Annotated in this window: 47 protein-coding genes and 1 tRNA gene (1 of these 48 running past the window's edge); 12 read left to right on the top strand and 36 right to left on the bottom strand. The window is 43.9% G+C overall.

Annotated elements, in window-relative coordinates:
* Positions 1-1,681, bottom strand: partial view of a single-stranded-DNA-specific exonuclease RecJ gene (gene recJ / locus HUU58_11085; GenBank protein NUN46215.1) — the 5' portion only. 50 nt of this gene lie to the left of the window's left edge; the window shows 1,681 of its 1,731 coding nt (coding positions 1-1,681); its start codon is at positions 1,679-1,681; the stop codon falls past the left edge of the window.
* A gap of 205 nt (positions 1,682-1,886) precedes the next feature.
* On the opposite strand from recJ, the gene HUU58_11080 reads away from it, so the two are divergent.
* The 9 genes from HUU58_11080 (at position 1,887) to pssA (ending at position 10,097) form a co-directional block, all read left to right on the top strand.
* On the top strand, positions 1,887-2,462 hold the full coding sequence (locus HUU58_11080; GenBank protein ID NUN46214.1) for a tetratricopeptide repeat protein: 576 nt from the start codon (positions 1,887-1,889) through the stop codon (positions 2,460-2,462).
* Positions 2,459-3,322 carry a UbiA family prenyltransferase gene (locus tag HUU58_11075; protein NUN46213.1) on the top strand — a complete coding sequence of 288 codons (864 nt, stop codon included), beginning with the start codon at positions 2,459-2,461 and terminating at the stop codon, positions 3,320-3,322. Before HUU58_11080 ends, HUU58_11075 begins: the two co-directional genes overlap by 4 nt.
* Positions 3,323-3,355: 33 nt before the next feature.
* Complete coding sequence (gene crcB, locus HUU58_11070) at positions 3,356-3,730, top strand: fluoride efflux transporter CrcB (protein NUN46212.1); 375 nt, start codon at positions 3,356-3,358, stop codon at positions 3,728-3,730.
* Between the two features lie 197 nt (positions 3,731-3,927).
* Positions 3,928-4,953, top strand: coding sequence for an S-methyl-5-thioribose-1-phosphate isomerase (gene mtnA, locus HUU58_11065; protein ID NUN46211.1), 1,026 nt, complete (start codon positions 3,928-3,930; stop codon positions 4,951-4,953).
* 48 nt (positions 4,954-5,001) lie between these two features.
* Positions 5,002-6,501 carry a tetratricopeptide repeat protein gene (locus HUU58_11060; protein NUN46210.1) on the top strand — a complete coding sequence of 500 codons (1,500 nt, stop codon included), beginning with the start codon at positions 5,002-5,004 and terminating at the stop codon, positions 6,499-6,501.
* Between the two features lie 74 nt (positions 6,502-6,575).
* Positions 6,576-7,874 carry an adenylosuccinate lyase gene (locus HUU58_11055; protein ID NUN46209.1) on the top strand — a complete coding sequence of 433 codons (1,299 nt, stop codon included), beginning with the start codon at positions 6,576-6,578 and terminating at the stop codon, positions 7,872-7,874.
* 40 nt (positions 7,875-7,914) lie between these two features.
* Entirely contained in the window at positions 7,915-8,676 is a 762-nt protein-coding gene (locus tag HUU58_11050; protein ID NUN46208.1) for a phosphoribosylaminoimidazolesuccinocarboxamide synthase, read from the top strand.
* Between the two features lie 20 nt (positions 8,677-8,696).
* Complete coding sequence (locus tag HUU58_11045; protein NUN46207.1) at positions 8,697-9,335, top strand: phosphatidylserine decarboxylase family protein; 639 nt, start codon at positions 8,697-8,699, stop codon at positions 9,333-9,335.
* Positions 9,336-9,350: 15 nt separating this feature from the next.
* Entirely contained in the window at positions 9,351-10,097 is a 747-nt protein-coding gene (gene pssA, locus HUU58_11040; GenBank protein ID NUN46206.1) for a CDP-diacylglycerol--serine O-phosphatidyltransferase, read from the top strand.
* Positions 10,098-10,100: 3 nt separating this feature from the next.
* Here pssA and HUU58_11035 read toward each other — a convergent pair whose 3' ends face one another.
* From HUU58_11035 to HUU58_11020, 4 genes are read right to left on the bottom strand one after another with little or no spacing between them, the layout of a single operon-like run.
* Positions 10,101-11,312 (bottom strand): tyrosine--tRNA ligase, encoded by a 1,212-nt coding sequence (locus HUU58_11035; protein ID NUN46205.1) that lies wholly within the window; start codon positions 11,310-11,312, stop codon positions 10,101-10,103.
* Complete coding sequence (locus HUU58_11030; GenBank protein NUN46204.1) at positions 11,312-12,454, bottom strand: response regulator; 1,143 nt, start codon at positions 12,452-12,454, stop codon at positions 11,312-11,314. The genes HUU58_11035 and HUU58_11030 overlap by 1 nt, the downstream gene beginning before the upstream one ends.
* A complete protein-coding gene (locus HUU58_11025; GenBank protein NUN46203.1) occupies positions 12,451-14,043 on the bottom strand; it encodes a response regulator in 1,593 nt (530 codons plus the stop codon). The genes HUU58_11030 and HUU58_11025 overlap by 4 nt, the downstream gene beginning before the upstream one ends.
* Positions 14,021-14,578, bottom strand: coding sequence for a dCTP deaminase (locus HUU58_11020; GenBank protein NUN46202.1), 558 nt, complete (start codon positions 14,576-14,578; stop codon positions 14,021-14,023). Before HUU58_11020 ends, HUU58_11025 begins: the two co-directional genes overlap by 23 nt.
* Before the next feature lie 111 nt (positions 14,579-14,689).
* On the opposite strand from HUU58_11020, the gene mutY reads away from it, so the two are divergent.
* Entirely contained in the window at positions 14,690-15,787 is a 1,098-nt protein-coding gene (gene mutY / locus HUU58_11015; GenBank protein ID NUN46201.1) for an A/G-specific adenine glycosylase, read from the top strand.
* Here the strand turns inward: mutY and HUU58_11010 are convergent.
* Positions 15,784-17,691, bottom strand: coding sequence for a VanW family protein (locus HUU58_11010; protein NUN46200.1), 1,908 nt, complete (start codon positions 17,689-17,691; stop codon positions 15,784-15,786). The two genes, mutY and HUU58_11010, sit on opposite strands and share 4 nt — an antisense overlap.
* 163 nt (positions 17,692-17,854) lie before the next feature.
* Here HUU58_11010 and HUU58_11005 point away from each other — a divergent pair, with 163 nt between their 5' ends.
* Both HUU58_11005 and HUU58_11000 read left to right on the top strand, forming a co-directional pair.
* Positions 17,855-19,414, top strand: a complete 1,560-nt coding sequence (locus HUU58_11005) for a HAMP domain-containing protein (protein NUN46199.1) — start codon at positions 17,855-17,857, stop codon at positions 19,412-19,414.
* 12 nt (positions 19,415-19,426) lie between these two features.
* Positions 19,427-19,837, top strand: coding sequence for an EVE domain-containing protein (locus HUU58_11000; GenBank protein ID NUN46198.1), 411 nt, complete (start codon positions 19,427-19,429; stop codon positions 19,835-19,837).
* On the opposite strand, the gene HUU58_10995 is transcribed toward HUU58_11000, so the two are convergent.
* The 30 genes from HUU58_10995 to tuf form a co-directional block, all read right to left on the bottom strand.
* Positions 19,838-20,731, bottom strand: a complete 894-nt coding sequence (locus tag HUU58_10995) for a phosphoribosylaminoimidazolesuccinocarboxamide synthase (protein ID NUN46197.1) — start codon at positions 20,729-20,731, stop codon at positions 19,838-19,840.
* Positions 20,728-21,246 (bottom strand): GNAT family N-acetyltransferase, encoded by a 519-nt coding sequence (locus HUU58_10990; protein NUN46196.1) that lies wholly within the window; start codon positions 21,244-21,246, stop codon positions 20,728-20,730. The genes HUU58_10995 and HUU58_10990 overlap by 4 nt, the downstream gene beginning before the upstream one ends.
* On the bottom strand, positions 21,231-24,275 hold the full coding sequence (gene secA / locus HUU58_10985) for a preprotein translocase subunit SecA (protein NUN46195.1): 3,045 nt from the start codon (positions 24,273-24,275) through the stop codon (positions 21,231-21,233). Before secA ends, HUU58_10990 begins: the two co-directional genes overlap by 16 nt.
* 30 nt (positions 24,276-24,305) lie before the next feature.
* Positions 24,306-25,007, bottom strand: coding sequence for a metallophosphoesterase family protein (locus HUU58_10980; GenBank protein ID NUN46194.1), 702 nt, complete (start codon positions 25,005-25,007; stop codon positions 24,306-24,308).
* Between the two features lies 1 nt (position 25,008).
* Positions 25,009-26,094, bottom strand: a complete 1,086-nt coding sequence (locus tag HUU58_10975; GenBank protein ID NUN46193.1) for an ATP-dependent 6-phosphofructokinase — start codon at positions 26,092-26,094, stop codon at positions 25,009-25,011.
* Between the two features lie 108 nt (positions 26,095-26,202).
* Positions 26,203-28,149 carry an ATP-dependent metallopeptidase FtsH/Yme1/Tma family protein gene (locus HUU58_10970; protein ID NUN46192.1) on the bottom strand — a complete coding sequence of 649 codons (1,947 nt, stop codon included), beginning with the start codon at positions 28,147-28,149 and terminating at the stop codon, positions 26,203-26,205.
* Positions 28,150-28,175: 26 nt separating this feature from the next.
* Positions 28,176-30,629: an endopeptidase La gene (gene lon, locus HUU58_10965; protein ID NUN46191.1), complete on the bottom strand. Its 2,454-nt coding sequence runs from the start codon at positions 30,627-30,629 to the stop codon at positions 28,176-28,178.
* Positions 30,630-30,705: 76 nt separating this feature from the next.
* A complete protein-coding gene (locus HUU58_10960; protein ID NUN46190.1) occupies positions 30,706-32,229 on the bottom strand; it encodes a DegQ family serine endoprotease in 1,524 nt (507 codons plus the stop codon).
* Positions 32,230-32,338: 109 nt separating this feature from the next.
* The gene (locus HUU58_10955) at positions 32,339-33,205 is read right to left on the bottom strand and encodes a J domain-containing protein (GenBank protein NUN46189.1); all 867 of its coding nucleotides are present in this window, start codon (positions 33,203-33,205) and stop codon (positions 32,339-32,341) included.
* 9 nt (positions 33,206-33,214) lie between these two features.
* A complete protein-coding gene (htpX, locus tag HUU58_10950; GenBank protein ID NUN46188.1) occupies positions 33,215-34,102 on the bottom strand; it encodes a zinc metalloprotease HtpX in 888 nt (295 codons plus the stop codon).
* A 116-nt stretch (positions 34,103-34,218) separates the two neighbouring features.
* Positions 34,219-34,437 (bottom strand): zinc ribbon domain-containing protein, encoded by a 219-nt coding sequence (locus HUU58_10945; protein ID NUN46187.1) that lies wholly within the window; start codon positions 34,435-34,437, stop codon positions 34,219-34,221.
* 173 nt (positions 34,438-34,610) lie between these two features.
* Positions 34,611-36,527: a molecular chaperone DnaK gene (dnaK, locus tag HUU58_10940; protein NUN46186.1), complete on the bottom strand. Its 1,917-nt coding sequence runs from the start codon at positions 36,525-36,527 to the stop codon at positions 34,611-34,613.
* Positions 36,528-36,822: 295 nt separating this feature from the next.
* Positions 36,823-37,323 (bottom strand): acyl-CoA thioesterase, encoded by a 501-nt coding sequence (locus tag HUU58_10935; GenBank protein NUN46185.1) that lies wholly within the window; start codon positions 37,321-37,323, stop codon positions 36,823-36,825.
* A 78-nt stretch (positions 37,324-37,401) separates the two neighbouring features.
* Complete coding sequence (locus HUU58_10930) at positions 37,402-37,989, bottom strand: YbjN domain-containing protein (GenBank protein NUN46184.1); 588 nt, start codon at positions 37,987-37,989, stop codon at positions 37,402-37,404.
* 97 nt (positions 37,990-38,086) lie between these two features.
* Entirely contained in the window at positions 38,087-39,028 is a 942-nt protein-coding gene (gene queG / locus HUU58_10925; protein ID NUN46183.1) for a tRNA epoxyqueuosine(34) reductase QueG, read from the bottom strand.
* Positions 39,029-39,126: 98 nt separating this feature from the next.
* Positions 39,127-40,029, bottom strand: coding sequence for a DUF4349 domain-containing protein (locus HUU58_10920; protein NUN46182.1), 903 nt, complete (start codon positions 40,027-40,029; stop codon positions 39,127-39,129).
* Positions 40,030-40,172: 143 nt separating this feature from the next.
* The gene (locus tag HUU58_10915) at positions 40,173-41,549 is read right to left on the bottom strand and encodes a sodium:solute symporter family protein (GenBank protein NUN46181.1); all 1,377 of its coding nucleotides are present in this window, start codon (positions 41,547-41,549) and stop codon (positions 40,173-40,175) included.
* Positions 41,550-41,551: 2 nt separating this feature from the next.
* Positions 41,552-42,184 (bottom strand): hypothetical protein, encoded by a 633-nt coding sequence (locus HUU58_10910; GenBank protein ID NUN46180.1) that lies wholly within the window; start codon positions 42,182-42,184, stop codon positions 41,552-41,554.
* Positions 42,185-42,192: 8 nt separating this feature from the next.
* Positions 42,193-43,098, bottom strand: coding sequence for a hypothetical protein (locus HUU58_10905; protein ID NUN46179.1), 906 nt, complete (start codon positions 43,096-43,098; stop codon positions 42,193-42,195).
* 129 nt (positions 43,099-43,227) lie between these two features.
* On the bottom strand, positions 43,228-45,840 hold the full coding sequence (locus tag HUU58_10900; GenBank protein ID NUN46178.1) for a glucosidase: 2,613 nt from the start codon (positions 45,838-45,840) through the stop codon (positions 43,228-43,230).
* A 139-nt stretch (positions 45,841-45,979) separates the two neighbouring features.
* Positions 45,980-50,227 (bottom strand): DNA-directed RNA polymerase subunit beta', encoded by a 4,248-nt coding sequence (gene rpoC / locus HUU58_10895; GenBank protein ID NUN46177.1) that lies wholly within the window; start codon positions 50,225-50,227, stop codon positions 45,980-45,982.
* 70 nt (positions 50,228-50,297) lie between these two features.
* The gene (gene rpoB / locus HUU58_10890) at positions 50,298-54,056 is read right to left on the bottom strand and encodes a DNA-directed RNA polymerase subunit beta (GenBank protein ID NUN46176.1); all 3,759 of its coding nucleotides are present in this window, start codon (positions 54,054-54,056) and stop codon (positions 50,298-50,300) included.
* 244 nt (positions 54,057-54,300) lie between these two features.
* Complete coding sequence (gene rplL / locus HUU58_10885) at positions 54,301-54,684, bottom strand: 50S ribosomal protein L7/L12 (protein NUN46175.1); 384 nt, start codon at positions 54,682-54,684, stop codon at positions 54,301-54,303.
* A gap of 99 nt (positions 54,685-54,783) precedes the next feature.
* Positions 54,784-55,311: a 50S ribosomal protein L10 gene (locus tag HUU58_10880; GenBank protein NUN46174.1), complete on the bottom strand. Its 528-nt coding sequence runs from the start codon at positions 55,309-55,311 to the stop codon at positions 54,784-54,786.
* Positions 55,312-55,345: 34 nt separating this feature from the next.
* Positions 55,346-56,050, bottom strand: a complete 705-nt coding sequence (locus HUU58_10875) for a 50S ribosomal protein L1 (protein ID NUN46173.1) — start codon at positions 56,048-56,050, stop codon at positions 55,346-55,348.
* A gap of 91 nt (positions 56,051-56,141) precedes the next feature.
* Positions 56,142-56,564 carry a 50S ribosomal protein L11 gene (gene rplK / locus HUU58_10870; protein NUN46172.1) on the bottom strand — a complete coding sequence of 141 codons (423 nt, stop codon included), beginning with the start codon at positions 56,562-56,564 and terminating at the stop codon, positions 56,142-56,144.
* A gap of 25 nt (positions 56,565-56,589) precedes the next feature.
* A complete protein-coding gene (gene nusG / locus HUU58_10865) occupies positions 56,590-57,153 on the bottom strand; it encodes a transcription termination/antitermination factor NusG (GenBank protein NUN46171.1) in 564 nt (187 codons plus the stop codon).
* Positions 57,154-57,213: 60 nt separating this feature from the next.
* Positions 57,214-57,396, bottom strand: a complete 183-nt coding sequence (gene secE / locus HUU58_10860) for a preprotein translocase subunit SecE (protein NUN46170.1) — start codon at positions 57,394-57,396, stop codon at positions 57,214-57,216.
* 29 nt (positions 57,397-57,425) lie between these two features.
* Positions 57,426-57,498: transfer RNA gene (locus HUU58_10855), tRNA-Trp, on the bottom strand.
* Positions 57,499-57,541: 43 nt separating this feature from the next.
* On the bottom strand, positions 57,542-57,671 hold a 130-nt coding region (gene tuf / locus HUU58_10850; protein NUN46169.1), incomplete at its 5' end, for an elongation factor Tu.

The following is a 57,671-nucleotide window of genomic DNA, read 5'->3' as shown; positions in this document are numbered from 1 at the left end:
GCTGTATAGTCGTCCGACCTTGCCAGGTATTCTCATCAATCTGGTACACCAGATCCAGCGGATTATCACCTACGCCGATTTTGTTGTAATAGTGCCCTAGATTGAAGCCCACAGCGTCAAACACGGCACCATTTTGGCGAACTTTCATTCGGATATGACGCTCATTCATCAATTGAGGATAACCCACGATCTGCAAAGAACGTGAGATAAATATCGGTCTCATATTAGCCGGGCCATGCGGTTTAAAAAGATTAAGCAATGTCATCAGACGATTGTTGATTTCATCTAATGAAATTTCGGCATCAATATGGATTTTCGGGATCAGATCGTTGGGCGGAAGATGAATAGCAGCATATTCATTCAGTCTGCGGCGAAACTCTTCTATGTTATTGAGGTCTATGGTCAATCCGGCCGCATATTTGTGGCCTCCGTAACCGACCATGAGATCTTCGCACGACTTGAGCGCTTGAAACACATCAAAATTTTCTACGCTGCGCGCCGAACCTTTACCTTTATCGTCGGCTTCGGCGATAACCACGGCTGGACGATAATAACGTTCAACAAGTTTGCTGGCCACGATACCGATCACACCTTGATGCCATCCTTTTTTATAAACCACGATGACTTTGTCATTGACAAAATCAAACTCTTGATCGACGATTTCACAAGCTTCAAGAAACATTACCTCGTTGAGATCACGGCGATTGCGATTCTCAGATTCCAAAACACTGGCAAATTCGACGGCTTCGGATTCACTTTTAGTAACCAATAATTTTACAGCTCTATTAGCGTCACCCAATCGGCCTACGGCATTGATACGGGGCGCTAATGAAAAAACAATCTGTGCGGTTGAAATAGGTTTGCCGAACACATTGGCATTCTTGACCAGCTGGCGAATTCCGACTTTATTGGCATCGCTGACTAATTTGAGCCCGTTTTTTACTAAGGTGCGATTCTCTCCCGTAAGCGGTACGATGTCAGCAGCGCTGCCGATCGCCACCAGATCAAGATGTTGCATAAGCACATCTTCGTCTATTTTCAATGTCTGCGTGATCGCCTGTGCTAATTTGAATGCTACGCCCACGCCGCACAGTTCTTTGTACGGATAAGGGCACGATTCTTTTTTGGGGTTGAGAATAGCTAGCGCCGCAGGTAATTGATCGCCGGGATGATGATGGTCACAAATTATCACGTCAATCCCGTATTTATTGGCAAGATTGACCTGATCAATAGCGGTTATACCACAATCTACCGCAATAAGTAAGTCAATCCCCTGCTCTTGAGCATACTTGATGCCCGTCGGAGAAAGCCCATACCCTTCTTTGACGCGATCCGGAATGTAGTAGGAAATAAATCCGCGGTGAATTTCTTTGAAGAAGAGATACAACATGGAAGTACTGGTCGTACCGTCCACATCGTAATCGCCATAAATCATGATAGATTCACGGTTATTGATCGCGCGGGTTACACGATCAACCGCAATATCCATATTGTGCATAAGAAAAGGATCATTGAGCGGTGCGCTCTCTGCCCGGAAAAAATTTTTAGCCTCTTCAAACGTACGAATACCACGATTGAAAAGGATGCCGGCTATAAGCTCCGGTACGTTAATTTCTTCCGCTAATTTCTTTACACGCTCCTTGTCATGATGATTGCTCAGTACCCATTGTTGTTCCAACATAAGGGATTGTAATGGTTTGATTTATATTTAGTTTTTTAAACATCATAATTGAAAAAAATCCACTTTTGATTTCATTAGGGCCGAAAGATAATAAATAAACCCTTGATAAAATATAGTTTATCGCATTGTAAAATGCAAAATGTATTTTCAAGCCTTGCACGGCATTGATTTTTTTGGTATCGTACGCACAATCGAGGAAAAAACTATGTTCAAACATCGCGTTGCCCGCAATCGTTTTTTGTATATCATACTTTTAGGTCTGATCATAACGGGTTTTGGTTATTTGATGATCAACTATCAACTCAAAATGTATCAAATGGTTTTAATGGCGGCCGTGATCCTTATCCCCAATCGTTTGGCACGCTACTATTGGTTTGATTTTTTTGCAGGAAAACGCGAATTGCGTCGTAAACGTCCTGAACAAGCAACAATACGATTTCGGCAATTCCTGGAAACTCTGCGTGGCGCTCCTTGGATAAAGTGGTTGATGTTTTTTTCGTACGGTCTGTATTCTTTCAAAGTAGAAGCCGTTGCTCTAGTTTATCTCGGACATGCATGGCTTTATTTAAAAAAATATGATGATGCCGAAAAAGCGTTCCGCGATGCGCTCTTGGTGGATGACAAATACGTCATGGCTAAGCGAGGCCTCGCCGCTGTTTACATTTTACGCGGACAAAAAAATGAAGCGCAAAAATGGCTCGACTTGGCTTGCCGTTTTGGTCACCCTAAAATCTCCTTTGACAAATTCGAAGAACTTACGCGCAAGGAATACAACGCATGATGCGCGTTTGGAAGTTAGTTGTTGATTACGGTCGCATGATCAAGTTTTCTCATACGATTTTTGCGCTACCGTTTGCTTTAACATCGTTTGTCGTCAGCGGCCGCGAGTTTCCACTGACCTTGTCCAAATTTTTTTGGATCGTCATCGCCATGGCCGGTGCACGCAGTGCGGCGATGGGCTTCAATCGTATCGTGGACGCACGGTATGATGCAAAAAATCCACGTACGGTGAATCGAGAAATTCCTCGCGGTGTTATCACGCAAAAGCAAGCATGGATATTTGTGGTTATAGCATCAGCCGCGCTGGTTTTGGCATCCTATTTTCTCAACCCTCTATGTTTTATGTTATCACCCGTCGCTCTTTTTTTTGTTTTATTTTATTCCATTACCAAACGTTTTACGGCTTCAGCACATATTTTTTTAGGAATCGCGCTGGGAATCGCTCCCCTGGGAGCATGGATCGCTATGTCCGGCCAATGGGATTGGACGGCATTCATGCTTGGTTGCGCCGTATTAACTTGGGTTTCCGGATTTGATATAATCTATGCTTGCCAGGATTACGAATTTGATCGCTCTGAAGGTTTGTTTTCGATACCGGGCAAATTTGGAATTACCAATGCTCTGTGGATTTCGCGTTTCTTGCATGCGACAGCCGTTTTTTTTCTAACATACGTCGGTTTTCACTGGGAAATGGGCTGGATATATTTCGCAGGTGTGTGCATAATTACGGCTTTGCTGATATACGAACAATCGTTAGTACGTGCTCATGATTTATCCAAAGTAAATATCGCTTTCATGAATATGAATGGCTTCATCAGTATCACCTACTTTGTTTTTACGGCATTAGATATTTATCTATAGAAATTAACTCCGTTAATTTTACAATTTTATAATATGACTCAATTTATCCTGATCGGATTAGGCGGCGCACTGGGTGCAATGGCAAGGTATGGGCTTCAATACGTCATACAACAACGTTCCGGTTTGTTGTTTCCTTTGGGTACTTTGATTGTCAATCTCATCGGTTGTTTTTTTATAGGATTCATTATGGAGATCGCTGAAATACGTTCTGCATTTAATCCGCAAATCCGATTATTTATCACTGTAGGATTGCTCGGCGGTTTCACTACTTTTTCAGCGTTTGGATACGAAAGCATACTTATGATGCGTACGATGGAGTTTTATTTTTCTATATTTTATATTGCCGGAAGCATTGTGGGCGGGCTTGCACTTGTTCTCTTAGGCCAAACTCTGGCTAGACTTTTGTAATTTATTTACAACAAACCTTATACCCCCTTCTATTGTCATTGTTAATATTCTATCCGTTTACTCGCTCAATTATATGTTGATCCATGTCAGATTGGCATTAATCATAACGATTGGCAAATTGTAAAACTGCTTGATTTTTTATGGTACAACCAATATATTCGCGACAGAATTACGTTTTTGTTTTTGTTAAACTTAATATGATTGAAACGATACGGTGGGCGCATCCCGCTGTACGCATCATTGATCAAACCCAATTACCGGTTTATGAGACTTATCTCACAATCGCCGATGTGGATGATCTCATTGATGCAATTAAAAAATTGAAAATTCGCGGGGCTCCTGCGTTAGGAATTGCCGGTGCATACGGTTTGTGCTTAGGACTTTATCGTTGTACCACTTCAGATAAAGCCATACTTCGCGACGAAGCCATCAAAACAGGTGCGCAATTGATCCAAAGTCGCCCAACCGCCGTTAATCTTGCGTGGGGCGTCAATCGCGTGCTAAAGGTTTTCGAATCTGTTTATTCCACGGCTTCGAACTCGGATATATTGCGATCTTCTGTTCTTAAGGAAGCGCACCTTATCCTCCAAGAAGAGCTAGATGCATGTATTGCGATGGGAAAATTAGGCTCCGAACTCATAGACGACGGCATGCAGGTTTTGACTCACTGTAATACCGGCGGACTTGCAACAGGAGGATTCGGTACAGCCCTTGGTGTACTGGTAACAGCCCACCAAAACGGAAAAAGAATCCACGTTTGGGTTGATGAAACGCGACCACTTTTACAAGGCGCCCGATTAACGGCTTGGGAATTAAAAAAAGAGAATATACGCCATACATTGATTTGCGATAATATGGCGGGACAGCTTATGTCCAAAGGCCGCGTTCAGGCTGTAATCGTTGGTTCTGATCGAATTGCACGTAATGGTGATGCGGCAAATAAAATCGGAACTTATACTTTAGCGGTATTGTGCGAAAAACATAAAATACCATTTTATGTCGTCGCTCCGCATTCGACGATTGACAAACAAATACCTGACGGAAGCGCAATAACCATTGAAGAGCGCTCAGCTGACGAAATAACAATGGGTATGGGAAAACAAACAGCACCACATGGTGTGCATGTATACAACCCTGCATTTGATGTAACACCGGCCGAATTGATTTCGGCTATAATAACTGAGAAACAAATATTCCGAGGCCCGGATTATTGTTTCAATTGACACAAATAATAATATTGTTTCATTCACACTAATGATTGGAGATTTCTAATGAAACTGGTATTCAAATCCGCAGCGATGATTCTTCTTAGTCTAATTTTAGGTCAACAAATTTTCGCGCAGGAAAAAAAGAAAATCAGCCATTCTGCATCTATTACAGGCATTAAACAACGTCTGAAAAATGCTTCTAATGAGCCCGGTGATGCAGATAAATATTACCAACAGGCTTTAGAAATTTTATTGGTCAACAATGCTCAAGTTGATAAAAATGATAAAGAAAAAGAAGAAACACACTACTATGCTGCCGCCGTATATCATCGTATGAATGATATGATTAAAGCATGGGAGTATTGCAATAAAACATTAACCTTCGGTAAGAAATATTTCGAAAAAGGAGAAAAAGTTTCAGGCGGTGTTGATCTTTTCTCCATCAAAGATATGATGAATGATGTCAAACTGAAAACATATAACCAAGGCAATCAAGCTTATCGTGCTGCCGCGGCTGCTACATCGCCGGATTCTCAAAAGGTTTTGTATCATAAAACCATTTCAAAATTCAAATCATTACTTGAAATCGATCCTACCGTTACCATTACAGCCAATAACGTACCGAGTTCGTATGCTTTAGGCGTTTATGGAACGATTGCTACCGTATATATTCAGCTTCTTAATATGGAAAAAGAAGAAACTAATAAAAAAACAATTCGGGAAGACATCGTATCATATCTTACCAAAATGCATGCTCTTGACCGTGCTAATTTCTCATTTGTCACAAGCATTATAAGTCTGTACACACAAGAAAATAATGAAGAAAAAATGATGGCTTGGATGGATACCGCTTTAGCCATGAACGCTCCAGATAGTCAAGCTGTTGCATATCAGACATCCCTCATCGGCGATAAGGCACTTATGCTTGATCGTCAAGGTAAAGCGGATGAAGCCATTGCCGTGTATACCAAAGCATTAGAAAAAAACCCGGAAAACCCGGATTTACATTTCAATCTCGGACGTCTATACTATAACCGTAAAGATTTCGATAAAGCCAACACTCAATTTCGTAAAGTCAAAAGTCTGCGTAAAGATGATCCGGTTGTAAATTTCCAAGTAGCTGAACAGTCGTATCAATCTTATCAAAGTAAGCGTACTGAAACGATTGACAAAAATGGCGGCGCCCGTGCCGACATGAACAAAATCACTACGACGCTCAAATCCGACATCGAGATTGTTCGCACGGATATAGCTGATGCTATCGCATCATTGGAAGCCAGTTTACCGACTACACTTGAAATGGCTGAAACAAATTACCGTATCGGAAAAATGTACAATTATCAGGCGGAAATCGAGGGTCATTTGTACTACACGCTCGTCAACGCTGAAAAAGTTAAAAAACAAAAGCCTTATTTTGAAAAAGCAATTCCGTATTTGGTAAAAGCCTCCGAGCTGCGCCCTTCCCATGCAAATACATGGATCATGCTTGGTACGGCCTATGTTAATTTGCAGAAAAAACGTGAAGCCGAAGCCGCATTTAAAAAAGCAAACGAAATTAAATAATTTAGATAAAATTCAGATAGGCAAACGACGGCAGTAATTTGGTACCCCATAGTACTGCCGGATGAACATAACGCATGATAACACGATATACACGCCCGGAGCTAGGAAAAATCTGGTCGGACGAAAATAAATTTCAAAAATGGCTTGACGTGGAGATAGCCGTTTGCGAAGCGCAAGCGGATTTGGGTTATATACCTGGCGATGCATTAGCCGCTATCAAATCCCGTGCACGTTTTGATACGGCACGCGTTTTGGAGATCGAAGCCGAAGTCAAGCATGACGTGATTGCATTCCTTACAAACGTCGCCGAATATGTCGGTGAACCTTCGCGTTTTATACATCTTGGTATGACATCCAACGATGTTTTGGATACTTCCCTTTCGTTGACGATTCGAGAAGCCGGAAACATCTTGCTCCAGGATATCCAACAACTGCGTGAAGTACTCCATCACCGCGCATTAGAATTCAAGATGACGCCATGTATGGGACGTACGCACGGCGTGCACGCCGAACCGGTTACTTTTGGTTTAAAACTGGCACTGTGGTATGATGAAATGACGCGCAATGCCGAGCGTTTGAAACGTGCTGTCGCAGCGATCAGTGTTGCCAAAATATCCGGAGCCGTAGGAACCTTTGAGCACTTGGATCCGCGCGTTGAAGAGAAAACAGCTTCGCTTCTTGGCTTAAAACCAATCAATGCAACGCAAGTCGTGCCGCGTGACCTCCATGCCGATTTTCTTGCAACACTGGCCGTCATCGGTGCATCTTTGGAAAAATTTGCCACTGAAATTCGCAGTTTACAGCGAACAGAAGTTCTTGAAGCCGAAGAATATTTTTCTAAAGGTCAAAAAGGATCTTCGGCGATGCCGCATAAACGTAATCCTATTACCTGCGAACGTGTCGCAGGATTGGCTCGCGTTCTCCGTGGTAATGCTCAAGCGGCACTGGAAAACGTGGCGCTGTGGCATGAAAGAGATATTACCCACTCTTCCGTCGAGCGTGTGATCATTCCTGACAGCACTATTTTGCTGGATTATATGTTAACACAATTTATACGCGTCGTTGATAAACTCATCGTGTACCCGGAAAACATGATGCGCAATATTGAACGTTCCAAAGGTTTGATCTTTAGCCAACCGGTATTGCTGGCACTTGCCAAAAAAGGACTAAAACGCGAAGAGGCGTATAAAATCGTTCAAACGACGGCCATGGCGGTATGGGAAGCACCGGATGGTAACTTCAAAAAAGCCATTACGGCTAATGCGGAAGTAACATCGCGCCTATCGATGGAAGAAATAGATGAATGTTTTGATCTGAAGCATAGTATGAAGCATATCGGGTATCTTTTTGAACGCGCAGGAATAAAATCATAGAATTAATTTAAGTATAGTGCGGTATCCGCAGGAGGTTATTTTGGAAGTTAATATCAAGAAACTCGAGAAAGAAAAAATATTTCTTGAAGGAACGATTAAAAAATTCTACTCAACAAATAATCCTGATTATTTGTTGATGGAATGTAAAAATGATCTCGTGCCTATGGATACAAAAAAAGTGATGAAAGCACGTGGGAAAGGTCAGATTAATACAGAGCTTACATCGTATGTATTTCAATTTCTTGAGAGCTATCATATCCCTACGCACTACGTCGGCAAATACGACGACAAATCCCTCGTGGTACGCAATCTTGAAATGATTCCTATTTATGTCGTGGTACGGAATATCGCAGCCGGCAGTTTCGCAAAAAACTTTAAGATGAGCGATGGCGACCCTTTACCTGCTCCGATCATTGAATTTTATTTTAAAAATGATAAAATGGGCAACCCGATGGTCAACGAATACCATCTGTATGCGTTCGGCTCGGCCAATCAGGATGAAGTACGTACGATCCAGAGGCTTTCCGGTAAGGTCAACGCGATTGTTCGTAATTTCTTTGAACGTCGCGGTTTTCAGTTAGTAGACATCAAACTTGAATTTGGCCGGCAAAAAGGTAAGATCTATTTGGCTGACGAATTGACCTTAGATACCTGCCGTTTGTGGGATATTAACCGCGGCCGCAAATTTGACAAGGAAATAGCCGCCGCTAAAGAAAATGATTTGCATAAAATTTATGGCGAGGTACGACAAACGATAACGCATCCTAAAACACGGGATGAGCGACCAACCATTCACGATTAACCGGAGATTTTGCTTTGAAAATATCGCGCGAAGGCCTTGTAACGATTTTCATCGTAAACATACTCGTTTCGATAGCAATCATCATGTATGCTACGCTGGGCTCCGGATGGATCGCACTGGTGATCGCGTTGCTTTTAGTCGAACTGCTCGTACTATGGTTCTTTCGTGATCCCGAACGAACAATCGCTGGTGATGACAATACGATCATTGCCCCGGCAGACGGCAAAGTTGTTTTGATACGCGATGTTCGCGAAGATAAATACCTCAAGTCGGAGGCTACACAAATCAGTATTTTTCTGTCTGTATTCAATGTACACGTCAATCGCTATCCTTTAGGTGGGACAATCGCTTTTTATGAGTATATGAAAGGTAAGTTCATGGTAGCTTTTGATGACAAAGCATCCGAGCTAAATGAGCAAACCATCGTCGGCCTAGAGCATCCACGTGTAAAAATTCTATTCAAACAAATAACCGGCCTTCTTGCACGTCGAATAGTGTTTTACGGAAAACAAGGCGACCGTGTTGATCGCGGTACACGCTGTGGGATTATGAAATTCGGTTCCCGCATGGACATTATCGTTCCGAAAAACGTAGACATCAAAGTTAAAGTCGGTGACACGACAACGGCCGGAGAAACCATAATCGGCATCATAAAGTAATCAGGGATTTATCTTTTGAAAGCCTCGCCCAAAAGGCATCTGCCATCGCTTGTAACCGCGCTCAATCTTTTTGCCGGTTTCCTCTCTGTCATCAGCTCCATTCGGGGTGATTATATGGAAGCCGCCTCTCTGATTGTCGTTGCGGCCATCATGGATGTACTGGACGGTAAAGTTGCACGCCTCACCAAGTCGAGTTCGGAATTTGGGGTTGAATTAGATTCTCTCGCCGATGTATCGTCGTTTGGATTTGCGCCTGCAGTATTGATCTACAAAGCTTACTTTGAGCCTTGGGGTATATGGGGGATTTTAATCAGCTTCATGCCACTTGTTTTCGGAGGAATCCGTTTAGCACGTTTTAATGTCGGCGTCGCCGATCATTCGGAAAAAGACAGTTTCTTTACCGGTTTACCGATTCCCTCGTCGGCTATTACTATCGCCTCTTTTGTAGCATTTGAAATAGACGTATTTCAGGCCTGCAACCATATTATCGTCATGGCTGCAATCACTTTGCTTGTATCGTTTCTTATGGTCAGTAAAATTCGCTACGAGGGCATGCCTAATTTTTCATTCCAGAAAACCGAAGATCGCATCAAACTTGGGCTTTTGATAGTTTGTTTTATTGCTTTTTTGATTTATCCTCAGCGTGTTGCGTTTCCTGTCATGATGCTTTTCATAGCCTATGGAATTCTGATGGGTTTTGTGGCAATATTTTCTAATAAAGAACCAGACGAGGATACGCAAGATATTCCGGCTATAGACTAACGATTAAGTCGGAATAATTTTCAAAAACTTTCTCTTACCTACCTTAATCACAAGCTCCGATTCGATTTGGATAACTGCACGTTCATCCGTTATTTTTTCACCATTAATATTCACGGCACCTTGTTGAATTTGTCTTTGTGCTTCTTTGCCCGATTCAACTAATTTACATTCAAGTAGTAGTTTTGAAATGATCCACGTGCCCTTGTTCAATGAAATAACCGGAATGTCTTCCGGGATTTCTTTCTTTTTGAAAATCAGATCAAACTCTTCTTCCGCCGCTTGCGCACGCCCGGCATCGTGATAAATAGATATCAATTCTTTAGCCAAGCGTCGTTTTAAGTGCGATGGGTTTACTGTACCGCTGTCCAAATCTGTTTTTATTTTATGAAGCTCGCCTGCATCAACATTCGTCGTTAATTCAAAATATTTATAAATTAAAGCATCAGGAATAGACATTGCCCGGCCAAACATTTCTTTAGGCGAGTCATCAATGCCGATATAATTATTTAACGATTTGCTCATTTTTTGAACGCCGTCTGTCCCCTCCAATAACGGCATAGTAATAATGACCTGCTGTTGCTGCTGGTATTCGCGCTGCAAATCCCGGCCTACCAACAAATTGAATCTCTGATCTGTACCGCCCAACTCCACATCGGCTTCCAAGGCCACCGAATCCATACCTTGCGCTAATGGATATAAAAACTCATGAATACTGATCGGTTCTCCGCTACGATAACGGTTTTCAAAGTCATCTCGCTCCAACATGCGTGCTACCGTATACCGACTGGCCAATTTTACCACATCGGCAAAATTCATGGCTCCCAACCAGTCAGAATTATATACGATTTTTGTTTTTTGGGCGTCCAAAATCTTAGACGCTTGCTCCAGGTACGATTTACCGTTAAGCCGTGTCTCTTCCAATGATAACGATGGTCTGGTTTTATTTTTACCTGTTGGGTCGCCGATCATACCGGTAAAATCACCGATCACCAATATCGCCTGATGTCCAAGATCTTGAAATTGGCGTAATTTCCTCAGTACCACAGAATGGCCTATATGTAAGTCCGGACGTGAAGGATCACAGCCTAATTTGACTTTAAGCGGTTTTGAGGTTCTGAGTGAATTCTCAAGTTTTTTTACAAGTTCGTCTTCTGGGATTAAGTCAACGATGCCACGTTTGATAACTGCAAGCTGGTCTGCAATCGGAAGAAACATCAATTCTCCATAAAATTCGGATGAAATGGAATTCTAATCTTTACGGTAGTTCCTATATTTTCTCTGCTAGTAATACCGATGGTGCCACCGTGTTTTTCAATTAACATTTTTACGATACACATACCAAGGCCTATACCTTTCGGTTTGGTAGTAAAAAGTGGTTCGAAAATGCGCTCAAGGTTTTCGTTGGATATACCGCATCCGGTATCTTTGATTTCGACGATTGCTGCATCTCCGTCATGATGAGTACGGACATAGATTTTTCCGCTATATTCCATGGCTTGGATGGCATTAAGCATGAGATTGATAAGTATTTGCTGAATCTGACCTTCATCCACTTGATTGTCCGGCAGATCCGATGCCAATTCGCGCACAACCTCCACTTCATCCGGGAAACGCATGCGCATTAGCGTTTCATCAATAATAATATTAAAATTACCCGATTTAAAAATAGTTTTACGGTCACGGGAATAATCTAAAAGGTCATTAATAATTTTGGTAGATATCATGACCTCATTATCAATGATTTGAAGAAGCTCTTTTTTCTCTTTTTCTTCCGGTAAAATTTCATTTCGCATCAACGCGGCGGATGCTTTGATACGCGACAGCGGGTTGCGTAACTCATGGCCGATACTCGCCGTCAATTGACCCACTACGGCTAATTTTTCCTGGCGCAGCAGTTTTTCCTGAGTCTCCTTTAATTGTTTCAGGTTTTGTTCCAGTGCCGCATTTTTAGCGATCAGCTCGTCAGTTAGTTTTTTATTTTCTTGTACCAATGCATACCGTTCAAAAGCTTGACGCACGATCGTTCTAAGGTCATCTGTATCCCATGGTTTTACGACATAACGATATACCACCGCACTATTGATTGCTTCGATAGCAACATTGATATCCGTATAGGCCGTAAGAATGATATTCACTGTATTGGGAGCCCATACTTTTGCTTCTTTAAGAAACGTCATGCCGTTCATTTTTGGCATACGTTCATCGGTAATGATCACCTGAACCGGTTGCCTTTTGAGTAACTCCAGCGCATCATGAGCACCTGTAAAAGAAAAAATCTGATATTGGGATTCGAATGTTTTAACAAGTACCTCCAGAACCCTCGATTCGTCATCAACCAGCATTAAAGTAGGTTTCATGAATGCCTCATCGTACGTGATGCATGGAGACCGTTTTCTACTTTCTCCAGCAATTCATTCAAATTGAAAGGTTTCGGCAAAATAAAATCTACATATGTGGTCCGCGCATCCGGACGCTCTGTATCGATATTCCACCCGGTCATCATCATTACAGGTAGATGTGGATTTAAGGCTTTAATCTGTGCAGCCAATTCCGAACCACTGATATTGGGAAGACCTAAATCTGTAATGATCATGTCGTAGCGCAATTTATTAATCTGTTCCATCGCCGATGATGCATCCGGACAACATACGACTTGATAATTACGTGACTCCAAAATATCCACCATAAGTTCACGTAAAGATTCGTCATCATCAACAATAAGAAGTCTTGTTTCCTTTTTCGAGTCGGCCAAAGATTGTGATGTGTTCTGCGATGAATCCGAACTCGCAACACGTCGCAGTGATAGAATACACTGTATCTTGTTTTCATGCGCTGACCAATCACATTCCCAGCCATTTAACCTAGCTGTGAAAGCATAAAAATCACCGATTTTTTCGTGAAACCCTCTTTCGGTATCGGCCTTTATTAGAATTTTTATAAATTCACCTTGAGGCGTGTATTCAACGGCTATTGTTGAATTTTCTTTGCCATAGCTGATCATCAATGAAAATACGGAAGATATAAATTGTTGCAATCGCTTAAACTCAGACGAAACGATTTCACGACCTTGCCTTTTGAAGTCTATAATAAATCTTTTTTTGACACACGCCTCATCGTTTCTTGCAATGTCTACAGATTCGTCTAAGACCGATGAAATATCCGACTCCTCATTTTCCTGCGGTTGATAAAAATTTGCATGAAATTCATTTTTTTCAAAAAAGGAAACTTCTTTTGAGAAAGATAAAACAGCATCTATATTGTTTTTGTCTTGTTGAATTATTGACGGTAGCAGCATTTGTGCTAAGCTTCGAGCAATCGTAATCAATGTACGCGCCAATTCATCTTGTGGTGTTTCCGGCCTAAATGCGGCTAGAGCCTGTTCAATCTGAGCACGTAAATTATCTCTTTCAAATCGAACGGCTTCGAGAGTTTCCGTTGCGACCATAGAGGCGCGGTGCAGGCCCCATAACGATGACAATAATTCCAAAAATGGTATGTTTATATTTTTTTCATGCTCAGTCAATTTATCGGCAACAATAAGGCCTACTACTTGTTTGTCCGATAAAACGGGCAATACGACCGATGTCATCGGCACCGCTGATGGTTTACCGTATATTTGGGAACTATCGCCGATTAGAGGTTCTGCTTGCTTAAAGGCGATTTGCATCGCTGCATTCGGATGAACCGGTTGTGAATTTAATGCCGGATTATGAGAGCCGTTTTTTTCCCAACGCAGAATAGAACTCCATTGACCTTCATTGTTTGCTTCAAAACATTCCAATCGCGCAACATCGCATTGACGGAGCCACTCCTGTAACCATACCGATGCAAAAGTTTCGGGTTTCACACGCATACGCAATGCGTTCAACACTTCGGAGAGGGAATACATTTGTTGTTCAGCCATCATGTTATAATCGGCTCTTTCATTTCCAGCGATTTTTTTCACGATCAAAATTTTTAAACATCATGGATGCGACAGGACGTATCGTGCGTTCATTATACTTAGCCGACGGCTTAGAATTATAAGGTGTTTCAATCTGCCCCGAAACCTCAAAATAAATCAATTGACCTATGGGCATACCCTCGTATACGCGTACGGGGTGTTTTACTGAAATTTCGAGTGTCCATGTATTACAGAAACCAATATCCCCTTTACCGGCTGTCGCGTGAATGTCAATTCCCAATCTTCCGATACTCGATTTGCCTTCCAAAAATGGAACATGGGCCATGGACTCCGTGTATTCTTGGGTTACACCGAGATAAAGTTTCGTGGGCATCAATACATACCCTTCTTCGGGTATCTCAAAATGTTCGATCGGATTATCTTTTTTGCAATCTAGAGTTTCCTCGGAATACACCGCGAGGTATTTGCCTAAATGCACATCATAACTATTGGAACCAAGGCAATCGCGACGAAAAGGTTCAATACGTATGGTACCTTTAGCGATTTCGGCTAAAATCTGAGTGTCCGTTAAGATCATTGGGATAAATAAAATTAGGATTGTAATAAAACTAAATGAATCCAATATTAGAAATAAATATAGACAACACTACAGCGTTTATCAATAAATAATTTACCTCCAACACTATCCATGACGCCTCGACGGACTACAACCCAAATACCGGAAAAAATTACGAAAAAACTTCTTCCGTGGTTCTACAAACATAAACGAGAGATGCCATGGCGTACAACACAGGATGCGTATCGCATATGGGTTTCGGAAGTCATGCTGCAACAAACTCAAGTGGAGCAAGTGCGCCCCTATTATCAAAGATTTATGGTCGCATTCCCTGACATTTTATCGCTTGCCAATGCTAAAACCGACGAAGTCTATAAACTTTGGGAAGGCTTAGGCTATTACCGTCGAGCCGCTTTACTTCACAAAGCAGCTCAGATCGTAGTTGCTCAATATCAAGGTCGAATACCGGATCAATACGAATTTGCACGTAGCTTACCCGGTTTCGGAGATTATACTACCGGTGCTGTACTTAGTATCGCCTACCAAAAGAAATTACCGGCTATTGACGGAAACGTAATCCGTGTTATGAGTCGGCTTTACCGAATCGAATCTGAAGTTCATCTGTCCGCAACCAAACGACAAATTGAAAGCTTAGTGCAATCTATGATACCGGATGAAAACCCGGGCGATTTTAATCAAGCACTCATGGAGCTAGGCGCTTTGATATGCACGCCCCAATCGCCTCAATGCACCCGCTGTCCTGTACACCGATTTTGCAAATCTTATAATGAATTACCCAATCCTAATATTTTACCTAACAAAAAAAAGAAAACCATCAAACCTCACTTGCATATCGCTGCAGGAATAGTTTTTAAAAATAAAAGAATTCTTGCAGCCAAACGCCCGACCGATGTGATTTTGGGTAATCTATGGGAATTTCCTGGGGGAAAAAAAGAATCCGGTGAATCGCTTTTAAAAACTTGTGAGCGCGAATTGCAAAACAAAATCGGTATTAGGGCTAAAATCGGTAAATGCATATTAGTGCATAAGCATGCCTATTCACATTATACAGTTACATTACATTTTTATAAATGTGACTACATTGGGGGACAAGCGGTCAAACGCAAGCACTCTGCCTTACGTTGGGTTTACCCCAAAAAAGCACTGGAATTGGCATGGGCTACTAGCCACCGGAAAGCATTAGAGAAGTTGGTAAAGGATATGATTTAATTGGGTGTATTGGACGTCGTCGCACTGGTGTGGGCTGAATCACCAAAAACAACACCATTTCGTAACCCGGAACTGTCTGCAGGGGTATTGAGTGTCGAATCCGGTTTATGTTTTTTAACAAGGTCCTTATTTTTGTATGTCGAACCGAATTTGTCCGCCCGTTTTGTTCCATCCGGCAACTCGACCGTACGCGTCCACATAACGCGGTAGTGTTCATTTTTTTCGCCGACTGTCCCCTGATCTATCGGGCCCTCATACTCAACTTTCCGCCCGTCTTTTTTTCCAAAAAGTTTGAAATACATTTTGGTTCGTTTGAGATCAACAAGATTTTGAATGATAATCGTATTTTTGGTATCGTTTTCAAATACCAAATCCGGTGCAGGTATAAAGATCGTCGCATCTAACCCAAGCGGTTCATAATATTTAACAGCATAAGAATGGTTAGTGCGTTTTTTGACATTCAATCCGGCAAAAAAAACAGTTCTAAAAAGCGTACTTGAAACCTGACATACTCCGCCGCCCCAATTAGGCTCACTGCTGTCTCCGTTTACGATTACAAGTTCTTTGAGGTACCCGGAAAGGCTGTCCACTTCACCGAGATATTTTAAAAATGAAAAATCTTCACCCGGCTTGACCACAATATTTTGAAAATTTTTTGCTGCGTGGTTAATATTAAATTTACGATTTTCCGGTGAACCAAAATAATCCGTAACTCCGGTTGCTAATACGTCCGTAATACCAAAGGGATTATCAGGGTTAGATATGCCGCCGGTAAGATGAGCTACTACTAAATCTGCGCGAATATTGCCGACTGTATCCAATATCCCCTTCATGACGGATTCGTTGATATTGATGATCGAACGCGGTATGTCAAGATAATATCCGTCGCGGGCGACACCTTCAACAACTATTTTACCATTATCATCACGAATTGTAACATCTTCTTTAGCACGATACATATACGGCGCAACGCGACGATTGAGCTCTTCACGTAACATCTCTGTATTAAGCACCGGATATAAAGCAAATTCATTTCCTTCCCACACTTTGCGGAATTCGATAAATTCTCTCCGATCAGATATTGCAAAAGCCCACGAATCGTAGTTATAGCCATCGTATGTATAATACATACGAACGTTTTTCCCGTACGCCGCGTAGGCACGTCGAATTGCCTTAGTTGTAGCGGCTATCGTGACATCCGGCTCTTTACTTCGTATATCTACAGGTATATCTATGGACGCGAAGGATCGGATATTTTCAGAAAATGATTTTTTTGCTTTTTCTTCATCAAATCCAAGTCCGCCTCGCCCTGCCACAGCTTTGAATTGACGATCAGCCCAAGCTACAGTAGCGTCTATCGGTTGATTATTCTTAAGCTTGGGAATTTTGTTGATGATAGTTCGGACAAAACGATTTTCGTCGTACCAGCCTTCTAACGGAACTCTAACTGAGAAAAACATAGACGCGGTGCGCGTTTGAACGTTTTTCCACGGATCCGGATTATGGCCACGCTCGAAAGCTGTTACTATGGCTTTTTCTATATCAAAAGTCGGCTGGAACTCGGAATTTTTGGTTAGGAACTCTCCTTCTTCCGTCAATAATCGAACATCCCGATTTTTAAACTCATCTACATATACAGTCATTGCCGCGCGCGCCTGAGAAACGGTCATACCTCCGACGGAAACGTCATGGACCATAGTGTTCCATGGAATCCTGTTATTGAGATACAAATTATTTACGGAAACGATAAATAAAATCAATCCGCTAGCTAAAACAAAATAATATAGCGACCGCATTATTTTATGAGGAATGAATGTACGTATCTGTAAACTCGGTGCTGACGAAAGATTGACCTGAGTTTGATTGTGATCAATAATGTATTCTACTTCAGTTGTATCGGCCATCGTCAGAGTTACCCCTATCTTTTTTCGCAATAAATAGGTTAAATACGCGCTTGTATAACGTAAAAAAACTTTTTAAACTGGTGCAATATAATTTATTCCGCCATACATCTGCAAGAACTATCGTGTATGTGTACAATAACGTTATCTTTGGTTTAATGCTCATATGCGGGTTCCCTTAGAAAAAAAGATTTTAATCGCCGCAGCCGCTTCGATACTGTTCATTACCGGTATCGCAATTTTCGGATTTCATTATTTTTCATCACGCTTTTCCGAACAACTGATGGACAATAAAATCGGACAAGCGCTGGTTAGTGGTCGTCAAATAGCCGAAAATCTGATCGAAGACGAACGTCGCATTTTTTCAGAAAATGCTCGTGCTTTTTCACAGCGACCCGAATTCACTGATTTCATTATCCGTTTACAAGGCCAAAAATTGACCTCCGATCAGTTTCAGGCCTTTATCGGCTTGCCTTTATTTACTCAACTCCGTATAGATGGCGTTTTTTTGTATGACGAAAACGGCCGTTGTTTATTCCGGCATTTAAGCATACTAGACAAACGCCTTTCGTCCGTGTTTCCCGATAGCCTCAAAACAGATGAACAATTTGCAAGATCTACCTCCGCTTACGACAGTATCAATCGGTCCCTCGTGTACAAAACAACGCTGGCGTTGCCTTCACAACAGCAGGGTTACCTTATCACGGCGCGGATGGTAGAAAAGGAATTCGCCAAAAAATACGAGCGTATTGTCGCTGCGAACAATCAATATACTTTGCTGCTCCGTGGCGCAGATAACATGCGCTTTTCTCATCTATGGATATTCTTTGCCGCGGTACTTGTACCTGCATCTATATTTATTTTACTTTTATGGTTTTTTATCGGCCAGATGTTCAAACCGTTTCAGGCGCTTAGTCGGCAGGCTTCCAATATTGCTAAGGGGCAAATGGATTATAGTTTACAACTGGACACAAGGGATGAATTTGGTGCTTTAGCCGCCGCCCTTAATCAAATGGTTCAAAACCTTCGTGAAGAGCAGCAGCGCATTTTACAACTTGAAAAAACAGCGACATGGCGTGAAATGGCGCAACGTATGGCGCACGAGATAAAAAACCCGCTTACTCCGATACAACTTACGATTCAGCAAATTAAAGATTCATACGCCGGAAATGATGAAAAATATCGGAAACTTCTCGCGGAATGCACAACTATCATCGAAGAAGAAATTGAAACATTACGCAATTTGACCAAAGAATTTTCGGATTTTGCACGTATGCCGATCGTTGTTCTTAAGCCTTCGTCTCTGAATAAACTTATTGAAGATATCATCCTGATGTATGCCGCTATCCCCTTCGAAAAAAAATTAGATGATCGCCTTCCATTTATTCCCCTTGATACCGAGGCATTCAAACGCGTATTAATTAACCTTATTGATAATGCGCTGGCCGCAGTTTCAAACAAACAGGATCGCCTGATTCGTATAGCAACGATAGATGTGAACACACACGTACAACTTATTATTGCCGATAACGGATACGGAATTCCCAAATCTAATCTCGAACGAATTTTTGAGCCTCATTTTTCAACGAAAACAACTAGTATGGGACTTGGTCTGGCGATCGTAAAAAAAATAATCGAAGAGCATCAAGGCACTATCTCTGTCGATAGCATCGAAAACCTCGGAACAACTTTTACCATCACTTTGCCAAAAGAAAATCCATCTTAAAGGAGAGCATATATGGCGTATTGGATCGTCAAATCAGAACCGTCCGTTTATTCATTTGAACAATTCCAAAAAGACAAAACTACGGTTTGGGACGGCGTCAAAAATCCAGCCGCACTTATTAATTTGCGATCCATGAAAAAAGGTGACACCGTATTATTTTATCACAGCAACGATGGTAAATGCCTTGTGGGAACAGCGGTAGTAAATAAAGAAGCCTATCCTGATCCTAAATCGAAAAATCCTAAGCTTGTCGTGGTGGAACTGTCGGTGGGTAAAACTTTAGCTAAGCCGGTAACTCTTGCAGAAATCAAATCTAACCCGAAACTCGCTCAGTTAGAGTTGGTGCGTATCAGCCGACTGTCTGTCAGCAAAGTACCGGATACTCTTTGGAAAGAATTGATGAAAATGGCCGGTGAAAAATGATTATAAATTTATACCGGTGATCAGCCGAAGCGCTTCACGATATTTCTCGCCTGTTTTCTTAATAATATCTTCCGGCAAAATGGGTGCGGCTGTATTATTATCCCACTTAATAGCTAACAGATAATCCCTAAGAAATTGTTTGTCATAACTCGGCTGTTTATCACCCGGTTTATATTGATCAGCAGGCCAAAATCGCGATGAATCCGGCGATAAAAGTTCATCGATCAATATCAATTCACCATCTTTGATGCCGAACTCCATCTTCGTATCGGCAATGATAATACCTTTAGAAGCTGCCAGAGTTTGAGCAAATTGATAAATCTTAATGCTCGTAGCGCGGACTTGTTCAGCAACATCTTTGCCTATCGTTTTACACATTTCATCAAAGGTAATATTCTGATCGTGACCTTGTTCCGCTTTTGTCGTCGGCGTAAAAATTGGTTCCGGGAGTTTATCCGATTCTTTTAAACCTTGGGGCAAAACGACGCCGCAGACGGTTCCGGTTCTTTGATATTCGTTCCAACCTGAGCCTGAAATATAGCCACGGACAATGCACTCTACCGGCAGCGATTTCGCTTTTTCGACAAGCATACTTCGCCCTTGAAGTGCATCGCGGTAGGTCTTGCAAGGCTCTGGATATTTTTCAACATCCGTAGTGATCACATGATTTCGAATAATATGACGTGTCTGATCAAACCAAAATGAGGCCATCGTATTGAGAACTACGCCTTTTTGCGGTATTGGATCTTTCATGATCACGTCAAACGCGGATATGCGATCTGTCACTACGATGAGCAGTTTGTCACCGAGATCATACACGTCACGAACTTTTCCGCGACGCATCAATTTTAAGTTTTTAAAATCAGTCTGCTGTACCGGTGCACTAGACTTCATAATGATCTAAGCCTTTCCCAAAAAAACATTGTTTCATTTTCACCGGACTTTAAATATCCTGCTTTTTCCAATACTCGATGGGATTGGAAGTTTGATTTATCAGTCTCCGCTATCACCCGACGGACTTGACTTTGCTCAAAAGCCCAGTTTGTTATGCCTTGTAAAGCCTCTGTAGCAAGGCCAAGACCACGATACATTTCTGCCGTATCGTAGCCTACTTCGACGGTTCCCTGCATATCAGGGGATCCTTTAAACCCGATCCCGCCTACGATATTTTTGGCTTTTGTTTCGACAGTAATCCATACCAGCCACATGTACGCGCTCGGATTCTGTTCGATCAAACCGATAAAAAATGGCAACGCTTCAATCAAATCGGGAGCTGGCCAATGCTCCGGGATATTAACGCCTAGATGCTGAGCGAATTTAGTACGATTTTCACTTAACAACTTCAGTGACTCTATATCCAAAGCTTGAAGTGTTAAACGAGGCGTTGTAACTACTATTTGCCGTGGCATTGTTTATATTTTTTTCCACTGCCGCAAGGACACGGGTCGTTACGTCCAACTTTTTGTTCGGCACGTATCGGCGTTGTAGTCGATTGCACGGGTCGTTCAGCCTGCTCATCCCCGCTCCCGCTAAAGCCCATTCCTTCCGATGATGCATGCACAGCCTTCATAGCACGTGCGCGGCGAATCATTTGTTGTTCCATCTCTGCAGCCGGTTCCGCGCGAAAAACAAATTCCACAATTTCGGATGTGATGCGGTCAAGCAATTGCATGAACATCTCAAAACCTTCGGTTTTGTATTCGATCAGCGGATCTTTCTGACCATAACCGCGTAAGTGGATACCTTCTTTAAACTCTTCCATTTCACGTAGATGCTCTTTCCAACGTTCATCAATGGTCTTGAGAACGGCGATACGCTCGATACGGCGCATGTTTTCAGATGACCAAACTTCTTCGCGCTGTTGATAACGCTCCATGAGCATTCCGCGAATGTGAACGGAAAACTGCTCGGCATTTAATTTATAAAACTCATCTTGTGCAACGGCAATACCACAGGAACGCAACAGTGTCTCCGTCAATCCAACCAAATCCCAATCCTCGGGATGCGGTTGATTTTTGACAAAGCGATCATTGAGCATTTCTACAAATTCGTCCAGAACATCAAGGAACTCTACTTTGATGTTTTCACCCATCAGTGCTCGACGGCGGCGGCTATAAATGATTTCACGTTGTTGATTCATCACGTCATCGTATTCGATGAGGCGTTTACGAATGCTGAAATTACGGAACTCTACTCGCTTTTGCGCTCTTTCGACCGCTTTGGTTATCCAGCGGTGTGATATCACTTCACCTTCTTCGGCACCCAATTTGTCCATAACCCGCGCAATACGATCGGAACCAAAAAGGCGCATGAGATCGTCTTCGAGGGAAATAAAAAACACCGAGCTACCCGGATCGCCTTGACGACCGCTTCGCCCGCGTAACTGTAAGTCAATACGCCGGGATTCATGCCTTTCGGTACCGATGATCTGCAAACCTCCGGCTTCTACGACACCGGAGCCCAATTTGATATCCGTACCACGGCCTGCCATATTGGTAGCTATCGTTACGGCGCTTTTTTGTCCGGCGTTGGATATGATCTCCGCTTCACGCTGATTTTGTTTGGCGTTGAGCACTTCGTGTTTGATGCCCGTGCGGGACAGCATACGGCTTAAGGTCTCCGACACCTCGACGGAGGTAGTTCCGACCAGCGTGGGTTTACCGGCTTTATGATTTTCACGTATCAGTTCAATGACAGCGTTGTATTTTTCCCGTTTAGTGCGATAGATCATATCTTCAAAATCTTCACGCTGAATGGGTTTATTGGTCGGAATTGCCGTTACATCAAGTTTGTAAATTTCATAAAACTCAGTTGATTCCGTTGAAGCCGTACCGGTCATACCGGCTAATTTGCTATACAAACGGAAATAATTTTGAAGTGTGATAGTCGCCAACGTTTGCGTATCTTTTTCGACTTTTACATTCTCTTTGGCTTCGATGGCTTGATGTAACCCATCACTATAACGTCTTCCGTGCAAAATACGGCCCGTAAATTCATCCACAATTTGCACTTTTCCGTCTTGTACGACGTATTCGACATCTTTTTCATAGAGTGAGTAGGCCGTGAGCAATTTTTCGATACTGTGAATGCGATCACTGCGCTCGGCGTACAGCGTGCCGAGTTCTTCTTTTTTGATTGCTTTCTGATGATCGGTTAATTCTTTATTGCCGTCAATTTTGATGATTTCCTCAGATAAATCGGGAATCACAAACATCTCAGGATTGGACGGTGACAGGGCATTGCGTCCTTTTTCAGTAAGATCTATACCGTGATTTTTTTCGTCAATAGCGAAAAACAGCTCTTCATCGATTTCGTGCATTTTTTTATCGCGGAGATATTCGCTTTCGACACTTTGTATCAATTGCGCAACACCTTCTTCCGTCATGGCTTTCATCAATCGTTTGTTTTTTGGCGCACCGCGCTGTGCCATCAGCAGCTTGATGCCGGCTTCTTTATTTTTTCCTTCAGTGATCAGCTTATCCGCATCAGCCACCAATTGGCTCACCAAACGTGTTTGCAAGTCCACGAGGCGCCGTACACCCGGATTACTTTCTTCGTATTTCTGATTGGTCGGAGTATCTACAGCGCCGCTGATAATCAAGGGCGTACGCGCTTCATCTATCAACACCGAATCCACTTCGTCCACGATTGCATAATGATGCCCGCGAATCTGCACAACGTCATCGGGTGAAGTAGCCATATTATCACGCAAATAATCAAAACCAAATTCATTATTCGTACCGTACGTAATATCGCAACCGTAGGCTACACGGCGTTGCGTGGGGTTCATATCGTTAAGAATCACGCCGATCGTAAGCCCCAAGAATTCATAAACTTTCCCCATCCATTCTTTGTCACGCAAAGCAAGGTAATCGTTGACGGTAACAAGGTGGACGCCGTGTCCGGCCAGCGCATTCAAATAAACCGGCGCTACTGCCACCAGTGTTTTACCTTCACCGGTTGACATTTCAGAGATTTTACCTTCATGCAATGCGATCCCGCCGATCATTTGTACGTCGTATGGTACCATATCCCACTTTACTTCACGGCCGCAAACCATGTATTTTTGCCCAACCAAGCGTTTGCAGGCTTGTTTTACACAGGCAAAAGCCTCGGGTAAAATTTCATCTAAAATATATTGTTCCGCTTCGCGCAAAGTTTTTTCGCCAACTTTAAGTTCTTCAACCAAAGTTTTAGAACGATTCGGATCGGTATTGGTTCGTATCGTTTCTTTGATCGCCTGTACAGCGGCTATTTCTTCTTTCGTGCTTTCGCGTATCCGATCACGAAACTCGTTGGTTTTGGCGCGCAATTCGTCGTCCGATAGGGTGTCGAATTGTTGAAAGTTTTGATTGATCGCATCCACGATCGGATAGAGCTTTTTTACATCGCGTTCGTGTTTGTTTCCAAAAATCTTGGATAAAAGGCTTTGAATCATCGTATCTGTATACTCCCTGTAAGTTTCTTTTTATCGTCCGCGCAGAAGGCGTTCCGCCAATATCACCGGTAATCCCCGTTCGCGGGTTTTGCGTGCCGTGGTCTGAACATCGTACTCACTGCGAATATTTTTATAATCCCATTTTTCTGTATCAAACAATCCAAAACTCAAACGCGCATCGCCATCCCGCGGTTGGCCGACGCTGCCAACATTGATAATAAACTGGAATTCGCGGGTTATCGCCGTCGCATGCGGAGAATTGCAAAACACACGCGGCGAATGCGTATGACCTACAAAACATATCCGCTCTTGAAATGCATCGAATTCCGGTAAGGCGTCATTGATCGTAAAAAGATACGTCCACTTGGCCGGATTCATCGGCGATGCATGCACAAAGAGTAAATCCTGACGTTGGTTGCGGTATGGCAATCCTTGAAGAAAGGATAAACTTTCGGGACTCAACTGCTGATGCGTCCACCATACCGCTTGTTTGGCCACGGGATTAAAATTTTCAGTAGCGGACATATCGATTACGGCATTGTCATGATTACCCATGATCACGGTTTTACAGTGCTTGCGAATTAAATCCACACACGGTTCGGGATCCGGGCCGTAGCCGACGATGTCACCAAGGCACACAATTTCATCGGTTCCGAGTTCGCCGATAATATCCAACGCCTGGCGCAACGCTTCCATATTTCCGTGTATATCCGATATGATCGCAATGCGCATACTAATTTCCGAAGCTGATTCCGATTTGTCGAGCTGATTTTACCGTTTCACTATCCGGGTTAATATAACGGATTTTTTCGACGGCATTTTCTATGCTGACGTGAATGATTTCTTTATTACGGGCACTTGCCATATAACCAAACATTTTTTGTTGTGCCAATTCTACGGCATACGCACCCATACGCGAGGCAAAAAGACGATCAATGTGCGACGGAGGTCCGCCGCGCTGAATATGCCCCAGGACAACGCAACGCGATTCGACACCCGACTCTTTTTCGATCTGAGCGCTGACCCAGTTACCAATGCCTCCAAGACGTTCAGCCCCGCCGACGTTTTGTTCGGCCGTTTCAAGTATCATGGTTTTACCGCCGACCGGCATTGCACCTTCGGCTACCATGATGATGCTATAGTTTTTACCTTGTTCAATGCGCTTCTGTAGGTGCGCACAAACTTTGGTTATTTCAAAAGGGATTTCAGGAATCAGTATGACATCCACCGCACCGGAAATACCGGCTTCTAATGCAATCCAACCCGTATATCGCCCCATCACTTCAACGACCATAGCACGATGATGACTTTTGGCTGTAGTATGCAGTTTATCAAGTGCATCCACGGCGATGGTAACAGCGGTATTGTATCCGATCGTTACATCCGTAGATAAAAGATCATTATCTATAGTTTTAGGAATACCAACGATCGGCGCACCTTTACGCCACAAGTCACGGCTGATAGTTTGCGTTCCGTCTCCACCGACTACAATCAAGGCATCCAGTTCCAGCTTTTTGATATTGGCTAATACAACGTCGGACAGATCTTTGATCTCTGCCGTACCGTTCTTTTTGACGGGATATTTGAAAGGATTACCATGATTGGTCGTTCCCAATATCGTGCCTCCGAGACCGATAATTCCTTCAACGTCTTTAAGTTTTAAAACTTGTGTTTTAGAGGTATCGAGCAAACCTTCAAAACCGTCCTGAATGCCGATAACTTCCCAGCCGTAGTTGTTGATCGCGGAAACAGTGACTCCACGAATTACTGCGTTTAGTCCCGGGCAATCGCCCCCGCCTGTAGAAATACCGATGCGCATAACACACCTCAAATTTAAGGGACGCAATTTACAAAATTATCACCAATAAACAACCACCATTCATAAAAAAACCGGACACCCGTAAAGGTATCCGGTTTGGATAATATATTATTCCGGCGTTGCTATTGTTTTTTCTTTAGGAACATGCCCGTTATTCTCCGGCACGGGCTTTTCTCCCAGAATCTCCTCGATTTGTTTTTTATCGAGCACTTCTTTTTCAAGCAAACGCTGAGTTAGGGCTTCCAACTCCTCACGTCGATCGATTAAAAGTTGTTTGGTTTTCTCGTAAGCCATATCCACGATGGATTTGACTTCGCTATCAATTAGTTTAGCCGTTTCTTCGCTATAAGGCTTCATGTTGACGCCACCAAGGAAATTTTCACGACCTTGTTCGGTAAAGGATAAATTGCCCAATTTATCGCTCATCCCGTACATTGTCACCATACGATTGGCGATCTCAGTGACGCGTTCGAGATCATTGGAGGCACCGGTAGAAACTTTGCCTAAAACGATATCTTCCGCCGCACGCCCGCCAAGCAGACTGCACATACGCTCGATCAATTCATCTTTGGATAAAAGATATCGGTCTTCCAGCGGCGTCTGCAGCGTATAACCGAGTGCACCGATACCGCGCGGCACGATGGAAACTTTATGTACGGGGTCCGCATTTTCAAGATAATGCCCGACCACGGCGTGACCGGATTCGTGATATGCCACGATGACACGTTCCCTCGGGCTGATAATTTTATTTTTCTTTTCTAATCCACCGATAACACGTTCGATGGCTTCCTGAAAATCACTCATTTCGATGCGTTCTTTATCTTTACGGGAAGCCAATAATGACGCTTCGTTGCAGACATTGGCGATCTCCGCACCGGCAAAACCGGGCGTTTGTGCTGCAAGTGATTTGATATCAAGATCCGCCGCTAACGGCATACCTTTGGTGTGTACATTAAAAATATCCACGCGCGCCTTGAGATCAGGACGATCTAACACAACTTGACGATCAAAACGGCCTGGTCTGAGTAATGCCGAATCCAAAACATCAGGACGATTGGTCGCTCCCATGATGATGACACCTTTGTCCGTATTAAAACCATCCATCTCAACGAGTAATTGGTTCAACGTATTTTCGCGTTCATCATGGCCGCCCATCACAAAACCTTTTGCACGACTGCGACCGATAGCGTCGATCTCATCAATAAAGATGATACACGGGGCTTTAGATTTAGCTTCGGCAAAAAGATCACGCACGCGCGAAGCGCCCACGCCGACAAACATCTCCACAAAGTCCGAACCGCTGAGACTGAAAAACGGAACATTGGCCTCACCGGCAACGGCTTTTGCCAAGAGTGTTTTTCCAGTACCCGGAGGACCTACTAATAAGACACCTTTGGGAATTTTAGCGCCTAACTTGGTATATTTTTTAGGATTTTTGAGGAAATCCACAATTTCGCGTACTTCTTCGATAACCTCTTCAACTCCGGCTACGTCTTCAAAGGTAACCCGTGTTTTAGTATCAGCGGCATATATACGCGCTTTATTTTTGCCTATGTTCATCACATTGGCACCGCCGCCCATGCGTCGGAAAATAAAACCCCAAACAAAAAATAAAAGTATCAGAGGGAATACCCAATACAGTAGCAGATTTTCAAGCCAATTGCTGTCAATTACGCCTTTGTAGTTAACACCGTACTTTTGTAAATCCTCGACTAATTTTTCATCCGGTAAGGCAATTACAACAAACGGCTGACGCATGTCTTTTTTGAACGTATTCTCAAATAATTGACCGAGGCGAATACGTTCTGCCAAATCCGTAGGTTTTTCGGCTTCTTTTGTTTGCATCGCCGCTATGGCGCTATCGGATAATTTAAAGCGGCCGAATATTTTTTCACCGGTGATTTGCACTTCATCCACGCGACCGGCCTGAAGACTATCCCGAAAGGATTTATAGGAAACTTCAACATCCTGATTGGAAGAAAACAATATCGGATTGAGCAGCATAAATACCAGCAATATGCCGATAATGACTGGTATTTGGTATTTGGAGTTCATTCGACTAACCGGTTACCTTTCTGTATTTATTTACTTCGCGCAGCGATCTTTTTACGTAGCATTTTTTTTGACTTTATTTTTCCGTTACCATGCGAAGAATGACCCGCACGTTTTTCCGGTCGTAAAGCATTTTCGATGACTTTAGAAACCTCATTCACAGGTATAAAGGTCATTTCTTTACGAATCTGTGCAGGTACTTCATCAAGATCTTTTTCGTTTTTATCCGGCAAAATGATCGTTCGCAATCCCGCACGATGAGCCGCCAAAATTTTTTCTTTTACTCCACCGATTGGCAAAACCGTACCGCGTAATGTGATTTCACCTGTCATGGCGACATCATTGCGAACGAGTCGATCCGTCAGTAAAGAATACAACGCCGTGTACATCGTGATACCGGCCGAAGGACCGTCTTTGGGTATAGCCCCGGCAGGAACGTGAATATGTATATCAATCTTGTCAAAATCTTCCGTGATACCCAATACATCGGCTTGCGACTTGATTTGACTTAAAGCCGCTACGGCGCTTTCTTTCATTACATCGCCGAGTTGACCGGTCAATGTAAGCGCACCTTTTCCGCGCATTTTACTCGCTTCGATAAATAAAATATCCCCACCGGCAGCCGTCCACGCAAGCCCTGTGACAATACCCGGTTTTTTGATACGTTCGGATGCATCGAGAAAAAACTTCGCGCGACCGAGGTATTCGTGAAGATTTTTTCCGTCAATCGTCTTCTTCGTAATTTTATTTTCCGCTACTTCACGCGCCACACCTCGGCAAACCGTTGCCATTTCACGTTCCAAGTTTCGTAAACCGGCTTCCCGTGTATATTCGCGAACTATCAAACGGACGGCATCTTTAGTAAAACGAATTTGATTTTCTTTCAGACCGTGTTCTTTGGTTTGTTTTGGGATGATAAATTTTTCAGCAATCTTAATTTTTTCTTCTTCCGTGTAACCCGGAATTTCTATGACCTCCATACGATCGCGAAGCGCCGGTATGATCGGGTCAGCTAAATTGGCCGTAGCAATAAAAAGCACTTTACTCAAATCAAAAGGTACTTCGAGATAATGATCAGAAAACGAATTATTTTGCTCCGGATCCAAAACTTCCAGTAACGCACTTGACGGGTCACCCCGAAAATCCATTCCTACCTTATCAATTTCATCCAGCATGAAAACAGGATTGGATGAACCGGCTTTCTTTATTCCTTGTAACACACGACCGGGCAATGCACCGATATAGGTACGACGATGACCACGTACTTCCGCCTCATCGCGAATACCACCCAAAGCGACGCGCACAAATTTGCGTCCAAGAGCATTGGCAATAGAGCGTCCCAGTGATGTTTTGCCTACGCCCGGAGGGCCAACAAAACATAAAATCGGCCCACGCATATCATTCTTAAGTTTACGAACAGCAAGGTATTCAAGAATACGTTTTTTAACCTTATCCAATCCAAAGTGATCCGAATCTAACCTCTCGTGCGCTTCTTTGATATTGAGGTTGTCTTCAGTAAAAATATTCCACGGGATATCAATCAGCCAATCAATATATGTGCGCGAAACCGTGTATTCGGCCGCCATCGGCGACATGCGGCCGAGACGTTCTAATTCTTTTTTAGCTACCTCCAACGCCTCTTTAGGCATGTTGGCTTTTTCTACTTTTTCGCGTAATTCTGAAATTTCCGGATTACCGGTTTCGACTTCGCCCAGCTCGCGCTGTATGGCTTTGAGTTGTTCACGCAAATAATATTCGCGTTGCGTTTTGCTGATCTCGTCTTGTACATCGCTCTGAATTTTATTACCAAGTTCCAAAGTCTGAAGTACTTTGGTAAGCATGATATGTGTCTGCTCCAGTCGGATTTTGACATCCAAAATTTGAAGTATGCCCTGCTTTTCATCCGTAGGAATATTGAGCGCTGCTACGGCGGCATCGGACAATCGCCCAGGTTGTTGAATATTCAGAATCATCGTCGTCTGCTCGGCCGTGATATACGGCGCAAGTCCCGACATTTTTTGAAAAATGTTTTTGATGTTATTCATCAACGCGTCAATTTCCAGGTCGCTCGCCGGCGCAGGAATATCGCCCAGCTCGGTTACATTGGCAATCCAGTACGGATCTTCCTGTATAAAATCGTTGATGCGTATGCGTTGAACACCCTGCACGATGACGCTTTTGCTCCCGTCCGGCATATCAAAAACACGTACGATCGTCGCGGCCACACCGTATTCGTACATTTCGGTTTGAGACGGATTTTCGATAGCGCTTTCTTTTTGAGCCACGACACCGATCAGACGATTGGCATCGGCGAATTCAGACACCAAACGTAATGTTTTATCGCGCCCTATCGACAACGGCATGATTTGCTGCGGGAACAGCACCGTATTGCGCAGCGGAATGATCGGCAGCGAATCGGGCACCTGGCCGCCGCGTTTTTTCTTTTCTTTGGTGGAAATTTGTTCTTCCAGCGTTTTCGTCATAACCTTCCTGGTTGATTAGAAAAAAAGCATCAGGAAAAGTCCTGATGCTTTTCTCTAAGATCGGAAATTTTATTTTTTAATTCGGTATATTAAACGCGATAAACATCGAAGTTCCTTTGCGATTGACGAGGAACAACGCGGTATCACCTTTACTGATCTTGTTTACAGCTTCTGAAAATTCTTTAGTGGACTTGATATCCGTACGACCTACGCGTTTGATAACATCACCTTCGCGCAGACCGCCTCGGAATGCCGGACCATTTTGGTCAATCGATGTGATCACGACGCCGCCTTCTTTGGCATTAAATCCGTATTTCTGCGCCAAATCGCGACTGAGGTTGGCAATGCCCATACCCAGTCTTTCGGCATTTTTCTTTGCGGTCGAACTTTCTTCTTTACTGGCCGCTACGGGTTGTTCTGACGGTGCTTCGCCGAGTACAACCTTGATCGTCATATCTTTTCCATCACGTATAACGCCGAGATCAACCGATGTTCCGGGGTTTTTGTTTACGATATTTTTTCGAATTTCAGCACTGTTCTCAACCGATTTGCCGTTAACTTTGGTGATTACATCGCCTTGCTGCAAACCGGCTTTTTCTGCAGGGCTGTCTTCCATGATCGCGGCCACTACGGCGCCTTTTGGTTCTTTCAAACTCAGCGCTTTGGCCATCTCTTCGGAAATATCCTGCATTTGTACACCGACATATCCGCGAACGACTTTACCATTTTTGATCAATTGATCCATTACCGATTTAGCAAGGTTCGAAGGAATCGCAAAACCGATGCCTTCGTAACCACCGCTTTTCGATAAAATCGCAGCATTGATACCGATGAGTTCTCCGGTCATATTCACCAAAGCACCGCCGCTATTACCGGGATTGATTGCGGCATCGGTTTGCAGAAAATCCACGTCGGTATCCGAGTTAATGGACGAGCGCGCAATACCGCTGACAATACCGGCTGTTACCGTATGGCTAAGCTGTTTGCTAAACGGATTGCCGATCGCGACAGCCCACTGGCCCACTTTGATCTTATCCGAATCGGCAATCTTTACAGCGGGTAACCCTTTTTCATCAATCTTGAGAATAGCTATATCCGTGCGCGGATCCGTTCCGATAAGTTTGGCTTCGTATGTTTTTTCATTGGACAAGGTAACTTTGATCTTATCCGTATTATCAATCACGTGATTGTTGGTAATGACATATCCGTCTTCACTGACGATAACGCCCGACCCGAGACCACTCAATTTTTGTTCCTGGGGTTGTCCACCGCGCGGAGCGCCAAAGAACTGTTGAAAGGGATCATTATCGCCAAAAAAATCACCGAACGGATTAAATTGACGGGAATCTACGCGAACGGTTTTTTCCGTTTCGACCGTGACAACACTCGGAGTAACGTATTCTGCAACGGCCGAAAATCCTTCACTGAAATCCTTCATTGTCGCCATCGTTTCTTCCAGTTTGGCGCGTTGCTCGGATTCCGCCGATGCTTTGCCTTTATGCGTAAAATTGAAATTGGCCGTCAAAATCACGCCGGCGACAATACCGATAATGATGAGGGAAAATCCAGCAATGAGTTTTGATGAACGTGTGCTAACCATGGTTAAGACCTCCATTCGTTGTGCGATGTTGTTTACGATTATTATTTACGCACAACGTCATGTCAAAGTTTTGTTAATTTTTTTTAATCAATGTAAAATCTGAAAATTGTTACCACTTTAAATCCAAACTCTTAGCAAAATTTTCAAAAAGCTCCTTTTGATGTTTGTTCAAATGTCCCGGGATTTTTGTTTTGATCGTAACATACATATCGCCATGATTGCGCGAAGTTTTAACACCAAAACCGGAAAGCTTTAATATCGTACCGGGTTGTGTGCCGGGCTGTATTTTGACATCGATCGCATTGCCATATACGGTGTGTACACGTACGCTGCTCCCAAGCATCAGCTGCGCAAGATTGGCCTGCACATCCGCATAAATATCAATTCCTTTGCGAGTAAATGCTTTATCCGGCTGCACGCGAATCGTCAGGTTAATTGAACCGATATTCGGATTTTGAATTCGCAACACCTCGCCGTCCTGTATGCCCGCGGGGATTTTAACGCGTAAATTTTGGTTACCATGTTGCCGTAACGTAAAATCCACTTCACCGCCCTGAATTGATTTTTCAAATGTAATGGTCAATTCAACCCGCTGGTCCGCCTCTGAAGTATGCGCGCCGCCTTTTCCAAAGAACATTTCATCAAATAAATCCGAAAAACCGCCTGAACTTCGAAAAGAAGCGTTCTGTCCGCTAAATCCGAAATTGCGCATGAAATCATTCAGGTCAAAATTATCGCTTCCCGAAAAGCCGCTGCCCTGGCCGCCAAAACGCCGCATCGTATCATATTCTTTACGTTTTTTGACATCGCTTAAAATATTATACGCCTCGGACATCTCCTTAAATTTCTCCTCGGATTGCTTATTGCCCGGATTGCGGTCCGGATGATATTTTTTGGCGAGATTTTTATACGCCGCTTTAATATCCTCCGACGAAGCCGATTCCGGCACACCGAGTATTTTATAATAATCTTTCATCGTTACGCATTAACGGGTAATAAGTCCGTACTGCTGTTCTTCCCATTGTTTGAGTTTGGCAACACGCTCCTCGGTCGTCGGGTGCGTGCGAAACAAATTAACAAACCCTTTGCCCGAAAGCGGACTTACAATAAACAAATGCGCGGTAGCCTGATTGGCGTCCATGGGCAGACGCAGATTGGTCTGCTCCAGTTTAATCAGGGCATTAGCCAAACCCATCGGTTTACCGGATATTTCAGCACCGGCCTGATCGGCTAAAAATTCGCGCGAACGCGAAATGGCTAATTGTATCAGCATCGCTGCGATCGGAGCCACTATGGCTATGATCATAGCACTCACGATATTACCGCCGCCGCCATTATCTTCGTCATCGGAACGGTTAAACCCGCCGAAAATAGCCGCCCATTGGGCCATACTGGCCAAGGAGGAAATAGCTCCTGCGATCGTCGCCACGATGGTACTGATCAGAATATCCCGGTTTTTGATGTGACCGAGTTCGTGCGCAATAACACCTTCCATTTCATCATCACTCAAACGGGCCATAATACCTTCGGTCACCGCTACGGCACCGTGCTGGGGATCGCGCCCCGTAGCAAAAGCATTGGGCGTATCGGTAGGAATGATGTACACGCGCGGCATCGGTAAACCGGCACGCTGGGCAAGGTTTTGTACCATGCTATACAACTTGGGTTGATCGGCGTACTGCACTTCTTTAGCACCATACATGCTGAGTACGATCTTATCACTGAACCAATACGTTACAAAATTCATCAACCCCGCCAAAATCAAGGCAATGATCATTCCGCTTTTACCGCCGATCATCATGCCGATAAAACCAAAAAGCAGAACGAGTGTCGTGAGGAAGAACATCGTTTTGAACGTGTTCAGGATTTTCATAGGTTTTCACCTGTCATTTTAGTTGCACCGTCGTCCGTAAACCCACGCCGGTAAATGATTTCAACTGCACTTTGGCATGAGTTTTTACGGATGCCTAAGTGCTTATTAAAAAATCGTTACTCTTTGCCCGATTTTGATCCGCTGTCCGAGCCGCTGTTCTTTTTATAGTCGGTAATGTAGAACCCGGAACCTTTGAACATCAGGCCTGAACCGGCGCCAATTTCTTTCACTGCCGGTTGTCCGCATTGCGGGCAAACCGTCTCGGGGCTATCATTGATACCATGAAATTCTTCGAAAACATGGCCGTTTTTGCATTTATAATCGTATGTCGGCATTTTTCACTCAAAAAACTTTTTGGTTAAAAAATTAAATAAGTTCGGCTCAGATAATACCAAGTCTAATTTGGATTTTTCAGCGAACAAATTTTTTGACTGCGTGTCTATCTCTTTTATTTTTTTAGCAATATCGTATGATATATTATTCATTTTAAATTCATTTACTAAACTGGTTACTTCTTATTTTCATCCACCACTTCATAATCGGCCTCTTCGACTTTTTGGCCACTCTGCTGTTGCGCACCACCGTCTGTCGGACCGGCACCGGTCGCGCCCTGAGCACCGGCACCTGCCTGATACATTTTAGAAGACACTTCATTCCAAATCGCACTGAGCGACTCCATGGCCGATTTCATCGTGTCGGTGTTATCCGTAGCGATGGCGTCTTTCAGTTTTTGCATTTCACCCTCTAAGCGTGATTTGCTGTCCGCATCGACTTTATCTCCGAATTCTTTGATATTTTTTTCCGTCTGATACGCCAAGCTTTCAGCCTGATTTTTGGTATCGATTTTTTCACGACGTTTTTTGTCTTCTTCGGCATGTTCCTGCGCTTGATTGACCATACGATCAATCTCGTCTTTGTTAAGACCGGACGACGATTCGATACGAATTTGCTGCTCTTTATTGGTCGCTTTATCTTTGGCCGTTACGTGCAAGATACCATTGGCATCAATATCAAATGTCACTTCGATCTGCGGTACACCGCGCGGCGCAGGCGGAATGCCCATCAGTTCAAACCGACCCAGTTCGCGGTTATCGGCAAACATTTGGCGTTCGCCTTGACCGACGCGAATCGTTACCGCCGTCTGACTGTCGGCCGCTGTTGAAAAAATTTCGCTCTTCTTCGTCGGGATTGTCGTGTTGCGCGGAATCATCGCGGTGAATACCCCGCCCAACGTTTCAATACCGAGTGAAAGCGGTGTCACATCAAGCAACAATACGTCTTTGACTTCGCCCGCAAGGACGGCACCCTGAATAGCCGCACCGACGGCGACCACTTCATCCGGGTTAACACCCTTGTGCGGTTCGCGTTTGAAAAGGTCTTGCACAAGCTGCTGGATTTTGGGAATACGCGTCGAACCGCCGACGAGAATAACCTCATCAATCTGCGCATATTGCAAACCGGCATCTTTCATCGCCTGCTCGACCGGTTTGACGGTACGTTGAATCAACGAATCGCAAATTTGTTCAAATTTGGAACGTGTCAATGTGATGTCCAAATGCTTCGGCACGCTGTCTACGGCCGTGATGTACGGCAGATTGATCTGCGTCTGCTGAGAGCTCGACAACTCAATTTTAGCTTTTTCAGCCGCATCTTTGAGGCGTTGCAAAGCCATCGGATCTTTGCGAAGATCTATGCCTTCATTTTTCTTAAATTCGTCCGCAAGATAATTCATGATCAGATCATCAAAATCATCGCCGCCAAGATGGGTGTCACCGTTGGTCGCCAATACTTCGAAAACACCGTCGCCGATTTCGAGAATGGAAATATCAAATGTACCGCCACCAAGATCATAGACGGCTATTTTTTCGTTTTTCTTCTTATCCAGACCGTAGGCCAACGCCGCGGCTGTAGGTTCATTGAGAATACGCAATACATTGAGGCCTGCGATTTTTCCGGCATCTTTTGTCGCCTGACGTTGCGCATCATTAAAATAAGCCGGCACGGTAATAACGGCATCCGTTACCGTCTGACCGAGATAGTCTTCCGCAGTTTGTTTCATTTTTTGAAGCACCATAGCCGAAATTTCCGGCGGTGAATACATAATATCCGCTACTTTGACACGTGCCGTATTATTATCGCCGGCTGTCACTTCGTAAGGTACACGTCCACGCTCACTGGTTACTTCGTCATAACGACGACCCATAAAACGTTTGATCGAAAAAATCGTATTTTTGGGATTGGTGATGGATTGACGTTTGGCCGGATTACCGATCAAACGCTCACCGTTTTTGGTAAAACCCACAACCGACGGCGTTGTACGACCACCTTCAGAATTTGCAATGACAACCGGTTGACCGCCTTCCATAATCGAAACACATGAATTCGTTGTTCCGAGATCGATTCCGATTACTTTACCCTTTGCCATACCATTACTCCTTTTATTTTCAAATGTTTATTTTAAGTAAACTTTTTTACCTGCCATTAATTTAGCAAAGCTTGTGCCGCTAATTTTAATATTGATTTTAAATAACTTACGATTAAATCTACTGAAAAATTGTCATATAAAGTGAATTTAGTGACAAAAAGACACCGTGTCGCTTGTCTAATTGACAAGACGTCATATCGCTTAATTTGAAGCGTTTAGATAGGAATTAGGAGGCTTAGTACGGCGATAGAAATAGTTACAATTTTTGCAAGTACAATTTCGATAAATTAATAATTTAATCTTTCCATTTTTGTAAAACTGGATGCAAAGGCGCTTCGACAGAACCTAATTCCGCTAAAGCAATTATGGCATCCGTAGCAACACGGCCTTGCGGACCTAGAAATAATGCACGCAGATGGGCTTTAGCCAAAACTACCCCGTTTCTTTCGAAACGCTGTTCCACATAAATCCATTTGGCATCCCAAGTGAGAACGTGTGTCGCAATATCAAATTTTTGAAAAGGATCTATTGATTTCAGAAACTGGATTTCCACTCCGCCTAGTACAGGAAACCATTTTCTTTTGGGTAATTTCCAGAGCATTTGCATTTCCGCCATCAGATACGTACGCCCAAGGTCCATGAGTGTAAGGTAGCGCCCGTTATTGAGGTGCATATTGATGTCGCAGTCATGTGGCCACACTCTAAAACTCAACCGGCTTTCGTCGAAAAGACCTATTTTCTTTTTGCAAAAAAAAGATTTCCAAAAAACACGCAACATACGAATCCACAAATTCATAAAGTATCCCCTGATATATAAAAATCAAAACCAGCGCCGGAGACGCTGGTTTTTTTCAACGTAATATTTTATTTCAGATCACATGATGCCTTTTTTCATTGCTTCACGTGCAGTCATACCGCCGGCCATTTCGACGATTTTATTATCATAGTGATCCGCAATACGTGCTACGGATTTGATCGAAGCGGAAAATTCGTTTTCATCCAGATTGGCGCCGGCCAGCGAGTGACCGAATATAATCGTTCCGTCAAATGACAATCCAAATGAACCGAAGTGTAATGTCGCATTTTCACGCAACAAAAACTTCATCAGTTCGTCCGTTAAACGCGCATCCTGAACCACATAAGCAAATGATTCGACGACAATATCACCGGCGTGCCACGGACGCAAGACCGTTTGAACAACCGTAGAGCCCTCAAATACGAGGAATCGCCCGTCATCGTGTTTTTCATAGCTCTTACCATAGATACGTTTGATATATGTCTCTACTTTACCCAATACCTTGGCGTGCAATTGATCCGTGGTTAACTGTTGCTTTTTGACTCCGGCTGCTTTTTTAGCAACTTTCTTCGTTGATTTTTTTGGTGCAGCCTTAGCTACTTTTTTGACTGCTTTTTTTACGACTTTTTTAGCCGCTTTTTTTGGCGCTGATTTTTTCTTTGCCATGAGACCGTGCCTCCGCCGTATTGAAGTAATTGTATTCTAAAAATTATTGACCTGAAAACAATGATTGGATCAAAAATCGAAAAAAAAACAAACAAAGTCAATACGCTTTCGGTTCCAGAGCCGCATAAATATTTCTTCGTAACCCTGCAAATTTAGTGCGCTTGACCGCGCTTTTGCGGAATTTTAAGCGAAAATCATATTCAGTCAAGTTTTGCCAAGTCTGTAACGAAACATTGATGTTTTCCATACGTGGAGTAAAACGGGCTTCCCGTGTAGGTTTTTCAAATTTGATATTCCACGGGCAAACATCCTGACACACGTCGCAACCATATATCCAGTTTTGCAAATGTGCAACAAGGCTCTCGGGCAACTGCTCTCCTCGGTGTTCGATCGTATAGTATGAAATGCATCGCCCGGAATCTACAACATACGGATGGATAATCGCTTGCGTGGGACATGCATCAATGCATCGTGTACATGATCCGCAAAAATCCGCGATCGGCATATCTGGCTCTATATCAACATTGACGATCAGCGATCCGATAAAAAACCATGAACCCAATTCACGTGAAATAACATTGGAATGTTTGCCTTGCCATCCGATACCTGCCTGTACGGCCCAATATTTATCCATCATCGGCGCCGTATCAACACACACCTTGCCTTCGATCTGCGTATCGTGCAAACAAAGTTTATTTAGTAGCATATACAACTTATCTTTTAACACCTCATGATAATCTTCGCCCCATGCGTACTGGGAAATTTTTCCGGTATTTTCTGTCACAGAACGTGCTTGAGGCTGGTGATAGTTAAGTGCCACAACGATTACAGAGCGGGCACCCGGAAACAACGTGCGCGGATCAATGCGTTTTTCTAAGTGGTTACTCATCCACTGCATGGACGCATGGTAACCTTGATTCAACCAACGCTTTAGATATTCCGCCTGTGTAACGTGAGCCGCTGTAGCGAATCCGATTTTATCAAACCCCAAATCCCGGGCTTCTTCACATATAAGCTCTTTTAATTTTTTATCGGCCATAAGTTTTATTGCTATTGTTCATCTAATATACACCGATATCAAAAAAAATCGCATATGAAATTCATATGCGATAACTATGCTAATATATGAATTGGCCCTCAACCGGATGTTTTTGGATTTTCCCTGTGCCGCCGCATACGTAAAAAAACAAACCTGATCACTAGACCGAAAACAATAAAAACAGGTATTCCGGCGATCAAAACGGTGATCGTACTGCTGAGGACATTGGCAAAGCCTTTAAAACCGTCCGCAAAACCTTCAGCGATGGTTGCCCAAAACCCTCCGCTCGCGCTGACCGTGACGGGATAAGCTTCGTGCATTTGTATATTGATCGTAGAATATTTGACCCGATCCGAGAGAAATTGTTTACGGCCTTCCGCTCGTTCGATTTCTTCACGAATTCGGTTTAATTCACGCTGCACTTCTAATACATCCGAAATCGTACCTGCACGCCGGAGGATTGCTTGTACTTGTTCTTCTTCAAGACGTTTATTGCGAAGCCGCGCTTCCAGATCGTAAAATTCCTCTGTTATATCTTGTCCTTCAACGCTTTCTCTTTCTGTTTTTTGACCTAAAGTTTTAACCCCGGTCATGGCCGTATCAAAGTGTTCACTCGGAATACGTATGGTCCAGTTTCCCTCTTTGACATCGGCGTAAGGTACAGACGTAGATGAATGTGCAACAAATCCTCCCCACGCCGTAACCATGGTCCTAAGCTTGGAAACTGTTTCGTCATAGTTTTGAACTTGTATCTGAAGTGAACCGTTCTTTATGATAATACGATCCTGCTTTTTTTCCGCAGCGTACAACGATGCGGTTGAGCTATGTTCATGGCGATCAGCTATCGGTGACGCATCCGCACCTTGTTCATTTAATGGTGCCTGAATATTTCGCATCGCTGCACCGGCTTGCGAGTGCGGTTCACTCTTATCGGCAAAATTCACTTTTTCGCCGCATGCGACTATATACATAGCCAAACAAAAGAGAATGCTGCGATTCATGCTATCTCCACGGTTTTATGAATAACCGATTTTATTTATTTAAAGGATATGTTGAATTCTTGATGATAATCGCTCTTATGATTGCGTTTTGTATTAGAAACGAGCTACGCAGTAAGGTGTATGAAAAGAGCGATTTTCGTTAATTAAATTGGTGTTATGGGCTTAGTGTGCTTTTCAAAAAAACCAATTCCCACATACACTATAAAAGCTGCACCAAGTGCAATAAGGTAGCCCGTCGAAGATTCCCACACGTAGTGAGCGCCGATCCATACGGTTGTACCTACTATCAAACTCGCCAAAGCGCTATACGCACCACCCCAATTCGTAAACAGCCCAAAAACAAAAACGATGAAAATTCCCGCACTACCGAGGGCCGACGCATCTTTGACCAAATCATAAATACCTTCGGCATATAATGCTAAGATATAGGATAAAATACCCATAGAGATAACCCCCCATCGGGATATACGAAGTTTTGACTTTTCATCTAAATCGGGACGCGAAGCAATGATCAAGTTATGTGTCATCAGTGATGAAGCTGCTAAAAGTGTACTGTCCACCGTAGATAAAATCGCAGACACGAGTGCACCGGAAAAAATAATGTACAACATCGGTGTAAGATATTTTTGTGCCATCATCGGCAAAATACTTTCACTCTCGGATAGTCCTGGCAAAACAACAAAACCTGTCAACCCGATCAACACAGGGATAATACCCACGCTGACGTACAGTATCGCGGCGAGGATCGATGAGCGTTGTGCGATTTGAGGAGAACGGCTCGCAATGACACGCGAAAGCAATTCCTGTGCAACGAGCGACCCGCATATCGGTATAGCCCATGTCTCAGCTATTTCTAAAAAATTGACATTCGTTTCGTTATGCCGTTCCTGCAAAACAACGTGCATAAAACCTTTTATTCCACCGGTGTCAGATATCAGAAATGGCAAGATCACGAGTAATCCGATAATAAGCGTGATACCCTGCACTACATCCGTCATAGCGTCGGCTAAAAGACCTCCGAATGCCGTGTAAGTTACGACGACCGCAGCGGCGATTGTCAAAGAAAGTGTAATGGTAAGTTCTGATGAGGCGGATAACACCAGGCCAAACGCACGTATTTGCGCGGCAGCCCACATGATCGATGTGGGGATCATCAGGATGACAGCTGTTTTTTCAACAGAACGTGAGTATCTGGCTCTAAAGAAATCACCGATTGTCGTTAGTTTTTGTTTCCACAGGCGAATTGCAAAAAAAATACCGACGATCAAAACACATACGCCATAACCAAAAGGATCCGCTTTGACGCCGGCCCAACCGCTTTCATAGGCCGCTCCGGCCGTGCCGATACATGTTTCAGCACCAAACCAAGTCGCAAAAATCGAAAATGTTGCAAGCCCCATGCCCAGACTCCGCCCGGCAAGGAGATAGTCCGATTCCGAATGGATTTTGCGTGAAACGAATACGCCGATCAAAAGTTGGAGTGCTACATACGACAAAATTCCAATAAGCAGCAGCGACATGACTAATAACAACCCCTCGCTACAACCATCCAACGTACTATACCATCGGTATAATGCAAAGTCAGACAACCTTTGTTAGAAATCAACACATCACCTTCTTTTTCATTGGTAAGTTTCAAACCGGGAAATTTAGCAACAACCTCGGTGATCGCCATTCCGACTTTCACTCCTTTTGCAACTTCATATTTACTGTCATAACAGTGTATCTCAAATATGCCCTTTTTGTCTGTAAGCACTACGGCTGAACCGAATACATAACGGCGTACCGTTTCGTCCGTACTATCCGACTTATCTTCAGAAAACGCCAAAATAGGACCACCACGATACTCAAAACAGTCCGCATATAATCTCTTACCAAAAGAGGATAGATTTTTATTTACATCAGGCAATCTTACGCCTTTTACAAAAAACATGTTTATATCTTTACTATCGTAGAGTACAGTGCCCGAACTGTTAAGTGATTTATTATATTGTTCCTCGATACATTGCGCGATTTTTTCAGGTTTATGTTTAGCCAGACTAAACGATTCATTGATCATACAAGGTTCGGGTTTTGACTGCGCGACTACAAATGACGATACTTGAGTAATCAATGCTAAAGCCCAAATCGAATAAAATTTTTTAATAAACCGCATAGTACCTCCTATTGTAGAGATATTTTGTATGCATCTGTAATACCATCACCACTGGCATTGATACCGCCGATCACATACACCGTACTCCCGGATAACGCATAAGCGGTAAAAATGGAAGGGATTTTTAAAGCAATAGAGCTGTGAGTCCATTCCTGTTCTGTTATATCATAAATATAAGAATCTGAATACACATTGTCTTCACCATCATTTTCGCTACCACCGATAAAATAGATTTTGTTTTCTAACTCAACCATAACGCAAGATATAATTGAACGCGGCATAACGGATTCTACTGAAAACGAATCGGCATCAACATGATACTTATACAACACCGTATCCCCGTAACCTGTTACAAAGATATTTCCGTCGTATACCACCGAAGTCAAACCTCTCTCCGATCCGTTTTTCAAACCGTTCGGATTGCGGGAAATCCATTGATTGGTATTTATATCATAAACTTCGACTTCACCGTAAGAATCAAAGTGATAAATCTTATTGCCTACGATCTGGGCTGTTGTTCCCCAATTCAAACTAATACTACCGGTGTCGAGACTGGCCCATGTTTTTGTGGTAAAATTATAACGTTTTAGAGCGCCTGAAATATCCGGCCATCCTGAAACGTAATAAGCTGAGTTTTCTTTTATCAAAACTTTTCCGTCCCAAGTAGCGTCATTAAACATCGTATCGACCGTTTCCCAACTGCTTCCGTTAAATTTAAAAATGGATTGATACGTCGTATCGCCATTGTAGTTATCACTGCCTCCGAATACGTACAATTCACCGTTGTATATGGCCGCCGTCGAAGCCGCTAAAGGCAGCGGAAAATCGGTCAAATCTAGGATCAAGGCTTCATCTGATTTTCCACCATCGCAAGCCATAAGAATAACGGTGACAAACAATAGCATTCGTTTCATAGATTTCTCCAGGGGAAGTGAATTAACAAAAAACTCAATTTAATTTAACTTATAGCCGACATACAGACAAGGTCTGTAAAAAACGAATAGTTAGCTATTTCGTACAATACCAACAAACATAACCTAAAATTAAGCCTCCAAAAGCTTTGCAATCAACCCCGTCCATCCTGTCTGGTGGGAGGCGCCAACGCCACGCCCATTATCGCCGTGAAAGTATTCATAAAATAAAATATAGTCTTTGAAAAAAGGATCTTTCTGAAATTTTGCTATATCTCCAAAAATGGGACGTTGACCTTGATCATTTCTTAAAAAAATCCGAGTTAACCGTTTAGACAAGTCATCCGCTATAGCCGTCAGCGTCATATAGTTACCTGAACCTGTTGGATGTTCTACCAAGAAATCATCGCCATAATAACTATGAAACTTATATAGCGAAGCTATAAGCATATAATTCATCGGCATCCATATCGGGCCGCGCCAATTACTATTTCCTCCAAAAACTTCCGATTCAGACTCTCCAGGTTGATAATTAACCGTAAACGATTTGCCATTAGATTGAAATACATAAGGATTTTTCTGATGAAATTTAGACAATGCACGGATCCCATAGTCAGATAAAAATTCGTTTTCATCTAACATCCGTTTGAGAAGTTGTTTGAGGCGATGTCCTCGCAAAAGAGATAATAAACGTTTTTCTCCAATACCCGGTTCTTGCCAACGCGAAACAAGTTTGGCCAAGTCAGGTCTATGCTGGAGAAACCATTCCAATCGTTTGGCGAATGTAGGCACTTCATGTAATGACTGTGTATCCAGAATCTCGACTGCAAATATGGGTGTAAGACCCACCATCGAACGCACTTTGAGGCGCATTTCGCCAATACCCGGAGCTCTTAGAACATCATAAAAAAATTGATCTTCTTCATCCCAGAGGTCGCCGCCCCCTTTACCTGTATCCGCTATAGCGCCGGCTATAAGCAGAAAATGCTCAAAAAACTTGGTTGCCATGTCTTCATAAACTTTATCAAAACGCGCCAATTCCAAAGCTATACGCATCATATTGACGGCATACATCGCCATCCAACTCGTACCGTCCGCTTGTTCTAGCTTTCCTCCCGTAGGTAATTCGGCGCTACGGTCAAAAACACCAATATTATCCAAACCGAGGAACCCGCCTTCAAAAACGTTATTACCTTCGGAATCTTTGCGATTGACCCACCACGTGAAATTGAGAAGTAATTTGTGAAATATGGATTTTAAAAAATGGAGATCCCCCGTTCCGCATTTCATTTTTTCAACACTATATACACGCCAGGCGGCCCAAGCATGTACGGGGGGATTAACATCACCGAATTGCCATTCGTACGCCGGGAGTTGTCCATTGGGATGCATATACCATTCATGTGTAAGCAACGTTAGTTGGTGCTTTGCAAAGTCAATATCCACCATCGCTAACGGAATACAGTGAAACGCCAAATCCCATGCCGCATACCAGGGATACTCCCATTTGTCAGGCATGGATAGGATATCCGCATTATTCAGGTGGGTCCAAGCATGATTACGGCCTTTTTTTCGTTCGCTAGGCGGTGAAGGTTGTCCCGGATCTCCGGCTAACCACTGTGCTACATCAAAATAATAAAACTGCTTACTCCACAACATGCCGGCCAGAGCTTGTCTCTGAATTAAACGCATGTCATCATTATTCATTTTTTTTTGAAGTGTCGCATAAAATTCATCGCATTCCTTTATTCGATTTTGAAAAGCAGTATCAAAATCAGAAAACGGATCGTTCATCCGTGACGGACCTAACCTTAGAAGAACGGTAACCGAATTTTGAGCCTCCACTGAAATATCATAATTGATTCCCGCTTTCGTTCCCTCCTTATCCGGGTTGACGGCCTTTCGGTTATTGCCAATTAAGTATTCGTGAAATGCGTCTTTGTAATATCCCGAACCCGGCGGCATATTATACAACTTAGAATAATTGGTTTCGTTTTCACAAAAAAGAAGCTCCCCCTTTTCCTTCGAAAATAGCGTCATTGCTCCAAGTTCAGCGTGAGTCACATGTATGGCATGATTTTCAGCATGAAGCCGCGGCTTATAGCTGTCATACCCCCAAGCCCATGTATTACGAAACCAAATCTGGGGCAACAAATTGACCGATGCTTTCTGCCCGCTGCGATTGTGAATGGTGACACGAATGAGAATATCTTCCGGTGTATTTTTGGCGTATTCAACGAAAACATCCAGATAATTATCGTTATCAAATATTTTCGTATCGGCAAGTTCAAATTCCGGTTCGAGTTTAGTGCGTCTTCGATTCTCTTCCACAAGTTGGCCGTACGGGAAAGCTTCAAGAGGATACTTATACAACATTTTCATATACGAATGTGTCGGCGTACTATCGAGGTAATAATAGTACTCTTTTACATCTTCGCCGTGGTTTCCTTCGGTACCCGTTACACCAAAAAATCGTTCTTTAAGTATAGGGTCTTTTTTATTCCACAGCGCAATAGCAAAACATAAAATTTGTTTCTCATCCGAAATACCGGCAATACCGTCTTCTCCCCAACGATAAGTTTTAGAACGCGCCTGATCATGCGTGAGATATTCCCATGCCGTACCATAGGGACTGTAATCTTCGCGTACCGTACCCCATTGGCGCTCCGCCAGATAAGGCCCCCATTTTTTCCAGGGTTTTTCATGCGATCTTGCGTCAATGATACGCTGTTCTTCCATTGTCATATGAGGGACTCTTTCGTACAAAGATTGGTTCTATAGACGGCGTGCTATACCAATGTAATACATAGTTTCCGACAGAACAAAAAAAAAGTGATGCTGTCATTGAACAGCATCACTTTTATATGATCGTATTTTTATACGACTATTTTTTTGCGGACTTAGTTTTCTTTCCGCTTGCCGCTTCTTCTTCGACATCGGTTGAAGAAACAGCAATATCTTGGTAACGCTTAAGACCGGTTCCGGCAGGGATTAATCGGCCCATGATCACGTTTTCTTTGAGACCGAGCAGATAATCGGTTTTACCGTTGATCGCTGCATCCGCAAGCACTTTGGTAGTTTCCTGGAAGGAAGCTGCCGAAATAAAGCTTTCGGTGCTGAGCGAAGCTTGGGTGATTCCAAGCAATAACGGTTCGGCCGTCGCAGGCTGCGCTTCGCGATACTGAGGCGGACGTTTTTTCTCCAGTTTTTTGCAGATCTTTTCGATCTCGATTCGACTGATAAGTTGTCCTTCTTTGAGGTTGGAATCGCCTTTGTCAGAAACCACGACTTTATCGCGGATACCTTGATTCTCCTCATTAAAACGAAGACGGTCAACCTGATCATCCTGGAGGAAATACGTATCGCCTGGATCCTGAATACGAACGCGTTGCAACATCTGGCGTACGATCACCTCGATATGTTTATCGTTGATCTTCACACCTTGAGTACGGTACACTTCCTGAATTTCATTGACCAAGTAGCGCTGTACTTCGGCAGGGCCTTTGATACGCAAAATATCATGCGGCGCGACAGACCCATCGGACATTTGTTCGCCGGCGATCACGTAATCGCCTTCGTGTACGATAAGATGCTTACCGAAAGGAATTTTGTAAGACTTGCTTTCGCCGTCTTTTCCTTCGATCATAATTTCGCGGTAACCGCGGGATATTTTTCCGATTTTGACCGTACCGTCAATTTCAGCCACGGCAGACGAATCTTTGGGACGACGTGCCTCAAAGAGTTCCTGTACGCGCGGGAGACCGCCGGTAATATCTTTGGTTTTCGCCATTTCACGCGGGATTTTGGCTACCGCTTCACCGGCATGCACTTCTTCCCCATCTTTGATAACGAGGTACGCGCGGGTCGGTAAAATGTGGGTTTCCAGAACTTCGCGTCCTTTTTTGATCACGACGCTCGGAGTCATCTTTTTATCGCGGGATTCGATAACCACAAGGTGCTTCATACCGGTAGCTTCATCGGCTTCTTCACGGCATGTCACGCCTTCTTTCAATCCTTCATAATGAACGATACCATCATGTTCGGAAATAATCGGCGTATTGTACGGATCCCATGTCATAATAAGATCGTCTTTTTTGACTTTTTGGCCGTCATGTACGCTCAATTCCGCACCGTAGGGAACTTTGTATGCGTATACCAAACGATCTTCATCAAGAAGTTCAATACGTCCGTTGCGGCTTAGTGAAATCACGATACCATCGGTTTGACGTTCGAGCATTTTCATACCCGGCGCGAAAACAACTTTGCCGTCCGACTTGGAAAGCGCTTGCGGTAATTCACCGACGCGTGCAGCCACACCGCCGATGTGGAATGTACGCAGAGTAAGCTGTGTACCCGGTTCACCGATGGACTGGGCAGCCATAACACCGACGGCTTCGCCCATATTTACAACGTTACCGGTTGCAAGATTACGTCCGTAACACTTAGCACATACTCCGCGTTTGGATTCGCAAGTAAGTACAGAACGAATTTCAACCATTTCGATGGCTGAGTTATTCAGCATTTCAGCTTTGGCTTCATCGATAAGTTCACCGGCTTCGATAGCCACTTTACCTGTCGAAGGATCTATCACGTCATCCGCAGCTACACGGCCGAGGCAGCGTTCACCGAGTGACTCTTTGATTTCTTCGCCTTCTTTGATAGCCATCGTTTTAACGCCGAGGATCGTACCGCAATCGTCTTCAGTTATGATCACGTCCTGAGCAACGTCCACAAGACGACGAGTCAAATAACCGGCGTCAGCTGTTTTCAAAGCGGTGTCAGCAAGACCTTTACGGGCACCGTGCGTTGAAATAAAGTACTCCCATACCGACAAACCTTCTTTGAAGCTGGCCGTGATCGGGTTTTCGATGATTTCACCGACCTGACCCGTCATACTCTTTTGCGGTTTGGACATAAGTCCGCGCATACCGCCGAGCTGCTTGATCTGATCACGCGAACCGCGAGCGCCGGAATCCATCATCATGAAGATAGGATTAAAACCGCCGCGATCGGTTTGTGTGCTTTCATACATCGAAGCCGCCACATCATTGGATGCGTGAGTCCAGATGTCGATAATTTTATTGTAACGCTCACCATCGGTCATGAGACCCATACGGTATGTTTTTTGAACTTTTTCGACTTGCGATGAGGCTTGTTTGAGTACGCCTTCTTTATTCGGAGGCGTCAATACGTCCTCAATACCGATGGACACACCGGCACGCGTTGCCGTCATAAAACCAAGCATCTTGAGGTTATCAAGAAATTCAACGGTCTTAAGATTTCCTGCAGCGCGATGCATGCGGGAAACGGTTTCTTCGATTTTCTTTTTTGTCATCAATTCATTGACAAATCCCATTTCTTTGGGAATGATTTCATTGAAAAGAGAGCGACCCACCGTCGTATCAATGTACGCCACCGTAGCCGTTTTGCCTTCACCTTTGATATAACGCAATTTGATTTTGGCATGCAATTCGGCAACGCCGTTATCAAATGCCTGACGAACTTCGGCAATGGATGAGAAACGCATCCCTTCTCCGCGTGCGCCGGGCTTCGCTTTAGTCAGATAATAGTTACCCAAAACAATATCCTGCGAAGGAATTGCTATCGGGCGACCGCTGGAGGGCTGAATAATATTGTGGCTCGAGAGCATCAACATACGCGCTTCGATTTGCGCTTCGTACGACAGCGGAATGTGAACGGCCATCTGATCGCCGTCAAAGTCTGCGTTAAATGCGGCGCAAACCAGAGGGTGCACTTGGATCGCACGGCCTTCGACGAGCACCGGTTGAAACGCTTGAATACCAAGGCGGTGCAACGTAGGAGCACGGTTAAGCATTACAGGGTGATCGGAAACGATCTTTTCCAATATCTCCCATACTTCCGCGCCATGCTTATCTACCATGCGTTTGGCTGACTTGACGGTTTTTACATAACCGCGTTCGACCAGTTTACGAATAATGAATGGCTTGAATAATTCAACGGCCATCTCTTTGGGTAAACCGCACTCATGAAGTTTGAGTTCAGGTCCGACGACGATCACGGAACGACCGGAATAATCAACGCGTTTTCCGAGCAAGTTTTGACGGAAACGGCCTTGTTTTCCTTTGAGCATGTCCGACAAGGATTTCAACGGACGATTGCTGTCGCTACGTACTGCCGCGGTCTTACGGCTGTTATCAAAAAGCGAATCAACCGATTCCTGAAGCATGCGTTTTTCATTACGCAAAATCACCTCAGGAGCGCGGATTTCAATCAATTTGCGCAAACGGTTATTACGTATGATGACACGACGATATAAGTCATTCAGATCGCTCGTCGCAAAACGTCCGCCTTCAAGCGGTACGAGCGGACGCAATTCGGGAGGAATGACCGGCACAACATCGAGCACCATCCACTCAGGGCGGTTTTCGATCGCGCCTTCGCTCAGGCGAAATGCATCGGCCACACGAAGCTGACGCAAGGCATCGGAACGTTTTTGAATGGAAGTCGAAGGATCGCGCAACACTTTACGCAAATCAATACAGATCTGCTCGACATCAACGCGCTTGAGCAATTCTTTAACGGCTTCCCCGCCGATTAACGCAATAAACTTATTGGGATCGGTGTTCGGCAGATTTTCATTATCCAATCCGAGCTCTTCTTTGACACGATACAGCTCTTCTTCAGGGATAATATCTTTGTACTTGAGACCGCTTTTGCCGGGCTGTACGACGATATAGTTTTCGTAATAAATGATTTTTTCAAGCTGCTTGATGCTCAGACCAAGAAGCGAACCGATCTTGCTCGGCAGGGATTTGAAAAACCAAATGTGTACGACGGGTACGGCCAGCGAAATATGACCCATGCGTTCGCGACGAACGGCTTTGAGCGTCACTTCCACGCCGCAACGGTCGCAGATGATGCCTTTGTAGCGAATACGTTTGTATTTACCGCAGTGGCATTCCCAATCCTTTACGGGACCGAAAATTTTCTCACAAAACAAACCGTCTTTTTCCGGCTTGAATGAGCGGTAATTGATAGTTTCCGCTTTGGTGACTTCTCCGTACGAACGGCTCAAAATCGCATCCGGCGATGAGATACCGATCGTGATCGTTGAAAAGTCTTTTGACAAACTGTTATTGGACAAATATATGGACACGGTTGATCCTCCTTTATCGGAGCGTTATGAGTTAATCTAAATTACAACACCACGTGCGTTGCAATTACTCAATTTTTACTTCAAGGCCAAGACCCTGCAATTCGCGTACAAGCACGTTAAATGATTCGGGAACACCCGGTTCAGGCAAATTATCGCCTTTAACGATGGCCTCGTACACTTTCGCACGTCCGCCGACATCATCGGATTTGTACGTGAGAATTTCTTGCAGAATGTAAGCCGCGCCGTAGGCTTCAAGCGCCCACACTTCCATTTCACCAAAACGCTGACCGCCAAACTGAGCCTTACCGCCCAAGGGCTGTTGCGTGATGAGTGAGTACGGACCGATAGAACGGCTATGGATCTTATCATCGACAAGGTGGTTTAGTTTCATCATGTAGATGTAGCCGACCATAGTTTCCTGATCGAAGCGATCACCGGTTCGTCCGTCAGTCAAGCGCACTTTACCATGATCCGGTAAACCGGCCAAACGTAATTCGTTTTTTACATCGGATATCTTCGCTCCGTCAAACACGTTGGTTTCATAGTGTTTGCCGAGAATCTTACCCGCCCAACCGAGCGAAGTTTCAAATATCTGTCCAAGATTCATACGCGAAGGCACTCCGAGCGGATTGAGAATCACGTCAACAGGTGTACCGTCGCTCAGAAATGGCATATCTTCAGTGGGAACGATTTTGGACACAACGCCTTTGTTTCCGTGACGTCCTGCCATCTTATCGCCGACCGAGATTTTGCGTTTCTTAGCAACCTGGACTTTAGCCAACTGTACAATTCCCGGAGGCAATTCATCCCCAACCTGGACTTTGAATTTCTCGGAATTGTATTCCGTTTCGACTTCTTCGGCATTGCGTTCAAAGTTGTCAAATAAGAAATTGGCCATCTCGTTTGTTTCTTCATCATCCGTCCAACGGCTTTCCTGCAGGTTGATTTCCGCAGGGTCCAAATTTTTGAAAGAATCTTCGGTAAATTTTTTACCTTTTTTCAAAAACTCGGAACCGTCCGTGTAGACAACGCCTGCCGATACTTTGCCGACAAGCAGTTTGGTCAACTCATCGCGCAAGTTGGATTTCAAACGGCGAACTTGTTTTTTAAGTTCGTTTTCCAATTCTTCGAGCTTCTTCTTATCTTCTTTTTTGGATTCTGTATCTTTTTTCTTACGGCTGAAAAGTTTGGTCGAAATGACAATCCCCTTCATGCCCGGAGGCGCTTTGAGGGATGCGTCCTTGACATCACCGGCTTTATCTCCGAAAATCGCTTTCAGAAGTTTTTCTTCCGGCGTAGGATCCGTTTCACCTTTAGGTGTTACTTTTCCTACAAGAATATCACCGGCCAATACTTCTGCACCGACACGGATAACACCGTTTTCATCAAGATCCTTCGTCGCTTCTTCGCTGACGTTGGGAATTTCGCGCGTAAGTTCTTCTTCGCCGCGTTTGGTATCACGTACCTGTATTTCATACTCTTCGATGTGTATTGACGTAAATACGTCATCACGTATCACGCGTTCGCTCAGAATGATAGCATCTTCGAAGTTATAACCGCGCCACGGCATGAAAGCCGCCAACACGTTACGACCGAGAGCAAGATCACCGCGTTCGGTCGAACACCCGTCAGCAATAATTTGTCCGGCTTTCACTTCATCACCTACAGAGACGATCGGGCGTTGATTGATACACGTATCTTGATTGGTACGGAAAAACTTCAGTAACCGATACGTCATCGTATCCGAAACAGAGTCTTTACCTTTCTTTCCGCCCATGGTTTTCTTACGGATGGTGATTTCTGTTGCTGAAACATCTTCGACCACACCGTCAATATCCGAAATGATAACCGAGCGTGAATCCACAGCCACGGTGCGTTCAAGACCGGTACCTACGATCGGTGCTTCCGGCACAAGCAACGGCACCGCTTGACGTTGCATGTTAGATCCCATCAGTGCGCGGTTGGCGTCATCGTGTTCAAGGAATGGAATCAACGCGGCCGCCGGCGATACAATCTGCGCAGGCGAAATATCCATGAACTGGATTTCATCCGGAGTTACCACCGGAAAATCACCTTCTTTACGCGCTTTTACGAATTCATTGTCAAAAGAACCTTTTTTGTCGATCGGTTCGTTCGCTTGCGCGATCGTCATGCCGTCTTCGTCGCTGGCAATCAGAAATTCAATATTTTCCTGTACACGACCTTTGACGACTTTACGATAAGGCGTTTCGATAAACCCGTACCGATTCACTCGCGCAAAAAGGCAAAGTGAAGAAATAAGACCGATATTCGGGCCTTCCGGTGTTTCGACCGGGCAAAGACGACCGTAGTGCGTATAGTGCACGTCACGCACTTCAAATCCTGCGCGTTCACGCGTAAGGCCGCCCGGTCCGAGAGCCGAGAGACGACGTTTATGCGTCAACTCGGATAACGGGTTCGTCTGATCCATAAACTGTGAAAGCTGGCTGGTACCGAAAAACGTATTGATTACGCTGGATACCGTACGCGCATTGACAAGATCTTGTGGTGTCAGATTTTCATTATCGCGCAGGTTCATACGTTCTTTGATCGTACGTGTCATACGCGTCAAAGCTACACTGAATTGTCCGGCGAGCTGCTCACCGACGGTTTTCACACGACGATTTCCAAGATGGTCTATATCGTCGGTTTGGCGAATGCCGTCGCGCAATTCTATCAATGCTTTGATGATCGCGATAATATCATCTTTGGTAAGAACCGTAACCGATTCCGGTATATTGAGGCTCAGACGTTTATTGATACGATTACGTCCTACATCGCCAAGATCATAACGTTTGGAATTAAAAAATTGACGTTCCAAAAGCCCGCGCGCCGTTTCCAGATCCGGCGCATCGCCGGAGCGAAGTTGACGGTAAATCGTTTCCAAAGCTTCTTTTTCATCTTTGGTAACGTCTTTACGAATCGTATTGGCGATCACTTCCGGAATGACTTCTTCGGCTTTGATCAAATCAATTTTTTTGATTTTGCTGCGTTTGAGCTTGGCAAAAGTTTCTTCGGTCAGTTCAGTTTCGCGTTCGGCAATAATTTCGCCGGTTTCCTCATTGACGATATCTAACGCCAATTTACGGCCCATAATCTTATCGCCGTCAATCTTGGAGATTTCCACTTCGTCAATAATATTAAAAAGCTTGAGCATGTCGCGGTCCGACGAATAGCCCAAAGCACGTAAAAACGTCGTTACGGGGAATTTCTTTTTACGGTCAATAAACACATACATGACATCGTTGATGTCCGTCGTGAACTCTATCCACGAACCGCGGAAAGGTATGACGCGCGCCGAAAACATCTTGGTTCCGTTCGGATGCAGCGATTCGTCAAAAAATACGCCCGGGGAACGGTGAAGCTGGCTTACGATGACGCGTTCTGCACCGTTGATAACAAAGGTACCCTTCTCCGTTATGTACGGAAGGTTACCGAGATATACATCCTGTTCGATGATCTCGGGATGCTTGTCATCCGCTGATTTTTTGCTGATCAGACGCAACGTCGCTTTCAAAGGAACAGAAAACGAAACACCGCGTTCCTGGCATTCGCGGACGTCATATTTAGGACGTTCGACGTAATACTTCAGAAATTCAAGTTTGAACAATTCTTTAGCATCGTCTACCGGAAAATTACTCAAAAATACATTCTGAAGACCGGTATTGGTCCGTTTTTCTGCAGGAACATCTTCCTGCAAAAATTCTTTATAGGAATCAATCTGGATTTCCAGAAGATCCGGCATGGGAACTACGCTCGGATTTTTGGCGAAGTTCACACGCTCAATAACTTTTTTTGTACTCAATGGAATCCTGCCTTTTAATTAAGGTTGTCAGAAAACTCTTAATTTTTTTGTAGAAAAAGCGAAAGGCATGTTCGCTTGCGGGAGAAACCCATATTATCGCCTGGATTTCTTTATCGGATCAAAACTAAAAAACACGCCGAGAGCGCAAAATCGTTTTTAACGTTCTCCGCGTATTTTTCAAAAATTCAAAAAACATTGGAAGGCAGTTGGATTCCAACTGCCTTCCTTATCAATCCAAAAACGATTAAGCAACTTCGACGGTAGCGCCGACTTCAGCAAATTTCGCTTTGATTTTTTCGGCTTCATCTTTCGATACGCCTTCTTTGACAACGGCGGGCGTTGCATCAACAGCATCTTTAGCTTCTTTGAGGCCGAGATTGGTGATTTCGCGGAGGACTTTGATCACCTGGATTTTTTTGTCACCGGCGTTGGTGAGCTTCACTGTAAATTCGGTCTTTTCTTCAGCTGCAGCGGCTGCACCGGCACCCGGAGCACCGCCCGGAGCTGCTGCTACTGCAACAGGGGCTGCAATTTCGACACCGAACTTGGACTTGATTTCTTTGACCAGTTCGCCGATTTCCATCATGTTAGCACTGGCAAGATATTCCAGTACATCTGCGCGAGAGATAGCCATTTTAGGACTCCTGACTTTTGTTGCAACCGGTTATCCGCAACACTTACACGGACAACATATTAAGGCCGCAAACGTTAATGAATGAATGAAAAATTAAGCTGCTTTTTGGTTTTTCAGGGACTCTAGCACACCCACGAGATTTTGCATCGGGGCATTGAGTACCATCACCACATTCTGCATCGGCGAATTGAAAAGGCCGACAAGCTGAGCCAGCATGTCTTTCTTATTAGGCATTTTCGCAATGTCGCCGATCTTCGATGCGGCATACATTTCTTTTTCGATAATACAGATTTTAACTTTGAGATTATCGTTTTCTTTTTCTTTGAGAAACTCCGATATAACTTTCGCCGGAGCAACCGCATCATCGTAACCAAATGCAATACCCGTCGGTCCTTGCAAATACTTGCTCAGATCAACCGTATAGCCGGCTTTATTGAGCGCTTGTTTGGCTAATGTGTTTTTGACAACTTTAAATTCCGAATTGGTTTCACGAAATTTATTACGGAGCTGTTCCATTTTGATCACATTGATACCCGTAAAATCCGTCAGATAGAGGCTGGAGGCCTTCTGGAATTTATCAGCGAGGTCCGCTATGATCTGTTCTTTATTTTCTTTTTTCATGGTCGTAGATGTTTAGTGTTTGACAACGCGTTAATTAGTGTATCGTCAGTCCGCCCACTTCCGTGTTGCTGACTTTGACTGAAGGTCCCATACTCGTGGAAACATGCACACTTTTCAAGTATGTACCTTTCGCCGTAGCCGGCTTCATACGAATAATCGTAGTCATAAAGCTCTTGAAATTTTCTTCAAGCTGTTTGGCATCAAACGACGATTTGCCGATACCAACGTGTACATTACCTTGCTTATCAACGCGAAATTCCACACGACCGGCTTTCACTTCTTTTACCGCCTTGGTAACATCCGGTGTGACAGTTCCGCTTTTCGGATTAGGCATGAGGCCCTTAGGGCCAAGGACTTTACCTAATTTACCCAACTCAATCATAGCTTCGGGTGTAGCTACGATCACATCTATATCCGTCCAACCCTCTTTGATCTTTTGCAGATATTCATCAAAACCAACCAAATCCGCACCGGCTTCTTTGGCTTCTTTTTCTTTGGTTTTGGTGATCACAAGGACACGCACCGTACGGCCATTACCATGCGGTAACATAACCGTCCCGCGAAGCGCTTGATCGGCGTGTTTCGGATCAACACCGAGATTGACAGCCACATCAACCGTTTCTGTAAATTTAGTTGTGGCGGTTTCTTTGATCATTTTGAAAGTATCGGAAATGGAATATTCCTTACCTTTCTCGATCTTTGCGACAGCCGCTTTAAAGCGTTTGCTGTGTTTTTTCATAGTTCTCCTTTTGCGAATTTTCTGTGCATACGGCACATACTGGTTCTCCCACATGCCTCACGGACGTGGTGTGTTATGAGTAAATTAGAAATTAATCAATAATATCCAGACCCAAGCTCTTTGCGGTACCTTCCATCATGCTCGTAGCCGATTTGATATCTTTAGTATTGAGGTCGGGCAATTTGATTTTAGCAATCTCCATCAGCTTAGCGCGAGAAATTTTGCCTACTTTGTTACGATTCGGTTGGGCCGAACCTTTTTCCAAATTGATCGCTTTTTTGATCAAAATGGCAGCCGGAGGCGTTTTGAGGATAAATGTAAACGAACGATCCGAATAGACCGTTATGATCACCGGAATGATCATACCCTTCTGATCCTGGGTCTTGGCGTTAAACGCCTTACAAAATTCCATGATGTTCACGCCGTGCTGACCGAGAGCCGGACCGATCGGCGGTTGCGGATTGGCTGCACCGGCAGAAATCTGCAACTTAATTTGAGCGACAACTTTTTTCACAGTTGATTCTCCGTTGTGTGTTTAATTATGAATTCGTTACGGTTTTTACCTGGAGAAAATCCAGTTCCACCGGTGTCGAACGGCCAAAAATACTGACCATGACTTTGAGTTTTTTCTTTTCGTAGTTGATTTCATCAATAAAACCGTTGAAATCCGCAAAAGGACCATCAATGATTTTGACAGCATCACCCACTTTATAAGGTATTTCGATCGTTTCGGTGGTCTGTTTTTCATGCATGCGACCGAGCATACGATCTACTTCATCCGGACGAAGCGGTTGCGGCATATTCTTAGGTCCTACAAAACTCACAACGCCGGGTGTGTTGGTGATTACATGTTGCACACGTTTATCGTCCACCATTTCAATAATCATATATCCCGGTAAAAAGGAACGTGTTTTTTCTTTCTTTTTACCGTTCTTCATTTCGACGATGGTTTCTTCGGGAATCATAATGCGAAAAACGAGATCTTTAAGACCGGCTATCTCGAGTTCACTTTTGATATGATCGCGAACTTTGGCCTCCTGACCTGAGTACACACGTAACGTATACCAACGTGTATTTTCAGGACGCGGTGCATCTTTCGTCACAATTTCAGGAGAATCCGTTTTTTCCGTGTTTTCCACTTGCGATTCCTTTAATAAATCCGATTACAGAAGGAGTTTCTTTACGATCGCTTGCAACACATTGTCCGATGTAAAAATATACAACGACAATATGAGCCAAAGGACCATAACAACTCCCGTAGAACCCATCAACTCTTCACGTGTAGGCCAAGACACTTTTTTCATTTCGGTCTGCACGCTCATAAAAAATTCTTTTATTCTGTTCATTTGTTCCTTAACTCCTGAATATTTTTTCGCAGGGGAGACAGGACTTGAACCTGCAACCTACGGTTTTGGAGACCGCCGCTCTGCCAATTGAGCCACTCCCCTAAACAAGTCCCTCCGACGCTGCGCCGGAGGGATATTTTTCTTCTTACTTGAGGATCTTGGTTACGACACCGGCGCCTACGGTACGACCACCTTCGCGGATAGCGAAGCGTAAGCCGTCTTCCATAGCGATCGGCGCAATAAGTTCCACACTGATCTTCACATTGTCACCAGGC

It is taken from the genome of bacterium (assembly GCA_013360215.1).
Taxonomy (GTDB): Bacteria; CLD3; CLD3; order SB21; family SB21; genus JABWCP01.
The sequence above is the reverse complement of the archived record's forward strand: the minus strand, read 5'-3'. Positions and strand labels throughout refer to the sequence as shown.

Coding starts and splice junctions, on each gene's coding strand:
- dnaK (NUN46186.1), bottom strand. CDS start 36,527: ATGGCAAAGGGTAAAGTAATCGGAATCGATCTCGGAACAACGAATTCA.
- HUU58_11000 (NUN46198.1), top strand. CDS start 19,427: ATGGCGTATTGGATCGTCAAATCAGAACCGTCCGTTTATTCATTTGAA.
- HUU58_11060 (NUN46210.1), top strand. CDS start 5,002: ATGAAACTGGTATTCAAATCCGCAGCGATGATTCTTCTTAGTCTAATT.
- lon (NUN46191.1), bottom strand. CDS start 30,629: ATGACGAAAACGCTGGAAGAACAAATTTCCACCAAAGAAAAGAAAAAA.
- secE (NUN46170.1), bottom strand. CDS start 57,396: ATGAACAGAATAAAAGAATTTTTTATGAGCGTGCAGACCGAAATGAAA.
- crcB (NUN46212.1), top strand. CDS start 3,356: ATGACTCAATTTATCCTGATCGGATTAGGCGGCGCACTGGGTGCAATG.
- HUU58_10990 (NUN46196.1), bottom strand. CDS start 21,246: ATGCCACGGCAAATAGTAGTTACAACGCCTCGTTTAACACTTCAAGCT.
- HUU58_11080 (NUN46214.1), top strand. CDS start 1,887: ATGTTCAAACATCGCGTTGCCCGCAATCGTTTTTTGTATATCATACTT.
- HUU58_10970 (NUN46192.1), bottom strand. CDS start 28,149: ATGAACTCCAAATACCAAATACCAGTCATTATCGGCATATTGCTGGTA.
- HUU58_10960 (NUN46190.1), bottom strand. CDS start 32,229: ATGGTTAGCACACGTTCATCAAAACTCATTGCTGGATTTTCCCTCATC.
- HUU58_10930 (NUN46184.1), bottom strand. CDS start 37,989: ATGGCAAAGAAAAAATCAGCGCCAAAAAAAGCGGCTAAAAAAGTCGTA.
- HUU58_10880 (NUN46174.1), bottom strand. CDS start 55,311: ATGAAAAAAGAAAATAAAGAACAGATCATAGCGGACCTCGCTGATAAA.
- HUU58_11035 (NUN46205.1), bottom strand. CDS start 11,312: ATGTTTCTTCCGATTGCAGACCAGCTTGCAGTTATCAAACGTGGCATC.
- HUU58_10980 (NUN46194.1), bottom strand. CDS start 25,007: ATGCGCATTGCGATCATATCGGATATACACGGAAATATGGAAGCGTTG.
- HUU58_10920 (NUN46182.1), bottom strand. CDS start 40,029: ATGAATCGCAGCATTCTCTTTTGTTTGGCTATGTATATAGTCGCATGC.
- htpX (NUN46188.1), bottom strand. CDS start 34,102: ATGAAAATCCTGAACACGTTCAAAACGATGTTCTTCCTCACGACACTC.
- HUU58_11005 (NUN46199.1), top strand. CDS start 17,855: ATGCGGGTTCCCTTAGAAAAAAAGATTTTAATCGCCGCAGCCGCTTCG.
- HUU58_10995 (NUN46197.1), bottom strand. CDS start 20,731: ATGAAGTCTAGTGCACCGGTACAGCAGACTGATTTTAAAAACTTAAAA.
- HUU58_11030 (NUN46204.1), bottom strand. CDS start 12,454: ATGAAACCTACTTTAATGCTGGTTGATGACGAATCGAGGGTTCTGGAG.
- queG (NUN46183.1), bottom strand. CDS start 39,028: ATGGCCGATAAAAAATTAAAAGAGCTTATATGTGAAGAAGCCCGGGAT.
- HUU58_11055 (NUN46209.1), top strand. CDS start 6,576: ATGATAACACGATATACACGCCCGGAGCTAGGAAAAATCTGGTCGGAC.
- mutY (NUN46201.1), top strand. CDS start 14,690: ATGACGCCTCGACGGACTACAACCCAAATACCGGAAAAAATTACGAAA.
- HUU58_10915 (NUN46181.1), bottom strand. CDS start 41,549: ATGTCGCTGCTGCTTATTGGAATTTTGTCGTATGTAGCACTCCAACTT.
- HUU58_11075 (NUN46213.1), top strand. CDS start 2,459: ATGATGCGCGTTTGGAAGTTAGTTGTTGATTACGGTCGCATGATCAAG.
- HUU58_11010 (NUN46200.1), bottom strand. CDS start 17,691: ATGGCCGATACAACTGAAGTAGAATACATTATTGATCACAATCAAACT.
- HUU58_10910 (NUN46180.1), bottom strand. CDS start 42,184: ATGCGGTTTATTAAAAAATTTTATTCGATTTGGGCTTTAGCATTGATT.
- HUU58_10945 (NUN46187.1), bottom strand. CDS start 34,437: ATGCCGACATACGATTATAAATGCAAAAACGGCCATGTTTTCGAAGAA.
- HUU58_11020 (NUN46202.1), bottom strand. CDS start 14,578: ATGATCTTAACGGACACTCAGATTTTAGCCGAAATCGCTAAAGGTACC.
- HUU58_10935 (NUN46185.1), bottom strand. CDS start 37,323: ATGAATTTGTGGATTCGTATGTTGCGTGTTTTTTGGAAATCTTTTTTT.
- HUU58_10955 (NUN46189.1), bottom strand. CDS start 33,205: ATGAAAGATTATTATAAAATACTCGGTGTGCCGGAATCGGCTTCGTCG.
- secA (NUN46195.1), bottom strand. CDS start 24,275: ATGATTCAAAGCCTTTTATCCAAGATTTTTGGAAACAAACACGAACGC.
- HUU58_10900 (NUN46178.1), bottom strand. CDS start 45,840: ATGACAATGGAAGAACAGCGTATCATTGACGCAAGATCGCATGAAAAA.
- mtnA (NUN46211.1), top strand. CDS start 3,928: ATGATTGAAACGATACGGTGGGCGCATCCCGCTGTACGCATCATTGAT.
- HUU58_10975 (NUN46193.1), bottom strand. CDS start 26,094: ATGCGCATCGGTATTTCTACAGGCGGGGGCGATTGCCCGGGACTAAAC.
- HUU58_10875 (NUN46173.1), bottom strand. CDS start 56,050: ATGAAAAAACACAGCAAACGCTTTAAAGCGGCTGTCGCAAAGATCGAG.
- HUU58_10905 (NUN46179.1), bottom strand. CDS start 43,098: ATGAAACGAATGCTATTGTTTGTCACCGTTATTCTTATGGCTTGCGAT.